Here is a 57,671-nt window from a genome sequence, read left to right as displayed (position 1 = left end):
GGCGTCGTCATCGCGCTGTTCAGTGCTCGATCGCTGAACGCCCTCGCGCTGGGCGACGATCTCGCCTCCTCACTCGGCACCCGCCTCGCGACCACCCGTGTGCTCGCCGTCGTCGCGATCACCCTGCTGGCGGGAGGGGCGACCGCGATCGCCGGACCGGTCGGCTTCGTGGGGCTCATGGTGCCGCACATCGCGCGGTGGATCGTCGGTCCCGACCAGCGGTGGATCGTGGCGTACTCGATCCTGATCGCGCCGGCTGTGCTGCTCACCTCTGACGTGATCGGTCGCGTGATCCTCTGGCCGAGTGACGTCCCTGTCGGGATCGTCACGGCGTTCATCGGTGCGCCCGTGTTGATCCACCTCGTGCGGCGCGCGAAGGCGAGCGCACTGTGAGTGGGGCCGAGGCCGGACCGCGCACGGTCGTGTGGCGGAGGCGATCGCTCTCCGTCCGCGTCCGGCTGCGCACGATCGTCGTGTGCGGGGTGCTCGGTGTGGTCGCACTCGCGTTGGTGTTGCTCGCGCTGTGTCTCGGCGACCTGCCGCTCTCGGTCGGTGAGGTCGCATCGGCGTTCCTCGGCGGGCCAGGCGGTCTGGTGCAGACGGTGGTGCTCGAGTGGCGCCTCCCGCGAGTCCTCGCCGCGCTGCTCTTCGGCGCCGCCCTCGGACTCTCCGGCGCGATCTTCCAGTCCCTCACCCGGAACCCGCTCGCGAGCCCCGACATCATCGGGCTCACCGCGGGATCGTACGCGGGCGGTCTCATCGTGATCATCGTGATCGGTGCGGGCGCCGGCTCGGCCGCTGTCGCGGGCGGTGCCGTCGGTGGCGGGCTGATCGCCACGGCGCTGGTCTCCCTCCTCAGCTACCGTCGAGGCATCCAGGGCTTCCGCCTCATCGTCGTGGGCATCGGCGTCTCGGCCATGCTCGAGGCGCTCAGTTCCTACCTCGTGCTGCGCGCGAAGCTCGAGGTCGCGATGCTCGCCACGGTCTGGGGCGCAGGCTCGCTGAACGCCGTCGGATGGGCCCAGCTGCTCCCGGCCGCCGTCGTCATCCTGGCCGTCACCATCGTCCTCGGGCCACTCGGCGGCTCGCTCCGCCAACTCGAGCTCGGCGACGACGCGGCGAAGGCGCTGGGATCGCGGGTCGAACCCTCACGGCTCGGTCTCGTAGCGTGCGCCGTCGCGCTCACGGCCGTCGTCACGGGCGCAGCCGGACCCATCGCGTTCGTCGCCCTCGCCGCCCCGCAGATCGCGCAGCGGATCACCCGCACCGCCGGCATCGCGCTGGTGCCGTCCGCCCTGCTCGGGGCCCTCGTGTTGCTGGCATCCGATGTCGTCGCGCAGCACCTGCTGCCGACGTCGCTCCCGGTGGGGGTCGTCACCGTGATCGTGGGTGGCGGCTACCTCGTCTGGCTCCTCGTCCACGAGATCCGCAGACGCTCGTGACCGTTCTGTCGTGAGGACCGGGGATTCCCCCTCACCGCATCGATCGGCGGCCCTCTAGCCTGATGCCGAAGAGCCGAAGCAGACGACGCGACGGCGGAAACGAGACACGATGTCGCTCCCTCCCGCTCCCGATCCCACCAGGACCGCCAAGCGCTTCATCCTCGCCGTCTTCAGCTTCGTCGGGCTGATGGCGTCCGGTGTCGGGGTGGTCTCGTGCTCGATCGGGCTCGCCGACACCGGTCACCCCGCCATGATCGTCGGGCTCGCCGGAAGCGTACTCGGCATCGCCGCCGCCTTCGTCGTGATGTGGACGGCCCTGCGCTCCGAACGCTGATCACGCCAGGCACCTCGGCTGGTCTCCTGGAAACCCCGGGTCCGTCGGACGGCGGTCGCCCGGACCGACGGTGCCGCCGGAACGTTCAGGTCGGGAACGGGGAGGCTGATACGCTCTCGCAGGTCTGCGTTCGCGTCGCCACCCGGATCGTGACCGGGCTCCCGAGGCGTCGTCACGCGCGCAGCAGGGCGTGAGGAATCGCAATGAGCATGGAAAGCGCGGCTTGGAGCTCGCTGTACAAGATCTCGAGCGCCAAGGACGGCAAGCACGGGATCTCCCGCGCGTCCGTGCGTCGGATCATGACCTTCGCGGTGCCCTACCGCGCCAAGCTGCTGGTCTTCATCGCGCTCTCCGTCGCCGGAGCGTTCCTCGCGGTGGCGACGCCGGTCCTCGCCGGGCAGGTGGTCGATGTCATCGTCGCCCGGGGCGAGGTGGCCACGATCATCCGGCTCGCGGTCGTCATCGCCCTCGTGGCCGTGGCCGACGCCGCCGTGTCGCTGCTGACGCGATGGTACTCGGCGCGGATCGGCGAGGGGGTGATCCTCGACCTCCGCACAGCCGTGTTCAACCACGTCCAGAAGATGCCGATCGCCTTCTTCACCCGGACCCGGACGGGCGCCCTCGTGAGTCGCCTCAACAACGACGTGATCGGCGCGCAGCAGGCCTTCAGCGGCACCCTGTCCGGCGTGATCACGAACCTCGTCGCCCTGATCCTCACCCTGATCGTCATGCTCAGCACCTCCTGGCTCGTGACGGTCCTCGCGGTGGTGATGCTCCCCGTCTTCCTGGTACCCGCGCGCCGTATGGGTGGCCGCCTCGCAGCGCTGCGTCGCGAAGCCGCCGACCACAACTCGGCCATGAGCACGCAGATGACCGAGCGCTTCTCGGCTCCCGGCGCCACGCTCGTCAAGCTGTTCGGCCGCCCGGACCAGGAGGCCGAGGAGTTCCGTGTCCGCGCCGCCCGCGTCCGCGACATCGGTGTCCGGACGGCGATGCTGCAGTTCGTCTTCTTCACCGCGCTGATGCTCGTCTCCGCCCTCGCGCTCGCCCTCGTCTACGGCCTCGGCGGCTCCCTCGCCCTCGCCGGGCAGCTGGACACCGGTGAGGTGGTCACCCTGGCGCTCCTGCTGACCCGCCTCTACGCACCGCTGACCGGCCTCGCGAACGCCCGGGTGGAGATCATGAGCGCGGTGGTCAGCTTCGAGCGCGTCTTCGAGGTGCTCGACCTCGAACCGCTCATCCAGGAGAAGCCCGACGCCGTCACCGTCTCCGAGGGTCCGGTGTCAGTGGAGTTCGACGACGTCCGCTTCGCCTACCCCTCCGCGGACAAGGTGTCCCTCGCCTCCCTTGAGGAGGTCTCCACGCTGGACACCCGCGGCGGCGAAGAGGTGCTGCACGGTGTCTCCTTCCGGATCGAGCCGGGCCAGACCGTCGCCCTCGTCGGGACGTCCGGAGCAGGCAAGTCCACGATCGCGCAACTCCTCTCGCGGCTGTATGACGTCGACGAGGGCGCCGTGCGCCTCGCCGGGACGGACGTCCGCGACATCGCCTTCGCCTCCATGCGGCACACCCTGGGCATGGTGACGCAGGACGGCCACCTGTTCCATGAGACCATCCGCTCCAACCTGCGACTCGCGCGTCCGGAGGCGTCCGAGGACGAGGTGTGGGACGCCGTCCGCCGCGCGCGGCTCGAGCCGCTCATCCGATCCCTGCCGGACCAGCTGGACACCATGGTGGGCGAGCGTGGCTACCGACTCTCCGGTGGTGAACGCCAACGGATGACCATCGCACGACTGCTCCTCGCCCAGCCGCGCGTCGTCATCCTCGATGAGGCGACAGCGGCACTGGACTCGACCTCCGAGGCCGCCGTGCAGGCGGCGCTCAGCGAGGCGCTCGAGGGCCGGACGGCGATGGTCATCGCGCACCGGCTCTCCACCATCCGCAGTGCGGACCTGATCCTCGTGGTCGAGGAAGGGTCGATCGTGGAGCGGGGCACGCACGAGGAGCTGCTCGCTGCCGGTGGGCGGTACGAAGAGTTGCACCGGACGCAGTTCGCCGTCCAGAAGAACCTGGCAGCGGCGGAGGAGACACCGAGCGAGACCTGACCGCGGTCGCCCCGTCGCAGCCTCCGGGCCGATGGGTTACCGGAGACGCTTGCGCAGGAGCAAGGCGGCGCCGCCCGCGAGCAGGCCGGCGGCGACGACGCCAGCCCCGCCGAGCTGCCAGCCCGTCAGCGCCAGGTCTCCGTCAGCGGAGGGTCGCGCTGTGGCCGAGGGGCGCGGTGTCGCGATCGCCCCTGCTCCAGGACCTCCCGAGGGTGGGGCCGCGGTCGGCGTGACCGTCGGAGGAACCGGCTCGACCTGAGCGCCGGGCACCGACCAGGTTCCCGCGGCGAACGTGACGGGCAGGGTCGCCGCCGTGACCACTGACGACGGGATGCCCGACTCGAGGACGAGGCACTCGAGCGCGAGGGTCGCGTCGCCCTGTTCGACGCCGCCGTCCACGACCTCCTGGAACGAGATGGCCATCGGCACCTCGACCGGCTGCCCGGCGGCCACCGTGACGGTCGGAGACGTGACGACGGTGACCCCTCCCGCCATCACGGAGAGTCGGGCGGCGTCGTCCGCATCGGCTGGGCAGCCCGCGGCGAGCACCGCGGAGCCGAACGACGGGACGGCGCGCGCGTCACCTGAGGTGACCGCGGCGCCGGCGGTGCCGCGCAGCGTGAGCGGAGCCGGCGCCGAGGCGGCGACGGCAGCACCGGCGCCGGCGAGGCAGAGCACCGCACTGGCACTGAGAGCTGCCGTGACGAGCAGGGCGCGGCCTACGGCACGGAACGGAGAACGGTGGATGACGGGGGCAGTGGAAGACATCGGGACCTTTGGTGGGTGCGGTGGGCCTCCGGGACGGGGATACCCGGCGACGCCAGGACTCTTGCCGACGCAGATGAATGGGTCGTGTACGCCGGGCCTCACCCACGGCACCGGCCGTTGGGCCGAGGTTCACCTCCGCTGCCTACGATCGGCGCGTCCGTCCGATGAAAGTGATGCCATGCCCTTCGATCCCCGCCCCGAGCAGCCCGCGCCAACCGGTGGCTCATCCTCCGTGCCCGAGGTGAAGCGGGGCGCATCGGCCCGGCCCGGCCTCTCCCGCCGGTCCTTCCTGGGGGTTTCCGTCGCTGCGACGGTCGCAGTGGGAGCGACCGCCCAGGGGCTCGGGAGCGCGGCTTCTGCCCAGGCCGCGCCGCTGCCGTCGGCGTCGGCAGTCGTCGACCCGGACGCGCTCTCCTGGCTGGTGTTCGACCACCACGTGCACTCGGTCTACTCGCACGACGCCAAGTACCCGATGACGACGATCCTCGACCAGGCGCAGCGCTTCGCGGTCGACGCGATCGCCTTCACGGAACACAGCAACAAGGGACACGCCAACGTCGGCGGGGTGTTCAACGCGGCCCGCGAGATCGACACCGCCCGGGCGGCGCGCCCCGACATACTCGTGCTCCAGGGCCTCGAGTGGTACATCCCGGGAGCCGAGCACGCGACCGTGCTGATCGCGCCCGGGCCCCAGACGACCCTCGTCCTGCGCCGCTTCGAGCTCGACCACGACGGCAAGCTCAACGGATGGGAGAAACCGCGCCCCGGCACCGAAGACGCAGCCGAGTGGCTCGTGCACGCGACCGACGGGATCGCCTGGCTCGGCGCCCAGAAGCGTGCAGGCGTCATCGACGACGTGATCGTCCTGGCGAACCACCCGAGCCGCCTCGGCATCGACTCGCCCGGCGAGCTCCGTGCCTGGCAGGACGCCGACCCAGAGGTGTTCGTCGGCATGGAGGGCGCTCCCGGCGCCCAGGCCGGAGCGATCGCCGCGAACGCGACCGAACGCTCGCGGCGCGGCGAGTACGAGAACACCGCCAGCGAATTCTCGTTCCCCGGCTACCCCGCGGAGGCCTATCTGACGCACGGTGGCTTCGACTGGACGACGGCCGTCGTCGGCGGGATGTGGGACTCGCTGCTGAGCGAGGGACGGCGCTGGTGGATCACCACGAACAGCGATCTGCACCTCAAGGAGTCCGACGCGACACGCGTGGGCGACTTCCCGACCGGGCCGGGCTGGGAGGCCGGGGCGACCCTCGCGAACTTCAACCGCGCCGGCCGTCGACCCGACCCGATCGCCACGGCCACGCCCCAGAACGGCGCCGACTTCTGGCCGGGCGAGTTCAGTCGGACGCACGTCGGGGCCGTCGACCGGTCGTCCGCCTCCCTCCTCGACGCGATCCGCGCCGGCCGAGTCTGGGTCGACCACGGACACCTCGTCGCCGGACTCTCCGTCGTGCTCCGTGCCACCGACCAGCCGCAGACCGGCGTCACCCTGGGCGGGACCCTCACCGTCGCAAGCGGCACCGCCCTCGAGCTCGTGGTCGACGTCACACCCACGACGACGCCGACCTCGCGGGGCACAACACCGAGACTCGCGCACCTCGACCTGATCCGCGGGCGCGTCACCGGGCCCGTCGCCGACCGTGACGAACAGCGCGCACCCGGCACCCGAGTCGTCGAAATGCTCGACGTCACCGACCGCAGCGACTCCCCGTTCCGTGTCGTGGTGCCGCTCGAGCCGGCCACTGAGGACGGCTACGTCCGCCTTCGCGGCAGCGATGGCCAGGTGCACGGGGTCGGTCCGCTCGGCGCCGAGATCGACCCGCGGGCACCCCAGCCGTACCCGCTCTCCCCAGCTGACCCCTGGGCCGACACCTGGCTGTACACGAACCCGATCTACATCAGCGTGCGCTGAGCCCAGCGACGTCCTGTCAGCTCACGAGCCTGCCGCGCGGACGACCTCGTTCGTCGTCTGGACCACCGCGAATTCCTGGTGCAGGCTAGCCAGGGCGGCGTCGTGCAGCTCGGTCGCCGACCACCGCCGCCCACCGGGACCGAGTCGCTCGAACGTCGCCGTCGCATCGCTGACGATGGTGACGTGGAAACCGAGGTTGGCTGCCATGCGGGTTGTGGTGGACACACAGTGATCGGTCGTCAGGCCGCAGATGACCAACGATGAGATGCCGGCACGGCGCAGCTGCACCTCCAGATCAGTGCCGATGAACGCGCTGTTGACGGTCTTGACCACGATCGGCTCCCCCGCGAATTCGCGAGCCTCCGGCTTGACCTCGTAACCGGGCCCACCCAGCGAGAACAGTTGGCCCTCGCTAGCACTCTGATGTCTGACGTGGAACACCGGTCGACCGGCCAGGCGCCAGTCGCGCAGCAACATCCCGACGTTCGATTCGGCATCGTGGTTGTTGCGTTGCCCCCACTGTGGATCGTCGAATGCCTGCTGGACGTCGATCACCAGGAGCGCGGTCTTCTCCCGGGCGGTGACTGGATTGTTCATGCTTCCACTGTGCAGCGGGCCCGCTGGAGGTGCCATGTCCATCGAGCCAGAAGGCCCCCATTTCCGGACAAAGCGCCGAATGCGGCCGCTAGGCTCGCCGGCATGACCGACCAGCCGAACGTTCCCATCAGCCGTGAAGAAATCGAGGCCAAGTACAACACCAACACGCCGCGAGAACGCTACTCCAATCCATACTTGCGAACGATGGGGTTGGCGGCCGCCATTTCAGTCGGACGCACGTCGGGGCCGTCGACCGGTCGTCCGCCTCCCTCCTCGACGCGATCCGCGCCGGCCGAGTCTGGGTCGACCACGGACACCTCGTCGCCGGACTCTCCGTCGTGCTCCGTGCCACCGACCAGCCGCAGACCGGCGTCACCCTGGGCGGGACCCTCACCGTCGCAAGCGGCACCGCCCTCGAGCTCGTGGTCGACGTCACACCCACGACGACGCCGACCTCGCGGGGCACAACACCGAGACTCGCGCACCTCGACCTGATCCGCGGGCGCGTCACCGGGCCCGTCGCCGACCGTGACGAACAGCGCGCACCCGGCACCCGAGTCGTCGAAATGCTCGACGTCACCGACCGCAGCGACTCCCCGTTCCGTGTCGTGGTGCCGCTCGAGCCGGCCACTGAGGACGGCTACGTCCGCCTTCGCGGCAGCGATGGCCAGGTGCACGGGGTCGGTCCGCTCGGCGCCGAGATCGACCCGCGGGCACCCCAGCCGTACCCGCTCTCCCCAGCTGACCCCTGGGCCGACACCTGGCTGTACACGAACCCGATCTACATCAGCGTGCGCTGAGCCCGGTCGGGCCCGGTCTGTGCCAGCGGGGCTCGCCGGATCGGAAGCAGGGTTCGCCCTCGCTGACGCGATGCTCGAAGCCGTACTCAGGGTGATTGAAGACGAACCCTCCCACCTCGACCTCGTCCTGCGTCGCTCTCCGCGCGCCCGTCGGTCCATCCCTCGTGGCGCATTGCGTCGCAAGCAGGTCAGCGAGATCCGTCTCACCGACGCGGATCCGAGCCGGCACCGTCAGGTCGCGCGAGACCCAGTCGAGGTCGGCAGTCGATCCCGGTTGTAGGTCGTATCGGTGTACCCGTGCGGAAGCGGTTGTCCGTCGTCGTCGAGACTCACGAACACGATGCGGTCGATCGTGAGGATACTTCGTCGGGTGACCATGTTCCTGACCTCTGCCCGCATCGTGAGGGACGTCCGCCCGAAGGCGGTCGCGCGGAGGCCCATCTCGATCAGGTCGCCCTGCAGCGCCGAGGAGACGAAGTCGATCTCCGAGATGTACTTCGTCACGGCCCTGGGGTTGCCGAGTTGCAGGATCGCGTAGATCGCCGCCTCCTCGTCGATCCACCGCAACAGACTGCCCCCGAAGAGCGTGCCGTGTGCGTTGAGATCCTCGGGCCGCACCCAGCGCCTCGACCGGAAGGTGATGCGCTCCCCGTCGTCGACTCCGTCGGCGACGGCCGAATCCTTCGAGGTGGTCACGCGTCTCTCCTAGATCACCGGAAGGATGATGTCACGAACCAGCGCATCCAGCTGGGCATCCGCCTCAAGGAACTGACGGAGGGTCCGCCTCGTCGCACCGAAATCGTCGAACTCGTCGATCGACATGCCGTCGACGAGGTAGGCCTTCCGGAACTCCGGGACGCGTTCGAGGAGCGTGTCCACGATGTGCTGCGCGACCGGCACGTCGATACGGTGCGGGTCGACGGGGATCCGGTTCTCGTTGATGCGCAGCTGCCAGTCGAACGGTGGTGAGACGACGAGGTCGCCACCGATGAGTTCCGACCACTGCAGGTAGTTGCGGAATGCAGCGGAGAGGATCCTTGACCGGAACCCGCGCTCGGTGAAGATCCGGTAAGCCTCTTTCAGCGCGGCCACGCCCGCCCACTCGAGGTAGCCAGGATCGATGAGGATACGGTCTTTGGCAACGGACGCCTTGAGCCAGTCGTCCAGGCGCCCGCCCATGATGGTGACGACGGAGCCGAACTCCCAGTCCGGGAGCCCCTCGGCGGCCCGTCGCTCGAGACCGCGCTCGATCGCCTCGCCGACCGCGACTGCCTGGGCCACCGTGAACGACACGGTCGCATTGATGCTGACTCCGCGATAGGTCGCCTCTTCGATCGCGCGAATCCCGACGGCGGTGGCGGGTATTTTCACGATGATGTTCTCTGCCAGTGCCGAGAACCGAACGGCCTGCTCGACGAGCGCCTCAGCGTCCCGGTGCAGGCGTGGATCGGTCTGGATCGACAGACGACCGTTCCGGCCGTTGCTCTCCCGGAACGCGGGCTCGAGGAGCACGGCCGCCTGGATCGACAGCTCCTCGACCACCTTCCAGCCGAGCTCGGCCTCCCCCGCTACCGGGAACTCGGCAGCGAGTTCGGTGATCCGCGGCGCCCAGACGTCGGAGTTCTGGGCGATGACCGCAAGGGCGATGACCGGGTTGCAGGTCGCGCCGACCGCACCGAACGCGATCGACCTGGCGAGTTCGTCAGGGTCGGCGGAATCGTTCCACAGGCTCGTGGGCGTCGAGGCCGCCGCGGCTGCGAGCGGAAGCGTGCCGGCTGGGGTGAAGGTGTCGGTCATCGAAGTGCCTCCGGGAGTCGAGTTGGCGATCGCCAGAGCTGCGGCGACGCAGTCCGATCACCATACCTGAATTTTGACAGTATGTCCTAACAATCTGCGCGCAACCCAGCGTGACCTGACATAGCCCCGTTTTGGAAAGCCCTGATATTGTCAGGACAAGTCCTCTCTCCCAATCGAAGGAGCCGCATGGCACAGCCCGAGCAGACGCTCCCCGTCGAACTCTTCCTCGACCTCGATCGATCCGGACCGGTGCCGCTGTACTACCAGATCGCAACCAGGCTCGAGCAGGCCATCCATGATGAGACACTGCCAGCGGGATCACGTCTGGAGAACGAGGTAGCGCTGGGCACCCGCCTCGGGCTCTCCCGCCCCACGATCCGTCGGGCCATCCAGGAACTCGTGGACAAGGGCCTTCTCGTCCGTCGCCGAGGTATCGGCACACAGGTCGTCCACGGAAAGGTGACGCGCAACGTCGAGCTCACCAGCCTGTTCGAGGACCTGGAGCGTACGGGGCAGAAGCCGCAGACGGACATCCTCTCCGCCGAGATCACGACGGCGGACGAGAAGGTCGCGGACGCCCTCGGCGTGGCGACCGGGAGCCCGATCGTGCACATCAGGCGGCTGCGCCGGGCGGACGGTGTCCCGCTCGCGATCCTCGAGAACTACCTGCCCGAGGACCTCACCGACCTCGACCTCGGCGCCCTCGAGCACCATGGCCTCTATCAGCTGCTCCGGGCACGCGGCGTCACCATGCGTGTCGCCAAGCAGCGGATCGGCGCCCGGGAGGCATCCGGTGCTGAGAGCGAGATGCTCGACGTCCGGAAGGGCAGCGCACTCCTGACCATGTCGCGAACCGCCTTCGACAACTCCGGTCGGGCGGTGGAGTTCGGCCAGCACGTCTACCGACCCGACCTGTACTCCTTCGAGGTCACCCTCGTCGACCGGTAGCAAACCGATCGCGCGATCTCAACGCGCCGGAACGGCGAGCTCCCCGGTGAGGTACTGCGCGCGACCGAAGCCGAAGGACCAGTCCTGCGGACCGTTCTCGACATATCCGATGAAGACGTCCGCACCATCGACGCCGACCTCAGAGAGACGGTCGGCCACCGCCGCATAGAGAGCCTGCTTCGCCTCGTCGCTTCGACCGCGCTGCGTGAAGATCTGGATCATCACGACGCCTCCGGAGCGTGCGAAACCGAGCCCCGCATCCTCTGCGATGATCTGGCCAGCCGAGTGTTCGGTGACGATCTGGAAGCGGTCACGAGGCGGAATCCCGTAGACGGAGACGATCGCCTCATGGATGGCGTCTGCGATCTGCTGGATGCCTGCGGCGTCGCGGCCTGCGGCGAGGTCGATCCTGACGAGCGGCATGAGTCTCCTGATCGGTTTAAGTTTGTTAGGACATAAGAACGTTACCCCCTTCCGCCCCGATTGTCACCAGCAAGTAAATATGTCCTGACTTACTATTGCCCTCTTGTCTGTTCTTCACTACCTTGAGCCCTGCAATGATGCACGGGCCGCCCGAGGCCCACCCCTCGAAAGGACACAACGAAGTGAACACCTCAGCACGACGCTCGCTCCTCGGCACGATCGCCCTCGTCGGCGTCGCCGCACTCGCCCTCACCGGCTGCACCGCCACCGCGGGTGCGAGCAGCACCTCGAACGCCGGTCTCGCGTCCGGCTTCGGATCGCGCGCGGACAACCGCGACGCCTACTTCTTCACCTACTACAACCCGGCGAGCGACCCGTTCTGGGCGCAGATCCTGAAGGGTGGCGAGGACGCGGCCGCGCTCGGCCACCTGAATCTGACGCACCAGACGGCCGAGGGTGATCCGGACAAGATGGTCGACCTCGTCGGCACCGCGATCGCGACGAAGCCGTCGCTGATCTTCATGCCGTTCAACGAGGGTGAGAAGTGGTCGAAGGTCGCCTGCGACGCCCATGACGCCGGCATCACGGTCATCGCCTACAACGTCCCCGCTCCGGACAGCGCCAAGGACTGCGTCTCGGGCTTCGTCGGCCAGGACTTCACCGAGGTCGGCAAGCTCGTCGGTGAGCGCCTGTTGAAGGAGGTCGACCTCAAGGAGGGCGACAAGGTCATGTTCCCGGCCGAGGAGCCCGAGCAGGACTACGCGATCAAGCGCGGCGGCGGCGTTCAGGACGCCCTGGATTCGGTCGGTACGAAGGGCGAGTACCTCCGTACCTCCGGTGCTGACGAGGAGGCACTCAACTCCATGACCTCGTGGCTGACGGCGAACCCCGACGTCAAGGCGATCGTCCCGCTCGGCGGCACGCCGCACCGGAACGTCGTCGCCGCCATGGAGGCTGCGGGCATCTCCGTCCCGGTCGTCGGTTTCGACACGTCCCCGCAGGTGATCCAGGGCATCAAGGACGGCAAGATCCTCGCGACCGCCGATCAGCAGGGCTACGTGCAGGGGTACCAGGCGGTCATGCAGGGCATTCTGTCGATCGACTTCGGCCTCTCCCCCGCCAACATCAACTCCGGCGGCCTCGGACTGATCGACAAGTCCAACGTCTCCTTCCTCGAGGAGAAGGATCTGCAGGGCGTCCGCTACTGACACTCGTCCGTCGTGTGCCGGGGATCGCTCCACGACCCTCGGCGCACGGCACCCCTCCCCGAACCGACCGCGATCCGTCGCGCACCGAAGGACCCCCATGTCTCAACCACCCACGCGCGAACCCGCGCCCATCCTGACCGCCCCGCTCTCCACCGAGAGCATCTCGCAGCCTCGCAGACTGTCGGACAACCAGCCGCAGGGCTTCGCCGACCGCCTCCGTGACACGATTACCTACACCCGCGGACGCGGCGCGCTGGAGATCGGCATCATCTTCGCGATCGTGCTCCTCGGCTTCGTCATCGCCGGCATCGTCGCCCCCGACGCGTTCCCGTTCCTCTCACCGAGCAACCTCTCCGGAGTGATCTCCCAGTCCATACCAGTGCTCGCGATCCTCGGTATCGGCGCCGGGATCCTCATGATCGCGGGCGAGTTCGACCTGTCCCTCGGCGCGAACATCGGCTTCTCCGCGATCATCTTCATCCGCGTCTCAGAGGCGGTGGGCTGGGGATGGGGTGCCCTTGCCGCGATCGCCTGCGGCACAGGCATCGCGCTCATCAACGGCCTCATCGTGGTCGTCACCAAGATCCCGTCCTTCATCGCAACGCTCGGCATGGGCTTCTTCTGGACCGGGGCGAGCCTGTTCGTGAACGGGACGTCACCCGCGATCCTGTCCAGCGCGAAGGACGACACTCTGGTGACGCTCTTCGCCGGCGACTTCGGGCTCTTCCGCTCACAGTTGGTCTGGCTGCTCGTCATCGGCGTGATCGCCTGGCTCTTCCTGCACCGGCACAAGCGCGGCAACCACGTCTACGCCGTCGGCGGCAACGCTGCAGCAGCGAAGGCGATCTCGATCAACCCTTCGGCGGTCCGACTCATGGCCTTCGGCATCTTCGGCGGACTCGTCGGCTTCGCCGCGATCCTGATCGCCGTCCGCACGTCGTCGATGCAGCCGGGTAGCACGGACGACTACACGCTCATGGCCATCGCGGCCGCCGTCGTCGGCGGGACCTCCCTGCTCGGTGGCCGAGGAAGCATCGTCGGCATGATCATCGGCGCCGCGCTGATCCGGATCATCGAGAACGGCCTCATCCTGGCCAAGGCCCCCGGTTTCTACATCCAACTCTTCGTCGGGCTCATCATCGTCATCGCCGCCATCTTCAACAAGCTCATGGAAGGAAAGGCATCGTGACCCTCGACGCCACCATCGACACCGCGACGCCGCTCCTACGGATCGAGGGAGTCACGAAGCGCTATGGGGCGAACACCGTCCTCAACGACGTCTCCTTCGACATCGGCCACAGCGAGGTGGTCGGCCTGCTCGGCGACAACGGAGCGGGCAAGTCCACCCTCGTCAAGATCCTGTCCGGTGTCGTCCAGATGACATCGGGTTCGTACACCTGGGAGGGACAGCATCACGGCACGGTCAACCGAGCGCTCACCGAGCAGCTCGGTGTCGAGACGATCTTCCAGGACTCGGCTCTCGTCCCGCAGATGTCGATCACCCGCAACCTGTTCATGGGTCGCGAGATCACCAACCGCCTCGGACTCATGAAGATGAAGCAGATGGACGCGATCACCTCCGAGATCCTGGACACCGTCGTGACGATCGAGGGCATCAAGTCCTCGAAGCAGCTCGTCGCCTCGCTGTCAGGCGGCCAGGCACAAGCGGTAGCCATTGCCCGAGCGGTGCACTTCAAGCGAAGCCTCCTCATCCTCGACGAACCCACCTCGGCCCTCGCGGTGCGCGCGACCGAGGCACTGCTGAACTATCTTCGGCAGTTGAAGTCGGAGGGCGTCAGCTCGGTGCTCGTCACCCACAACCTGCACCACGCCTACCAGGTGTGCGACCGGCATATCGTGATGAACCACGGACGGAAGATCCTCGACGTCCGCCGTGAGGACACGAGCGTGGAGGAACTCACCGCCGCGGTCGTGGAGGGCGCCGTCGGAGTCGAACGGTTCCGCGCCGGTCGCTTCTGACCCGCCCCGCCCGACCGCTGCGGTCGCCCTGCCGTGACGGCGGGGTGGCCGCAGCGGTCGTCCGCCCTGGTCACGCCAACGCGTCGGGTCCGAGCAGGGCACGGATGTGCGATTCGATGAGCGCTCGGATGTCGAACGGCGGGCCCTGCATCCACCGTAGCTGGAGCCCCTCCCACGCGGCGAGCAGGAGCTGCGCCGCCTGATCCGCATCGACCTCCCTCGGCACCTGTCCCGCCTCCTGCAGGCGCTCGATGTCCGTGGCGACCACCCGCACGGACCGCTCCCAACGTCGCTGGAAGTACCCGTTCGCCGGATGCTCGGGATCCGCCGCCGCTCCGGCGAGCTCGTTGTAGAGTCGCCCGAAGTTCGTCCGCTGCACGCCCAGCGCGGCACGGTCACCCATGTCGGCGATCGCTCCGGCCTCGGCCCCTCGCTCGCGGATGTTCTCGTCGTCGTGCTGTTGGAGGGCCGCGATGAGCAGGCTCTCCTTGGTCGGGTAGTGGTAGTAGACCGTCGGCTCACTGGCTCCGGCGAGCGCTGCGATCTCCGAGACGGCGACCGCCCGGTGCCCTCGCTCCTGCACGAGCTGCAGTGCGGCCTCGCTGAGTGCCCTCCGTCGCTGATCGGACTTCGCGTACGGCCCGCGCTTCTCTCGCATCCAGACTCCTCGTCGACTCTTGAACGTCTGCCGGTGCAATGATATGTTCAACGCACCAAAGTGATAGACGACTCAGAATTAGCTTAGAGGATTGGTGGTGACGGCATGGCGATCGATCGACGGAGACTCGTGCGCCGGCACAACCCCGTGATCACCTCCGCCCACCCCACCGAGGTGTTCACGGTGGGCAACGGCGACGCCGCCCTCACGGTCGACCTCTCCGGGCTGCAGTCCTTCCCCGAGGTCCACCGGCTCCGGCCCGACCCGCTCCGCGTGCCCCGCGACGGCCTCGACGCCCTCCCCGAGCAACGACCTCGCGCGTTCGACCGCGACGACTTCCAGATCCCGCTCCAGACCCAGTCCGGTTGGGGCTGGTACGAGACGCGCCCCACCCGGCCGCTCGAACTCGCCGAGGCCGAGACCACCCATGCCACCGAGCGAGGCCCGGTCCCCTACCTGGACCGCATGGGACTGCAGCGCCCGCGAGACCCGATCGCGCCTGAGTTCACCGCCGGAGCCTGGTTCCACTACAACCCGCGCCGCGCCCACCTCGGTCGGCTCGCGCTCGTCCGCCTCGACCACCCCGGGCCACTCGACCCCTCGATCATCGACGACGCCCTGACCACCCTCGACCTCTGGTCGGGTCGGGTCGACGCGGATTACTCGGTGCTCGGGCACCGCGTCCAGGTGACCACCGTCGGCGACCCCGACGCCGATCGGTTCGCGGTTCAGTTGCGCTCGTCCCTCCTGGCCGAGGGCTGGGGCGTCGCGTGGGTGTTCGACCCGCAGCCCGATGATCTGGCCCCGTTCGAACATCCACTGGAGGAGACCACGAGCTGGGAGGCTCGGTCGCCGCAGGACTGGATCGCACGACGGACGGTCGAGGCCACCGCGTATGCCGTCCACGTGACCACGACCGGCGAGCTGCGCGAGCACGGCCCCGACGGCGTCGTGGCCGCGACGGACCGCCCCGAGCTGGACGTCGTGGTGGCGCTCCGACCCGGTCCCGCAGCGTTCGATCGCACGGAGCGCTCCACGTTCACCGACGTATGCTCCACCGCCGCCGAATGGTGGTGCCGATACTGGGAGGACGGCTCCGCGGTCGACCTCGGCGACAGCACCGACGAGCGGGCGACCGAACTGGAACGTCGGCTCGTCCTCTCCCAGTACCTCCTCGCCGTCAACTGCGCCGGCCGCACACCTCCAGCGGAGACGGGCCTGACGTACAACAGCTGGTCCGGCAAGTTCCACCTCGAGATGCACTGGTGGCACGCCGCGCACTTCGCCCTGTGGAACCGTGGCGCACTGCTCGAACGCAGCCTCGACTTCTACCACCGGTCGCTCGATGCGGCTCGCGAGACGGCTCGCCACCAGGGGTATCGCGGGGCGAGATGGCCGAAGCAGACCGATCCGTCCGCCCGAGAGTCCCCGAGTAACATCGGGGTGTTCCTCGTCTGGCAGCAGCCGCACGTGATCCACCTGCTCGAACTCCTCCACGCGAGCGGCCGGGACGAGGAGTTCCTCCGCCGGCACTATCCGCTCGTCGAGGCGACGGCGACCTTCATGGCCGACGTCGTCGCCGAACGGAACGACTCCTTCACGCTCCCCCCGCCCCTGATCCCCGCCCAGGAGAGCTATCTCGCCGAGCGGGAGACGACGGCCGACCCGACCTTCGAGCTCGCCTACTGGTCCTGGGCCCTCGCTGTCGCCAACATCTGGCGGGAGCGGCTCGGGCTTGCTGAGGACCCCCGGTGGCGTCGGGTCTCCGAGGGGATGCGATCGCCGACCGTGCTCGACGACGGGACCTACGCCGCCGTCGCGACACCGCCGTTCCTGGTGCGGAAGGACCACCCGTCGATGTTGATGGCGTACGGCTGGCTGCCTCCTACCGAGCTCATCGATCCGTCGATCATGTCCGCGACACTCGACAGCGTGTGGGAACACTGGGACCTGCAGTCGAGCTGGGGGTGGGACTACCCCGTGATGGCGATGACCGCAGCGCGGTTGGGCGACCTGTCACGTGCGATCGACGGGCTGCTCATGCCGTCGCCGAAGAACGTCTACCTGAACAACGGCCACAACCCGCAGATGCCGGGCTTCCTCTCGCTCTACCTGCCGGCGAACGGCGGACTCCTGGCCGCGACGGCCCACCTCGTCGCGGCCCACCGCGACGGCGCGGCACTCCCCCCGGGCTGGTCGATCGTCGCCGAGGGGTTCGAGTCGGTGCACGCCGGCATTCCCGATCGCGGCCTCGCAGCCTCTCCCTGACGCCGACCAGACCGACTCAACAACCCACACACCGACACGAGACGAGGCATAGCTTGGCAACCGGTTGACATCTACCATCCGCGGTGACGCACCGCACACCGTCACCAGCACCACCCGAACGACGGCGACCGAACGGATCGCCGGACTCCGATCGCCCGACCGGAGTCATCCCTGGCTTTCAAAGGTGAGGACCATGCACAGTTTCCAGAACACCCCATCCCCGACCGGTGGAGCGCGCAGGCGCGCCACGGTCGTCGCCGGCGGCTCGATCGCAGCCGTCGCCGCCCTCCTCCTCAGCGGCTGCTCCGCCGCCGAGCCCGCAGCCGACGGCAAGGTCGAACTGACCTTCATGAACCAGTCGCGCGGCCAGGAGGCCGCCCTGACCCAGCTCGCGGAGCAGTACACGACGGAGACGGGCGTGAAGATCACGATCGACTCACCCGGACCGGCCGACTATCTCCCCAAACTGCAGGCGAAGGCGCAGTCGAAGTCCATGCCCGACATCTACTCGTCGTTCAACGCCACCGACATGGCGCCCTTCTACAAGGCCGGGTGGGCGATGGACCTGACCAAGGAACTCGACGGCGACTGGGCGGACGACTTCAGCCCCGCCGTCATCGAGATGTCGACCTTCGACGAGGGGAACAACCTGGGTGTGCCCGCCGGGATCTACACGGTGCACTGGGAGACACAGACCTACGGATTCCTCGTCAACCCGGCACTCACTGGCATCAGCCAGGACACCGCACCCACCACCGGCGCCGAGTTCGTCGACGCCCTCGCGGCCTCGACCTCTGGCGAGAAGTTCAGCGTCGCGGCGTCACTCACCCCGCAGCTCATCCAGGGGCTGGCCTCGAACTGGCTGAGCGACGAGGAGATCGAGGCCACCTTCAACGGCGAGGCGAGCTGGGAGGACGACGGCTGGCGCAACGCCTTCCAGTTCTTGGTCGACCTCAAGGACGCTGGCGTCATCGCGAACAACGCGCTGCCGGGCGGCCAGGATGACAACCCGAACGTCGAGACGTCGTTCTTCACCCAGGCGACCGGCTCCATCTTCGACGCCTCCCCCGGCGTCTCCGTCGGGCTGCGGACCAACCCCGAGTTCGAGGACTACTTCTCCCTCCCCCTGCCGAAGCTCGACGGTGCGACCCTCGACCCACGCTCCCCCGGCATCCCCGGGAAGGGCGCTGTCATCAACCCGAAGGGCGCACACCCCGAGGAGGCACTCGACTTCGTGAAGTGGCTAACCGAGCCGGAGCAGCAGAGCGTCTTCGCCGAGGTCGGACGCATCCTGCCGACGAACCCCGAGTTGCTGGCCGCAGGTGACGTGCCGCAGCAGTTGGCCGGGTACGCCGCCGGTGTCGAGGATGTCCAGGTCATGTCTGCGACGTTCACGACCGACGTCAAGACGGCCATCGTCGCAGAGGCGCAACGACTCGTCCTGGGCGAGGCGACGGTCGACGAGGTGCTGGCGAACATCCAGGCCGCACAGGACCGCACGCCATGACCTCGCAGCCGATCCTGGCCCCCGCCGCCGTGCGCGTGACCCGCGCGCGCGGCGGGGGCCGCCCCCTGCGCCGGAACCTCACCGGCTGGTTGTTCCTCGCTCCGGCGATCGCCCTGATCGGCGTCTTCACGATCACGCCGTTCGCCCAGGCGATCCTGCTCAGCTTCCAGTCGTGGGACGGTGTGAGCCCGGACACCCCTTGGGTCGGCCTCGCCAACTACGAGTTCATCGCCGGCGACGTCGTCTTCTGGGCCTCGATGCGCAACGTCCTCTTCTTCGGCATCGTGGGGTTCTTCCTCGGCAACGGCATCGCGCTCGGCATGGCGCTCGCCGTGAACCGCATCACCCGGGGCAAGACCTTCTTCCGAACGGTGTTCTACTTGCCTGGCGTGTTGTCGGTCGTCGTCGTCGGACTGCTGTTCTCGTTCATCCTCGCCCCGGGAAATGGGGTCCTGAACCGGGTGCTCGAGAGCGTCGGCCTCGGAGCCCTCGCCCAGAACTGGTTGGGTGACCCCGCCGTCGCGCTCCCCGCCGTCGCAGCGGTGTTCATCTGGTTCCACTGGGGGTTCGGGTTCCTCCTGTTCCTCGCCGGCCTGCAGGACGTGCCGAAGGAGCTCTATGAAGCAGCGGAGCTCGACGGCGCGGGCCCGTGGACCACGTTCCGATCGATCACCTGGCCGCACCTGGCCCCGGTGACGTCGATCGTGAGTCTCCTGACCCTCCTCGCGGCCCTCCAGATCTTCGGCACCGTGCAGGTGTTGACGAACGGTGGGCCCGGCTACCACACCATGGTGCCGACGCTCGCCATCTACAACGAGGCGTTCGTGAACTGGCGGTACGGCAGCGCGGCCGCGATGTCGGTCGTCTTCGGCGGCGCCCTGGTGCTGCTCTCCGTCTTCCAACTCGCCATCACCGGATGGAGGTCACGCAAGTGACGATCACCACCGACACCGACCAGCAGAGCACCCGGTCACTCACGACGGCTCGACGCCCGGGCGACCGCGGTCCGCTCCCGAAACCTCCCCACCGGCGGAAGAAGATCCGCCCGGACCAGATCGGCCTCTACGGCCTCCTGGTCGTCGCGGCCCTGACGGCGCTCCTCCCCCTGCTGTGGATGCTGTCCGGGTCGCTGCAGAGCCTCACGGAGTTGCTCTCCAACGACAGCCTCCTCCCGGCGTCCCCGCAGTGGACGAACTACGTGACCGCGTGGGTGCAGGGCGACCTGGGCACGTACCTGCGGAACAGCGTCGTCTACACCGGCTGCGCGGTCGTCGGCATCCTCGTCGTCTCGAGCCTCGCCGGATACGCGCTCGCCCGCCTCGACTTCGCCGGGAAGGGCGCCTTCACCGTCGTCATCCTGGCGGTCATGATCATCCCGGCACCCGCGATGTTCCTCGCGCAGTACAAACTCCTCATCTCGCTCGGGCTGACCAACAACCCCGTCGGCTACATCCTCATCCTGATCACCTCCGGCATCCCCATGTCGACGCTCATCATGCGGAGCTTCTTCGTGAGCCAGCCTCGCGACCTGGAGGAGGCGGCCGCGCTCGACGGCGCGGGGCCGGTTCGCACCTTCTTCAGTGTCATCCTGCCGCTCGCCCGTCCGGGCCTCGCCGCGGTCGCGGTCATCCAGGGCCTCGGGGCGTGGAACGAGTACCTGATGGCGCTCGTGATCTTCGACGACAACGCCCTCATGCCGATCCAACGGGGCCTCACCGCGTTCACCTCGGCGGACACCCCGCAGCAGCAGATCCTGTTGGCGGCGACGACGATCTCGATCGTCCCCGTGGTCGTGTTCTATCTGCTCGCGCAGCGGCACATCGTCAAGGGTATCGGCGCCGGCGCGATCAAGTAACCCAGTACCGGAACGGGGCGGTCGTCGATCGACCGCCCCACGGAACGAGGATCACGACCCATGCGTTCAGCATTCGCAGCAACCCCCTGGTTCGGTGGGGACTACAACCCGGAGCAGTGGCCACGCGACGTGTGGGACGAGGACGTCTCGCTCATGCAGCGGGCCGGCGTCACCCTCGCGACTGTGGGGGCCTTCTCCTGGGGTTTGCTCGAACCCGAGGAAGGCGTCTACGACTTCGCCTGGCTCGACACCGTGCTGGACTCACTCCACGCTGGCGGCATCCGAGTGGATCTGGCGACCGCCACCGCATCGCCGCCGATGTGGTTGGCTCACCGGTATCCGGAGTCGCTCCCGGTGACTGCGGACGGCGTTCGCCTGCGTGCCGGGTCCCGGCAGGCGTACTGCCCCAGTTCGCTGGCCTACCGCCAAGCGGCGGTCCGACTGGTCACCGCACTCGCCGAGCGGTACGGCGACCACCCTGCCCTCGCGCTCTGGCACGTCAACAACGAATACGGATGCCATGTGTCGCGGTGCTATTGCGATGCGTCGGGGAGCGCGTTCCGCCGCTGGCTGATCAGGAGGTACGGCACGGTCGACGCCCTCAACGAGGCGTGGGGCACGACCTTCTGGTCGCAGCACTACACCTCCTTCGATCAGGTCGAGCCCCCGCGCACGACACCCGCGTACGGCAACCCGTCCCAACTCCTCGACTTCGACCGCTTCAGCTCGGACGAGTTGCTCGACTGTTTCCTGGCCGAGAAGGACGTCCTCCGGCGGGTGACCCCGGAGATCCCGGTCACGACCAACTTCATGGGCCTGTTCCGCGGCCTGGACTACTGGCGTTGGGCGCCGCACGTCGACGTCGTCGCGGACGACCTCTACCCGGACCCGGCCGACCCCGATGCAGCTCGATCCGCGGCTCTGGCACGTGACCTGATGCGCTCGCTCGGGCACGGTCGCCCCTGGCTCCTCATGGAACAGGCGGCGGGCGCGGCGAACATGCGACCGAGCAACGCGCCGAAGGCTCCCGGTCAGATGCGTGCGCTCTCCTACCAGGCGGTCGCCCGCGGAGCCGACGGCATCCTGTTCTTCCAGTGGCGACAGTCCGCCGCCGGCGCCGAGCAGTTCCACTCCGCGATGCTTCCGCATGCGGGGACCGACACCAGGATCTGGCGCGAAGTCGAGGCACTCGGCTCGGAACTCGGCTCGCTGGACGCAGTGATGGGCGCGCCCGTCCGGGCGCGTGCCGCGATCATCCTGGATTGGGAGAGTTGGTGGGCGATCGAACATCGAGGGCTCCCGATGCGGTCGAGCTACCCGTCGCTCATCGCACCGTGGCACGCGGCCCTGTCCGAGGAGGGGGTCGTCGTCGACTTCGTGCGCGGTGACGAGGACCTCACTGGGTATGCGTTGATCGTCGCGCCTGCGATGTTCGTCGCCGACGACGCGCGGCTCGCCGCGCTCGACGCCGCCGTCCGCGGAGGCGCTGTCCTCCTCGTCACGCCGCAGTCTGCGATCGTGGACACCACGCACCGAGCACGGCTCGGCGGCTACCTGGGATCGCTGCAGCAGACCCTCGGTATCTGGATCGAGGAGTTCGTCCCCCTCGCAGGCGCCTGGGATCGCCCTGGAGCCATCCCTGTGCGTCCGGAGTCGACCATCGCTCCGTCGGTCAGGGTGGAGGGTGCGGTCTTTGCCGACGGCACCGCGACCGGTGTGGAGTGGAGCGAGTCCGTTCGTCTCCACGACGCCGACGTGCGCGCGGTCTTCGCCGACGGACCGGTCAGCGGGCAGCCCGCACTCACCCGACGTGTCAGCGGCGACGGCACCGCGTGGTACCTGGCGACGCGCCTGGGTCTCGACGACACCCGGGCGCTCATCCGCACCCTCGTGACGGAGGCGGGCATCGCCCCGCTCCGGGTCCACGACGAGGCGACGTCATCCTGGATCGAGGCTGTCCGTCGCGGGGACCTGACCTTCGTGATCAACCACGGTGCCACCCCGGTCACCCTGACCCTGTCAGGTACCGACCTGTTGAGCGGCGCCTCGGCGGCCGGCCTCCGTCTGGGTTCCCAGGGTGTCGCGGTCGTGAGGGGCGCCTGAGGGGGCAGCCCCTCGGCTTGACGTGGAAGCCGGTGCGGCACCGGCCGGTCAGCCGCGCCGGGCGCGGAGCAGCTCGTCGACGGCCCGGAGACCCTGCTCGAGCGCCCGGAGGTCCTCCGTGGCGAGATCTCGGAGGACCTCCGAGCCGAGTTCCGGACGTGACGCCATCATGCGCAGCACCACCGCGCGCCCGAGTTCGGTCGCGCGGATTCGTCTGACGCGCTGGTCGTCGGCGTCGAACGCGCGGGTGACGAGCCCCTGCTCGACGAGGCGATCGACGTGCTTCGACGTCGTCGCCATCGAGACGCCGAAGGTCTCAGCGAGTCCCCCGCCGGTCGCGCCGTCCTCGCTCGTGACCACGAGGGAGAGCACCTTGAGCTGCGCGATGGTGAGGTCGGTCTTGAGGAGCGGCTCGAGACTCATGGGGATCGACCGGATGGAGATGGTGAGCGCCAGCGCCTCGACGCTGCGGACAACCGCGTCCCGACCCCGTTCCGCTGTGCTCATGAGACCACGGTAGTGGTGACTCAGCAGATCCTCAGGACTATTTACTTAGCCAAAAGCTAAGCTTTACCCATGACCAAGACAGCCCCCCGCCCCGAGATCGACGACATCGACCTCGACGCCCTCCGCGCGACGTACGCCCACGAACGCGACCGACGGCTCCGCCCCGACGGCCAAGCCCAGTACCGCCGTGCCGCCGGTGCGTTCGGATATTACGCGAAGGACCCCTACACGGCCTGGCAGGAGCGCGAGCCTCGCACGGACCACGTCGAGGTGCTCATCATCGGCGCCGGATTCGGCGGCCTGCTCACGGCGGCCCGACTCCGCGATGCCGGTGTGGAGTCGATCCGACTCATGGACGAGGCCGGCGGCGTGGGCGGCACCTGGTATTGGAACCGCTACCCCGGCATCCACTGCGACGTCGAGGCCTCCGTGTACCTGCCACTACTCGAGGAGCTCGGGACCGTGCCGTCGTGGCGGTACGCACCGGGCGAGGAGATCAGGCAGCATGCTGTCGCGATCGCCGAGCACTACGGACTGCTGCACGACGCCCTGTTCCAGACGCGCGCCACCGGACTCACCTGGGACGACGACGGACACTGGACCGTCGAGACGGACCGCGGTGACCGCATGACCGCCCGGTTCGTCATCACCTCCTCCGGCACACTGACGCAGCCGAAGCTCCCCGGCATCCCCGGCATCGAGACGTTCCGCGGCCACACCTTCCACACGAGCCGATGGGACTACGACTACACGGGCGGGAGCGCGGACGGCGGACTCACCGGCCTCGCGGACAAGCGGGTCGCGGTCGTCGGCACCGGGGCGACGGGCATCCAGGTGATCCCCCACCTCGGCCGCGACGCCCAGGAGCTCGTCGTGTTTCAGCGCACGCCGTCGACCGTCGACGTCCGCGACAACCGGCCGACGGACCCGGACTGGGCGGCATCGCTCCGTCCCGGTTGGCAGCGCGAACGGATGGACAACTTCATCGCCGTCCTCTCCGGCGAACCGGTCGAGGAGTCGCTCATCGACGACGGATGGACCGCGACGGCGGCACTGCAACGGAAGGTGCTGTCGGGGCGGGTCGACACCACGATCCCCGACGACGAGCGGGAGCTGCTCGAGGAGCTCCAGGACGCCGCCACGATGAACCGCATCCGAGCGCGGGTGGACGCGGTCGTCGAGGACCCGGCCACGGCCGCCGTCCTGAAGCCGTGGTACCGCTACATGTGCAAGCGTCCGGCCTTCAGCGACCACTACCTGCAGACGTTCAACCGCCCGAACGTGACCCTCGTCGACACCGCCGACCACGGCGGGATCACCCGCATGACCGAGCACTCGGTGGTGGTCGGCGACACCGAGTACGAGGTCGACTGCGTCATCTTCGCCACCGGGTTCGAAGCCGGGGTGTCCGGCGTCGTCTCAGGCACCCTGCCCGTCTTCGGACGCGACGGTCGGAACCTCCTCGAGGCCTGGGGCCGCGGACCGCGGACACTGCACGGGTTCATGACCCACGGTTTCCCGAACCTGTTCCAGCTGGGCCCGATCCAGAACGCGACCTCGGTGAACTTCGCGCACATCCTGCGCGACCAGGCCGAGCACATCGCTGCGGTCGTCGAGCAGGCACGCGCGGCGGACGTCGTCCGTGTCGAGCCGACGGCGGAAGCGGAGGAGGCCTGGGTGCGGACCATCGCCCGGACCGCCCGAGACGTGACCGCCTACCAGGCCGCCTGCACGCCGGGGTACTACAACGGGGAGGGGACGCGGTCGATGACCGGCGCCTCGTACTCGGGCAGCCCGCTCCAGTTCCGACGGTTGCTGGCCGAGTGGCGGGCGAACAGGCTGCACGAGGTGCTCGTGACCGCCGAGACCGCGACCGCAGGCGCGAGCCGATGAGCGCCGACACCGCCGTGTGGCGACGTCGCGACGTCCGGGTGTTCGGCGGCCTCGTCCTGGCGACGACGCTGGCCGGATGCACCACCGCCACCACCGCGCCCGCCGCCTCGTCGACGACGGGACCTGCAGGAGCGACCACCATCACCGCCACCGAACTCCTCCAGGTCACCTCACCGCACGAACTCACGGGGATGACACTCCTCGAAGGCCCGACGTTCGGACCCGACGGCGACCTCTACGTGGTGGACGTCACGGCACCTCCCGGCGGACCGAAGGTGCTCCGGATCGACACCGAGTCCCTCGACGTCACGCCCGTCCACACCGATTCGACGAGCGCCTACACCTCCGCGCAGTTCAGCCCCGTGGACGACCGGCTGTACCTCACGGACTTCATCGGTGGCCGGATCGACAGCGTCACGGCGGACGGAGGCGACCTCCGGCAGTTCTTCGCGGGCGACGTCGACGGGGCGCCGATCCACCCGGACGACGTCTCCTTCGACGAGGCGGGGCACCTCTACGTCACGGACTCCGCCGGATACGACCGGCCGTACTGGGAGGCGTCGGGCCGGCTCATCCGTCTCGACGGTTCGACCGCGGAGCCGAGCGTCCTCGCCGACGGGCTCGCCGCCCCCAACGGCGTCGCCTTCACGCCGGGCTTCGACGGCCTCTGGGTGACGCACAACACGGGGAACCAGGTCGACTTCGTCCGGCTGGACGAGACCCGATCGCGGGTGGCGGTGGCGTTCCCGGCGCTCTACATCGACGGCGGGACGACGCAGGTCGACTCGGCCGCGGTGGACGCCGACGGCAACCTCTACCTCGGTCTCCACGGGCGGGCCGCGGTGCTCGTCTACAGCGACACCGGCGAGCACCTCGCCACCGTGGAGATGCCGCACGACGAGGACGGGGTCGGATCGGCCACGAACCTCGCCATCGAACCGGGGACCACCGACGCGTACGTGACGGTCAGCGGCGAAGCCGGCGGGTACGTCTACCGCTTCACCGCGCTCGGCGAGGGCATCCGCCAGTCGAACGGCGGCTGACGGACGCCACTCGACCCACCTACCGGATGCCCTTCACCTTCGTCAGGATGATCGACCCGCCGAGCAGGGCGAACACCCCGCCGACGAGATACAGGAGCGTGTAGTTCTTCACCCCGTCCACCGCACCGATCGCGATGATCGCCGGGGCCAGGAGCGGCGCGATCGCGCTCGGCAGCTTCTGCGCGAACGACACGACCGACATGTAGCGGCCGGCCTCGGAGCGGTCGGGAAGGATCGCCAGGACGATGGCCTGGTCGACCGCTCCGAACGCCGCCAGGGCGAGGTTCATGATGACGGCGCCGATGACGAGCTGCGGGAAGGAGAACGCGGTGGCCTCGATCACCGCGCCGACCGCGAAGAGCAGCGCTCCGATGAGGACGAAGAGCTTCCGTCGCCCCAGCTTGTCCGACACCCATCCGCCGCCGAGCGCTCCGACGACGGCGGCGACGACTCCGAGGAGGCCGATGACCGTCACGGCGCCGGCGATCTCGGAGACCGGCAGCCCGAGCCGCTGGGCGTAGAAGAAGGTCGCGAAGCTCGTGTTGAAGTACAGGCCGATGAAGAACGTGAAGCGGCCGAGCCAGTTCCACCCGAAGTCCGGGTACTTCCGCGGATTGAAGGCGTAGCTCGAGAACACCTTCTTCAGGGAGATGCGGTCGTCCGGCAGCGCCATGCCCCGCGAGTCCGGGTCCTTGCCGAGGAGGACGAACGCGAGCACGGTGACCGCTCCGACGACACCCGGCAGCAGGAACACGAGCACGGTGCTGATGTCGACCACGGCGTAGACGATGCCGATGCCGAGGATCGGCGCGACCTGGGCGGTCAGGCCGGTGAGTCCGGAGATCTTGCCGCGTTGCTGTTCCGGCACGAGGTCCGCCTGGAGGAACATGATCGCCGCTCCCACGTTGGCCCAGCCGAACATGGCGATGATCCACCCGATGATGAGGACGGGCACGCTCGGGGCCACGGAGATGACGAGCAGACCGACGAGTCCGAAGACGATCCCGCCCAGCATGAACGGGCGACGGCGACCGAGCCGCGAGCGGGTGCGGTCACTCCAGATGCCGATGAGCGGTGCCGTGAGGATGAACACCGCCTGCGCGAGTCCCGTCGCATACCCCAACACCTCCTCATGGCCGGGCACCAGTTCCTGGATCCGGAGGGCCAGCGAATAGGACAGCGGGACGATGAACGCCATCGAGGACCCGAAGTTCGCGAGCATCATCGTCACGATGAAGCGGGCGCTGACTGGACGGGTCGGGCCGTCGGGCGTCGGGAGGTTGGTCGTGGTGGGACCTGCGGCGGTGCCGGAGGTCATGGGACGCGCCGTGGCAGCGGCGATGGTGATGCGTGAGGACTCCTCTGGAGTGAGCTCGTCGTTGATGCCCATGGGTTCCTTCTTCGGTCGGGTGGTGCGGGATGTGCTGCGGGGTCGGGATCACCCGCGGCGGCCCTCACCCCCGAGGGGCCGCGCGCGGATGGACGGGTCAGCGGTCGTCGTCGGCTCCGTCGGTGGCCTGCCCGGGCTTCGACCCGTCGAGCCCCGTCCAGCGACGCCGCAACGAGAACGCGGCACCCTTCGGCTTGCGGTCGCGGGTGAAGACACCCTTGCGGTTCCCGTCGACCCGGTGGATGCCGGGTGACGTCTGGAAGTCGGCGAAGTTCCACACGTGCTCGCCGATGAACTCCGGGATGCGGTCGAAGACGCGATGGTTCATCGCGAGGTAGTCGGTCTGGTACTCCTCGCTCCACGGCAGGTCCCATACGGAGTGTTGACCGGGCATCGTGTCCGCGCCGTACTCGGACATCATGATCGGCTTCCCGAACCGCTGCGCCCACCCACGGAGGTCCTGCTCGAGGTAGTGCTCGGCCGTGGCGAGGTCGCCCGTGAACACGTACCACCCGAAGTACCGGTTGATGCTGAGGACGTCGAAGAGGTCGGCGATGGTGTCGTTCTGTGCGTTCGCGAACATCACCGCCGCGTAGGTGAGCGGCCTCGTCGGGTCGAGCTCGCGGGCGAGGTCGACGAGCGGTTCGAAGTACTCCCGCGCGCCCTCCTCGTTCGAGGCAGGCTCGTTCGCGATGCACCACATCACGACGCTCGGGTGGTTCTTGTCCCGGTCGATCAGTTCTCGGAGGTGCTGCGCGTGGATCTCGCGCGTCACCCCGCCGAAGTTCTCCGGTGCGAAGGTCGGGGTGGGCGGGATGCCGGTGAGGCCGCCCTGCACCCCGAGGTTGAGTCCGACCGCCGCAGTCTCGTCGATCACGACGATGCCCTGCCGGTCGGCAAACTCGAGCACCTCCTCGGCGTAGGGGTAGTGCGAGGTGCGGAACGAGTTCGCCCCGATCCAGTCGAGGAGCTGGAAGTCGTGGACGAGGTAGGCATTGTCGTGTCCCTTACCGCGGATGGCGGTGTCCTCGTGCTTGCCGAACCCGGTGAAGTAGAAGGGCGAGTCATTGATGAGGAGCTGTGTGCCGCGGACTTCGACTGTGCGGACGCCGAACGCCTGCGTGTAGCTGTCGATCAGCCGATCACCGTCGACGAGTTCGACCGCGAGGTCGTACAGGTAGGCCGCGCCAGGCTGCCAGCGGGTGATGCCCGGGATGGTGAGGGTGGCGGACTCCCCCGCGCCGGTGGCGACCTCGGTTCCGGTGGCGTCGAGCACCCGGACGCGGACATCGGCCGGCGCCGTGGTCGCGACGCGGTACGTGACGATCCCGTCCGCGCCGTCGACCTCCGTGACCACGGTCACGTCCTCCACACGGACCTTGGGCGAGCTGTACAGCCAGACCGAGCGCGCGAGCCCCGCGTAGTTGTAGAAGTCGTGAAGCACCGCCTGCTGCTTGCGGCCGTCCGGTGCCTCGCTGATGATGCCCGGGGGGATCGTGATGTTCGTCAGTTGGTTGTCGACAGCGACCGTCAAGCTGACGCTCACCCCCGCTTGCACCCGGTCGCTGATGTCGATCTCGAACGGCGTGTAGCCACCCTGGTGCTCCCCGACGAACGCGTCGTCGATGTAGACCCGCGCGGCGTGCGTCGCGGCGTCGAACCGGAGCATGATGCGCTCACCGCCCCACCCGCGCGGGATGGACACGGGGCGCTGGTAATACACCCAGCCCACATGATCGCGGATCTCGGCGGAGGTGAATTGGTCGTTGTAGCTCGCAGGTACCGCCACCTCGAGCGAGCCGGGGAGCCGCTCGAGCCATGGCTGCTCACCTGTGGCGGAGTCGAGCGCGAACGACCACAGGCCGTCGAGGTTGACGAGGTCCCGGGTGGGGGTGGCGCGGGGTTTCAACATGGGGTTCCTTCTTCGCGACGATGCGAGGTGGTGAGGGTCGATGGTTCAGAGCGAGACGAAGCTGAGCGGTTCGGGGCCGGGTTCAAGGGAGGGCGCTGTAAGAGAACCGGGTGACGGTCGCGTCGCCGCCGAGCGCCTCGATCCCGATCACGCGACCCGTGAACCCGCCCGCGACCTCGGTAGAGCAGTACCGACCATCGATGTCGGCGAGTGCTTCCGGTTCAGCACCGAGACCGAGGATGATGCGGTCGGGGCCGGTGCGCGCGCCTGGCCGCTGCTGCGCGTTAGCGAGGGCACGGACGGTCAGCGACTCACGCCGGTCGACGCCGGTCCGTTCGGCGACAATCTGGTCGAGCGGGCCGATGACGACCCGGACCGTCACGCGGTCGCCGACCCGCTGCACCACGGCCTGGTGCGCGTCGTCGATGCGGACGCCGAGCGCGATGTCGCCCTCGGGCGCGGCCACCTCCACAGCCCACTGTTCATCGCGTGCGCGGACCGCCAGCAGGTGCTCGGCGTCACGGCTCGCCGCGGGTCGCCCCGCCGTCAGGTTCAGCGCTCCGTCCCGGACACTCGCGAAGGACGCCGGGGCCACGCCCGGGGCGATCCACCGCGGGTGCAGGGTCGGTGCGTCAAAGGTGTCCACGAACGAGGTCTTCGGGGTCGACTCCGGGAAGCGGTCCTCCACGACGACGGGCCAGTCGTCTACCCAATCGATGCCGACGAGGAAGGTCTCGCGGCCGTTCGTGTGCCACCGCGGGAACGATCCACGCAGCCGGACCCCGAGGTGGACCATCGCCCAGCTGCCGTCCTCGGCCTCCACCAGGTCGGCATGACCGGTGGACTGGACCGCATGGGTCGTGCTGCGGTGCGACAGGATCGGGTTCGCCGGGTTCCCCACGAATGGTCCGTCGATGGCCGCTGATCGCGCGACGGTCACCATGTGGCCAGGACCGGTGCCGCCTTCGGCGACCAGCAGGTACCACCAGTCTCCGCGCTTGAACACATGCGGACCTTCCGGATGCGTGTCGCCGGTTCCGATACCGCGCCAGAGCACCACGGGTTCGGACAGGACCCGACCGGTCGACGGATCGACCTCGACCTGGGAGATGCACCCGCGCATCACGTCGCCCCACGTGAGCCTGCAGACCCCGTCGTCACCCCAGGCGAGGTCGGGGTCGATGCCGATCAAGCCTTCCGTGTAGACCGGCTCGCTCCATGGCCCCTCGGCACGTTCGGCGTGCACGATGAGGTGCCCCTTGGTGATCTCGTCGACATTGGTGGTTGTGAGCCAGAACCGGCCGTCATGGTGTCGCAGGGTGGGAGCGTAGATACCGCCGCTGGCGCCTTCGACGCCGGTCCGCACCGTCAGCTGACCCTCTCGAGTGAGAACGTTGCCGAGCTGGTCCCACGAGCGGAGATCGGTGCTCGTGAATATGGGGACGCCGGGCGAATACTCGAAGCTCGAGGTGGCGAGGAAGAAGGCCGCGCCGACCCGGCAGACGGACGGATCGGGGTGATAGCCGGGGATGACCGGGGTGTTCGTCATGCGAGTGGATTCCTTCCTCCTCCGCGACGGTGCGAGGGGCTCGTGGTGCTATTTTGACTGAGCAAGACAAAATCTGTCAACCGATTGCCAGAACTTGCCATTGCGGGCGCAGCACCGGCAATCCGACGCAGGACGGACAGAGGACGACATGGATGATCCACAGGGCAAGCTCGCCGAGGAGACACCGGCCCGGGCGGGCGGGCGACGCCTCGCTCCGACGATCTACGACGTGGCGCGCGCGGTCGGCGTCAACGCGTCCACGGTCTCCAGAGCGCTCAACAAGCCCGGGCGGGTCAATCGCGCGACGGAGCAGCGCGTCCGCGCGGTCGCCCTGGAGTTGGGCTACCGCATCAACCCGATGGCGCGTGCACTCCCGACCGGCCGCACCGACACCTTGGCGATCCTCATCTCCGACATCACCAACCCTGTCTACTTCGACCTCGTGCGCGGAGCAGAACGCGCGATCGCCGCCACTGGACAGACACTCGTGTACGCGGAGTCGCAGGAGTCCGGGGAGGTCGAGCTCGCCACCGCCGGTCGCCTGCAGTCGGCGGTCGACGGCCTACTCCTCGTCGCCTCTCGCCTGCGCGACGACGAGATCAGCCGGTTGGCCGCGACGAAGCCGGTCGTCCTGGCAAACCGCGCGGTTCCGGACCTCCCCTCCATCACCCCCGACGTGACCATGGGTGTTGCGCAGGCGATGGGACACCTCGCCGACCTCGGGCACCGCTCGATCGGCTATCTGGCGGGACCGGCCGTGTCCTGGATGAACCGCACCCGGTGGAGCAGCATCTTCGGTTCGGCACGTGCGCGCGGCCTGTCGATCGCGATGTTCACCGCCGGCCGACCGACTATCGAGGGCGGTGAGCATGCCCTGCCGAAGATCATCGCATCCGGCGTGACCGCGGTCATCACCTACAACGACCTCATGGCACTCGGACTGCTGCGGGCGTGCAGGACGGCAGGCGTCACAGTGCCCGGACGACTCAGCGTCGTCGGCTTCGACGACATCTTCGGTGCCGATCTGACCACTCCCTCGCTGACAACCGTGCGCAGCCCCCTCGCCGCCATCGGCGAGGCCGCCGTCCACCGGCTCGTCGCCGAGGTACGGGGAGAGCACAGGGTGGACGACAGGCCCGGCCTCACGACCACGCTGATCGTGCGCGAGTCAACCGGTCCGGTCGAGCGGATCTGACGCGGGGACGACGATGCGGGGCCTGCGCGGACAAGCCCCGCATCGAGTTGTCAGGCTTCGGTGACGCCGACGGTGTCGAGCGCGTTCAACCGGGCGACACCACCGAGCCACGCGAGGCTCGGCTTCGGCGTGCGGACGAAGGTCTCCCGGTCGATGGCGATGAGCCCGAACGTCGGCTCCCAGTGACCCCACTCGAAGTTGTCGAGCAGTGACCAATGAAGGTACCCACGCACGTCGACGCCATCATCCATTGTGCCGCTGAGCCCCTCGAGCGCCTCCCGGGTGTACCGGATGCGCTGCTCGTCGTCGGCGGTGGCGATACCGTTCTCGGTGATCAGCACCGGCACACCACCGGTGACCTCCCAGGCGTGACGGACGGCCATCGCCAGCGAATCTGGGCGATATGCGGTGCCGACGAGGGTGTTATTCGGGTGCGGCGGGTGCGGCACGAGTCCGCGGGCATCGACCTGCTGACTCGAGTAAGCCTGCACGCCGACGAAGTCGTCGCCGCGGCTGCCCTCCCAGTAGACGTCCTCTTTGCCGTACCGGATCTCGAGCAACTTCTCCTCACCGCCCGGGGCCGCGGTGAGCGCGCCGGCGGCGATGGTCCAGCCGACCTTCGCGCCAGTGCGCTCGCGCACGATCGCCCGCGCCGCATGATGAATGGCCGTGAACGTCCGTCCGATCTCCGGATCGGCGTACGTCAGGAAGTCGCTGTGCGACTGCTGCTCCGACTCCCCCTCGGCTTCGACGGTCGGGCTCTGCCACTGCCCGCCGGCCTGTTGCATGCGGCGCATGGCGGTCATGATCGCGGCCTGCATGTTCGGTTCGTTCATCGTGACGACCCACTCGACACCATCGAGGATCGTGGTCGCCTCTGCAACGTAGGCCTGGAACCGCTCCGAGGCGTCGGGCGCCAACCAGCCGCCTCGCTCGGCGAACCATTGGGGTGTCGTGAAGTGCTGCAGGGTGACCACCGGGGTGACGCCGTGCTCGAAGCAACACTCGATCATGCGCCGGTAGTGGGCGAGCTCCGCCCGCGAGGTGTGCCCCTGCACCGGCTCGATCCGTGACCACTCGAGGCTGAAGCGGTAGGAGGTGAGCCCGGCCTCGGCGAGGAGGGCGATGTCCTCGCGGTAGCGGTGATAGCTGTCACAGGCGTCGCCGGACAGTTCCATGCCCGGCATGGACTGCTCGCGCGCCCACCAGTCGCTGTTCACGTTGTTGCCCTCGATCTGGTGGCCGGCGGTCGCCGCGCCCCAGAGGAATCCGTCGGGGAAGGTCGTCGTCATGGTCGTCGATGCTCTCTCGTTCGTGGTGCGATGGTCAGATGGAGGCGACCGAAGCTTCGGCCACCGGAGTGCGGAACGGGCGGCGGGCGCTGAAGCGGCCGGGGCCGGCGTGGAACTCGGTACCGTCGGGGAAGCTGATCCGGGCTGTGGTCGCAGCCGGGATCACCGCGTCGATGAGCAGTTCACCGCCCTCCTGCCGCCAGTGGAGGGTGATCGTCCCGTTCGGCGACTCGTGGGAGCCCTTGGCCCAGGACAGTCCGGCGCCGGGGACGGGTGCGATGATGATGGAATCCCAGGCGATCGAATCCTCGGCCTGCCGGAGTCCGAGCGTGTACTCGTGGAGGAAGCGCGCGAACGTCCCCTTGCTGTAGTGGTTGAGGGACTCGTGGGCGACACCGTCCGCGTCGATGCCCTCCCAGGCCTCCCAGATGGTGGTCGCACCACGGTCGACCATGGTGAGCCAGGAGGGCTCCGTGCGCTGCATGAGCAGCTCGTAGGCCACGTCCGCACGGCCACCCTCGACGAGCACGGGGAGCAGGTCCCCCGTCGAGAGGAACCCGGTGCCGAGGTGGGTGTCGGCTCGCCGGATGAGCTCCACCAGGCGATCCAGCGCGGCGGCTCGACGAGCCTCCGGGAGCAGCCCGAATGACAGCGCCCGGACGTAGGCAGCCTGCGTGTCGGTCTCGGTCGTGCCGTCTGGCCGAAGGTAAGCGGCCTGCCAGGCCGAGCGGACCTCCTCGGCGACCAGCGCGTAGCGGTCCGCCGCATCGTCCTGGCCGAGGATCGCCGCGATCTGCGCGAGCGTGGACGTGGAACGGAAGAGGTAGGCCGTTCCGACCTCGCCCTTGTCAGCCATGAACCAGGCCATCGGATCGTCGACGATCGGGTCAATCACCTTGCCGTCGGCGTCGAGCTCCCGCGGCTCTGTCCACTCACCCCAGTGGAACGTGCCGTCCCAGAGGAACTCCTCGAATGCCTCGGGCTCCGACGAGCGCTGCTGCCGCGCGTGGTGGCGGGTCTCCCGGGCGCGGTCGATCGCCCACTCGACCCATCGGACCATCGCGTCCCAGTTCTCCGCGAGCACCTCGGTGTCGCCGTAGCTGCGGTACAGCTCCCAGGGCACCGCGACGATCGCGTCGCCCCAGCCCGCGGAACCGGTCATCATCGCGAACTGGTCGTCGAGTCGCTGCTTGATGCGTCGACCGTCCGGCGAGAAGTTCGTGATGCGACCGTCGTCGAGCTGGTCGTCACGGACGGAACGCAGCCACTTCCGACTGAACCCGCTCACGTCGCGGAGCCGTGTGGCCGTGGAGACGAACACCTGGTAGTCGCCGCTCCAGGCGAGCCGTTCCCGCGTCGGACAGTCCGTCGGGACGTCGACGGCGTTGCCGAGGAAGCTCCACTCGGCGAGTCGATGGAGCGATTCCAGGTCGGGGTCGCTGCACGCGAACGTGCCGGCCTGCGCGAGGTCGGTGTGGACGATCTGCATCGAGAGCGTCGCCGGGTCGAGCGGCGCACCGTGTCGCACGATCCGTGCGTACTGGAAGCCGTGGACGGTGTGCCGCGGTTCGAAGACGGCCGGCGTCTCCCCCGCGACCACCTCGTCGTGCTGCCGGAAGACCCGTGCCGGTTCGCCCGGACGGTGGGAGTCGAGGTGGGTCGTCGAGAGGTCGCCGTCCGCTCCGACATACTCGCCGTAGTCGATCTCGGTCCGGGTGCCCGCGGGTCCGAGATCTCCGAGCCGGAGCCATCCGGAGGAGTTCTGGCCGAAGTCGACGACCCACACGCCCTCGCGCAGCTCGCGGACGCTGCTCGGGGCGCGCGAGGCGACCACCTTCACGGCGGGCGCCGGCGACCAGTCGATCGCCGGCGGGTCCACCACCGCGTCGACGACGACACCGGTGCCCGTCGCCGCCACGCGCGTCAGGTCGACCGTCTGGCCGTCCATGAGGTCGGCTCTGGTGATCGTGGACGGCCTGCTGGTCCAGCGCTCGTCGGAGCGGACCACCAGCGTGGTGCCGTCCGCGAAATCGACGTGGACCTCGGCCCGGAGACCGAGGACGGTCCCCCAGCCGGACGGGATGCGGAATGCACCGACCTGTCCGCGATACCAACCGTCGGACAGCTCGATGTCGAGCAGGTTCGTGCCGTGGGCCAGCGCACCGGCGATGTCGGACGCCTGGGCGTAGAGGGTCCGGTCGTACGAGGTCGAGCCCGGGGAGAGCTCCGCGCTGCCGACACGCTCGCCGTTGACCGTCGCGGTGTAGACCCCGAGGGCGGTCGCGTAGAGCCGGGCGGACCGGATCTCCCGATCCACCGGGAACGCGACGGACAGGAGGTGGGCGGGACGGTTCCCGTAGCCGGGATCCTCTGCTTCGACCGGGGAGATCCAGGACGCCTCCCAGTCCTCGTTCAGCAGGCCGACCTCGAACGAGGCCGGCTCCGACCACTCGGCGGCCTCCTCGGTGGAGCGCACGCGCCACTCGACGCGCTGACGACTGGACAGCGGCGACCAGGGCCAGTCGAGGTAGCGGTGCCAGTCCGCGAGCACGACCGGTTGCCGAACCCCGCCGATCACCGCCTCGAGCTCGAAGGCACCGATCGCACCCGCTCCTGGCTTCCAAGAGAGCCGCGGCGTCGCCCCGGTGACGACGAACTGGTCGCCGCCGCTGTCGACGGTGAGATCGTGGGGTGTCGTGTGCATGCGGTGGCTCTCTGCTCAGTGGTGCTGGACGGGGTGTCGACGGCGCGGCCGCGCCGGGTCAGCGGACGGCTTTGACCTTGGTGGAGACGATGATCCCGCCGAGGAGCGCGAGGACCGCACCCGTGAGGTAGAGGATCGTGTAGTTCTTCTCCGCGCCGGTCGCACCGAGGGTGATCACGACCGAGGCGAGCAGCGGCGCGACGGCACTCGGGATCTTCTGGGCGAAGGCGACGACCGCCATGTACCGGCCGGCCTCCTCGCGGTTCGGCAGGATGGCGAAGATGATCGCCTGGTCCACCGTCGCGAACACCGCGATCGCGGTCTGCATGAGCACCGCACCGATGATCAGCTGCGGCAGCGACCACGCGAACGCCTCGGCCAGGGCACCGGCGACGAAGAGGAGCGAGGCGATGAGCACGAACAGCCGCCGACGCTTGAGCTTGTCGGAGAGGAAGCCGCCGAGCAGCGCCCCACCGGCCGCGGCGACCACACCGAGCATCCCGATCGTAGCGACGACCCCGGCGACCTCGCGGACCGGGAGGTCGAGCCGCTGCGCGTAGAAGAAGGTGCCGAACGTGGTGTTGAAGTAGAGGCCGATGAAGAAGACGAAGCGACCGAGCCAGTTCCAGGCGAAGTCCGGGTACTTGCGCACGTTGAAGCCGTAGCTGCGGACGACGGAGCCGACGGTGACGGTATCCGTCTTCGCGAGGTGCTTGGAGCTCCCCTCCGGCTTGATGAGCGGGAAGATCGCGAGGAGGACGGCGCCGATGACGCCGGGGACGAGGAACACGAGGAAGGTGCTGGACGACACCGCGTAGGCGACGCCGATGCCGAGGACCGGCGCGATCTGCGTCATGAGCCCGGTCAGTGCCGACACCTTGCCGCGCTGCGACTCCGGGAGCTTGTCCGCCTGCAGCGTCTGGATCGCTGCGCCACAGATGGACCAGCCGGACATGCCGAGCACCCAGCCGGCACCGACGATGAGGAGGTCGGGCGCGAGTCCCATGACGATGAGGCCGATGAGGCCGATCCCGACGCCGAGGAAGATGAACGGTGTGCGGCGGCCGAGGCGTGAGCGGACGCGGTCGCTCCAGATGCCGACCATGGGGCTGATGACGAGGTAGACGAGCTGGGCCGTCCCGGTGATGTAGCCGAGCACCTCCTCGTGACCCGGCGCGAGCTCGGAGATGCGGACGGCGATACCGTACGACAGCGGCACCATCATGGCCATGGACGCGCCGAAGCTGGCGAGCATGAGCCAGAAGATGTAGGAGCGGCTGACCGGGGTCTGCGGTTCCTGCACGGTGGCCGGGGCGGCGTCGAGTCCGTCGGGTTCGGGCTGCGCGCCCGGGGTGGGCTGGGCCGCGGCGAGACCGGCTGCGGCGCGGGCGGTGGGATCGGGTTCGTTCGGGGACACCATGACTCCTTCATCGGGTGTGTCGACCGGCTACGGTGCTGGTCTGCGTCCGGGCGACAGCGGTGTGCGACTCCGGCAAACTGTAACCAACATGGTTACTGTTTGGAAACAGTAACCATCGCGGATACAATTGGCAAGTCCCGGGCAACACCTGTCCGATCGACGCGAGGAAGGCCGAGCATGACGACGAGCACGGCGACGAACATCGCACCGGAGGGGAACCCGACCCGCGGTCGACGTGGCCCCCGCGGCCCCTACGCGACGACACCGGCCCGCCGCGCCGAGATGATCCGGGCGGCGTCGGCGAGCTTCGCCGAGCACGGCTACGAGCGGGCCTCACTGCGGGACATCGCCTCCCGCGCGAGCGTCACGCACGCCGCGCTCCTCCGCCACTTCGCGACGAAGGACGACCTCCTCCTGGCCGCCCTCGCGCAGCGGGACGCCGACGACCTCGAGCTCGCCCAGCGCATCATGCAGTCCAGACTGCCGGCGGACCGCGTCCTGAGCGCGGTGCTCGAGGAGGACTTCGCCCACCCCGAGCAGCAACGCAACTGGCTCGCGATCACCATCGCGGCCACGAACCCCCACCACCCCGCGCACGACTTCTTCATGGCCCGCCGAGCCCGCATGCGCGAGCACTTCACCGACAAGCGGCTCTCGACGGCCGCCGACGGGGAGCATCTCACCGCCGATGACAAGGTGACGATGACGCTGGCGATGATCGACGGTCTGCGCATCCAGGCGCTCTTGGACCCGGAGCGCGAGACCCTGCCGCTGCTCGAGGCCTTCATGCGCCTGATCGCGTCCCCGGAGGACGGCGCCACCACGACGGCGTGAGGTCAGCGGGCCGGCGAGTCCACACCGCTCGTGCGGATGACGTCGAAGCCGTGAAGCGCCTCCGCGACCGCCTGCGCGGGAGAGGTATCACGATTACCGGCTGCCCACCAGGCCAGCGCCTCGTCGATCGCCGCCTGAACAGCGGCCCCGACGGCTCGCGGGACGATGTCGGACGGCGAGGCCTCGAGGCGCCGCGCGACGAACTCGATGGTCTGCTCGCGCCACCGCCGGTAGGTCTCCGGCCTCGTCTCACGTAGTTCGCGGGTCGTCGCGATCAGGCGCATCCGAGCGCGGCCGACGGCGAGCGCGTCGGCGTCCTGGTCGAACACGTCGAGCACGACCGCGGCAATGGCGTCGGCGATGGGCAGTGAATCGTCGGCCGTCGCGAAGCCGTGAGCCAGCGCATCGATCGCCCCCTCGATGCCACCCCACACGATGTCAGCTTTCGTCGGGAAGTACCGATGCAGGGTGCGGACACTCACCCCGACCTCTTCCGCCAGCACGCCCATCGTCGTGCCCTCGTACCCGCGGCGGTAGAGCACGTCGAGCGCTCGGGACCGGAGTTCGTCAGGTTCGGAGACGGGCGGGCGGCCGGGGCCCCGTTTGGCGGTCATGCACCCACGCTAGCGCCCGCGCGCAGGTCGTTTTATGACATACTCTGCCAATACCGTTGCCACGACATGGAGGTCGTCATGCCCTACCCCTTCCCCGATGTCTCCGAGACCCCGCTCGCAGACCTCCTCTCCCTCGCCGGGCGACGCGCCGTCGTCACCGGAGGCGCGCAAGGACTGGGCAAGGCCATCGCCGTCCGACTCGCGGAGGCCGGCGCCGACCTCCTCATCGTCGACCTGCATGAGGACGCCGCGCGCACCGCGGCCGACGAGCTCCACGCGCGGTTCGGTGTCACGGCCCTCGGAACCCGCGCCGACGTAAGCGACGCCGCAACCGTCGCGGCCGCCGCAGACCTCGCCGTCACCGAGCTCGGAGGGATCGACGTCTGGGTGAACAACGCCGGCGTCTTCCCCAACGCCCCGGTGCTCGAGATGGACGACGAGACCTGGGACCGGGTCTTCGCCGTCAACGCCCGCGGCGTCTTCCTCGGGGCGCGCGAAGCGGCACGACGCATGACGGCGGACGGGTCCGGCGGCGTCATCGTGAACATCGTCTCGACCGCCGGGGTCCAGGTCGCCTTCCCGGGCATGTCCGCCTACGTGAGTTCGAAGCACGCGGCGCTCGGACTCACGAAGTCGCTCGCGGTCGACCTCGCTCCGCTCGGCGTCCGGGTCCTCGGTGTCGCGCCGAGCTTCGTGCCCACGGAGGGGAATCTCGCCGTCGCGGCCGCCGCCGCCGAGGCCGCCGCTGCAGCCGGCGTCGAGCTCCCGAAACTCGATGTCATGAACCAGAGCCTCATCGGACGCTTCGGCACCCCAGACGACATCGCCCGCGTCGTCCTCTTCGCCGCGAGCGACCTCTCCATGATCATGACCGGCAGCACCCTCCTGGCTGACGCTGGAGAGACCCTGTAGTTCCTCAGGCTTGGAGCCGACGGGCCCACCCATCTCACCAGATCAGAGCACTCACTAGCGCTTGTTGGCAGAATGTCCTAACATAAGGACACATTCTCACCCGGTTCAGCGTCGACAACCGGCCCATCGGGGCCGGAGGCGGGAACACGCAAAGGAGCGAACAACGTGTCTCATGGTGGAACGATCACCAATGCCGTGAAGGTGGCCCTGCCGCCACTCGGCAACGGCCCCTACAACCGACGCCTCGGCCTCGTCGCCGTCATCGCGACCTTCGGCGGGCTGCTCTTCGGCTACGACACCGGCGTCCTCAACGGCGCTCTGTCGTTCATGATGGAGTACTTCGGCCTCGACTCCTTCCAAGAAGGACTCATCACCTTCACCCTGCTGATCGGTGCCGCCGTCGGCGCCTTCTTCGGTGGGCGTCTGTCGGACCGCCTCGGTCGCAAGCGCAACATCCTCATCATCGCCGTCCTGTTCTTCATCGGCGCCGGCGGCTGCGTCATCGCCCCGACCTACGAGATCCTGCTCGTCTTCCGCTTCATCCTCGGCCTCGCCGTCGGCGGCGCCTCGGTCACGGTGCCGGTCTACCTCGCCGAGGTCGCGCCGTTCGAGAAGCGCGGCAGCCTCGTGTCGCGGAACGAGCTCATGATCGTCGGCGGGCAGTTCCTCGCTTTCGCGATCAACGCGATCATCGGCAACGTCTGGGGCTCCAACGACCACGTCTGGCGCTACATGCTCGCCATCGCCGTGATCCCGGCGTTCGTCCTGTTCTTCGGCATGCTCCGGATGCCCGAGAGTCCGCGCTGGCTCATCGCCCGCGGACGAGACGACGAGGCCCTCGAGGTGCTCCGGCAGGTGCGTTCCGAGGAGCGCGCGGTCGCCGAGATGGAGGAGGTCCGGCAGCTCTCCGAGATCGAGAAGGACGAGCAGTCGGGCACGTTCCGCGACATCGTCCGCACGCCGTGGATTCGTCGCCTTTTGTTCATCGGCATCGGCATCGCCGCCTACCAGCAACTCACCGGCATCAACTCGATGATGTACTACGGCACCCAGGTGCTCGAGGCGGCCGGCTTCACCCGGAACGCGGCGCTCAGCTTCAACGTCCTGAACGGTGTGATGTCCGTCACGGCGATGCTCGTGGCGCTCTCCATCATCAACCGCTTCAACCGTCGCTCGCTGATGCTGTTCGGCTTCATCGGGACCACGACGATGCACCTGCTCGTCGGCGCCATCGGCCTGGGGCTGCCCGAGGACAACCCCGTCCGCCCGTGGCTGCTCCTCATCGCGATCCTGCTCTTCATCGGGATCATGCAGGGCACCATCGGCCCCCTCGCCTGGCTCATGATCGCCGAGATCTTCCCTCTCAAGATGCGCGGCGTCATGATCGGCATCACCGTCCTGGTGCTCTGGTCCACGAACGCCATCATCTCGCTGGCGTTCCCCTCGCTCGTCGAGTCCCTCGGCTTCGGAACGTTCCTGCTCTTCGCAGCGGTCGGTCTCCTCGCCATCCTCTTCGTCGCGACGAGTGTCCCGGAGACGAAGGGCAAGAGCCTGGAGTCCCTCGAGGACCACTTCAAGGAGCAGTACAAGACGTTCTGATCGGCAGCCGCTGTACCGCCGAACGGCCCGCCCTCATCGAGAGGGCGGGCCGTTCGGTCGTGGGGGCTTCATCCCCCGGCTCCGTGTGCCGGAGGCGTCAGACGGATGAGAGGTCGACCCACGCTCCAAGGCGGTCGCTGTGCCGCGCTGCCTCGAGGATCGCGAACGTCGCGAGCGAGCCCTCGACGGCGACAGGGAACCCGCCCGACCGGGAGTCGACGGCGTCGCGGACACCGGTGTAGAAGTCCTGCCACCGGCCGTCGGCCCGCGGGTAGGGCCGACGCTCGCCATCGACCGTCGTCAGCCTGCCCCACCGCTCGTGCGGCTCGACACCCCACCCCCGGTCGCCCGGTCGCAGGCCGGCGAGCACCTGCTCGGTCTGGATGTCGAGTCCGTCCAGGGTGATGGTCCCGGAGCTTCCGGTGACCCGGAGACGCGGCCGGCCGTCCGGCTGGAGGACGTCGGATGCGACGATCGACCGGACACCGTTCCGGTGCTCTATCACCAGATCGAAGGCGTACTCGTAGGCGTCAGCGGGTCGGCGGTCGATCGTCGCGAACACCCGGTCCGCCGGCCCGAGGGCTTCGCGCACCTGGTCCACGAGATGACTCCCGAGGTCGAGGAGCTGGCCGCCCCCTGACCCGTCAGCAGTCGCCTCGGGCTCCCAGCGGTCGAGCACGTTCTCGACCGTCCGGAGGTCACCGACCGCTCCAGAACGGACGATCGCCCGCAGCGTCCTGGACTCCGAGTCCCACCGCCGGTTCTGGAACACGCTGAGCGGCACCCCCCCCGCTCGGCGGCGTAGGAGACGAGCTCGCGGGCCTCGGCGAGGCTGACGGCCATCGGTTTGTCGACGATCACCGGTACGGCCGCGTCGATCACCTGTTTCGCGAGATCGATGCGTCCCGACGGCGGCGTTGAAATCGTGACGACGTCGACGCCGGATGCCAGCAACTCGGCCAGGGTGTCGAAGGCAGGGACACCAGGATGATCCGATGCCAACTCCGTGCGCCTCGCCGGCGAACGGGTCACCACACCGGCGAGGACACCCTCGCCGAGAGCGGCGACGAACGGGGCGTGGAACGTGCGCCCGCCGAAGCCGTATCCGACGAGGCCGAGTCTCACGCGCCGGCTCCCGCTCCCTCACCCGAAGCGGCCGCACGGCCGGCGTCGACGAGCTCACGCAGGCGGTCGAGCTGGAACCGCGAGACCTCGTCGGCGCGCTCGTCCTCTGCGAAGACATTGGAGACGACGATCGCGTCCTCGCGATCGAGGAAGCCGGTGCGTCCGAGCGTCGCGAAGAGTCCCGACCAGTCGACGTCGCCGTCGCCGATCGCGAGGTGCTGGTGCACCCGTGCCGCGTTGCCCGGCGGGTTGCTGATGTACCGGAGGCCGTGCGACCGGTGGTGGTCGAACGTGTCGGCCGCGTAGACCGCGCCGAGACGCGCGCCGATCTCGGGCAGCAGGGTGGCTGCGCGGTCGCCGTAGTGGAAGGTGTGCGAGGCGACGTACACGAAGCCGACGGATGACGAGTTCAAGCCCCGGATGATCCGCCAGGCCTCGAGCCCGTCCTCGACGAAGTCGTCGGGGTGCGGATCGAAGTTGATGCGGACACCCTCGCGCTCGGCGAGCGGCAACAGGGTCTCCATCGAGCGGTAGAAGGCGGCCTCCGAGTCCTCGCTGCGCTCAGGGCGTCCGCTGAACTCGGTGTTGAGGGTGTCGACGCCGAGTTCCACGGCGAGGTGGATGATGCGCGAAAAGTTGCGGACGGCAGCCTCCCGCTGCGGCTCCTCGGGCGAGGAGACACGTTGCACCGGCAGGAGCGCGGGGATGGTGATCCCGGCGTCCGCGACGCGCTTGCGCAGGGCGGCGACGAGGGCGTCGTCGGCCTTGGGGTAGCGGAAGAACGGCCCGAAGTCGGCGTGCGGCGTCAGCTGCAGGTGGTCGTACCCGAGCCGTGCGGCGATGTCGGGGAAGTCGAGCAGCCCGTGGTCGTGGTGGTACGGGGTCGGGTCGAGAGCGATGCGGACCATCGGGGAACTCCTTCGTCAGTGCGGCCGGCCGGTGCCGCGTGAGACCCCGGCCGGACGCGGATCAAGCGTAGAACGCGGGGCGCTCGGGAACGGCGACCGGCACCGGGCCGTCGGTGGTGAGGGCCGCGACTCCCGCCTCACACGCGAGTGCCACCTTGTAGCCGTCCCAGGCGTTCGGCCCGTCGACGAGGATGCCCGCGCGGACCGCGTTCACCCAGCGCTGGACCTGCTCGTCGTAGGCCGCGGCGAACCGCGTCACGAAGCTCGTGTGGTCGGCGACGCTGTAGCGGCCGTCCTTCCACTGCTGGAGACCAGAGGGCTGACCGATCCTCGCGATGCTCTCGGCGAAGACCGCCTCGGTCGCGACCTGATAGCCGAACTGGACGCTCACGTTCATCTCGACGTCGACGAGGACTCCGTTCGCGAGCTCGATGATAACGAGGATTGGCTCGCGCAGGTGGTCAGGGCTCAGCCGGTTGCGACGCGGGTACTTCACCTCGACGCTCGCGACGGTCGAGTCGGCCACCCACGGCAGCACGTCGAACTCGTGCACGACCGAGTCGGTGATGAGCATCGTCTGCGTGTAGGTGTCGGGGACGACCGCGTTGCGGTGGACGCCGCGGAGCATGAGGAGCTCGCCGGCGTCGCCCGACTCGACGAGGGCGCGCAGCTGCTGGTACTCGGCGTCGAAGCGACGCATGAACCCGACCTGGATGTGCGGACGGTCGAGCTGCTGTTCTGCCTCGAGCACCCGCCACGACGACGTGGAGTCGGGCGTTAGCGGCTTCTCGCAGAGGATCGGGAGTCCGGCGGCGAGTGCCGGCAGGAGTACCGGCTCGTGGAACTGGCCGGGGGTCGCGATGAGGACCGCGTCCACGGCCCCGGCCGCGATCGCGTCCTCGATCCGGGTGAACGCCTGGGCACCGGGCGCATTGGCGGCCGCGGCTGCGGCACGTCCGGCGTCGGGTTCGATGATCGCCGCGACGACCGCACCGCTCACCCGCTCGGTGATCCGCTTGACGTGGTCGGCTCCCATCAGGCCGGCTCCGACGATGCCGACCCGGAGGTCGCCGGTCCGGGCGTCGGTCCCGGTGGGACGGTCGGTGGTCTGGATGGTGGTGCTCATGGCGTCGGTGCCTTCCGTGAAGTCTGACTGGTCGAAGTGGGTTCAGCTGACGCGTGCAGCGGCGGTCTCGCCGAAGATGTGCTCGCGTGTGCGCTTGGCGATGGGGAACGGGCGATCGATCGAGCAGCCGTACATGTCCTGCTCGACGATCCCGAAGATCTGCGGGTCGAGTGCCGCGACGCGCTCGATGATCGGGCCGAGCTCCGGGACGCCGAACGGCGGCTCGACCATGATGTCCTGGGTGACGGCCTCGGCGAACGGCACGTCGTTCTTCAGGACGTCGAACAGCAGGCTTGTATCGACCTGCTTCAGATGCAGGTAGCCGATCCGCGACGGGTGGTCGTCGATGAGCTTGAGGTTGTCGCCGCCGTAGTAGGAGAAGTGGCCGGTGTCGAGGCAGAGGTTCGTGTACCGCTCGTCGGTCTCGGCGAGGAAGCGCTCGACCTCCCTGGTCGTCCCGACGTGGCTGTCGGCGTGGGAGTGGAACTGCTGCTTGATCCCGAACTCCTCGAGGAGGGCCTTGCCGAGGCGATCGTGCCCGGCGGCGAGCTTCGCCCACTGCCCGTCGTCGAGGGTGCGAGCCTCAAGGACCTCACTCGTCGCGTCACTGCGCCACAGGTCCGGGATCACGACGAGGTGCTCGGCCCCGAGCTTCGAGACGAGCCCGGCGATGTCGAGCGCCTGGTCCCAGGCGCGCTTCCACTGGTCGTCGCCCTTGTGGAAGCCGGTGAAGACGGTTCCCGCCGAGAGCTTGAGCCCACGGGCGCCGAGTTCGTCGGCGAGCTGGTTCGGATCGGTGGGGAGGTACCCGTACGGGCCGAGCTCGATCCACTCGTAGCCGGAAGCGACGACCTCGTCGAGGAAGCGCTCCCACGGGACCTGCTTCGGGTCGTCGGGGAACCAGACACCCCAGGAGTCGGGAGCGGTGCCGATACGGATCGACGGGGTGGTGGTGGATGCTGACATCGGGTTCCTTCGGTACTCGTTCGTGGGATTCTGGTCGTTCACTCAGCCGAGCAGCGGCTTCTGGGTGGCCTTGATCTCGGCGTACTCCTCGTACGCACGCTGCGTGCTCGGCAGCTCGGAGACCGCGGGCACGGGGACGTCCCACCAGCCCTCGCCGTCGGGCGCGTACAGCAGCGGGTCGCTGTTGATGTGGATGAGCGTCGTCCGGTCGGAGGCCTTCGCGGTCGCCATGGCCACCCTGAGGTCGTCGATCGACGAGGCGCCGGGCTCGACCTCGATCACGTCGACGCCGTAGCTGCGCGCGTTGGCGGCGAGGTCGACGGGCAGGATCTCCTCGCCCTGGAAGTTGCGGGCCTCGGGGTCGAGGCTGCGGTACCAGGTGCCGAATCGCTCGGATCCGACCGTCTCCGAGAGGTGTCCGATCGAGGCGTAGCCGTGGTTCTGGATGAGGACGACGATGAGCTTGATACCCTCGGCGACCGCGGTCACGAGCTCCGTGTGGAGCATGAGGTACGACCCGTCGCCCACCATCACGACCACGTCGCGGTCGGATCCGCTCGCCTCGGCACCGCGCTTCACGCCGAGCCCGCCGGCGATCTCGTAGCCCATGCAGGAGAAGGCGTACTCGACGTGGTAGCCGAGGGCGTCCCGCACGCGCCACAGCTTGTGGAGGTCGCCGGGGAGCGAGCCGGCCGCCTGCACGATCACGTCCTCAGGGTCGGTGCTCGACTGCACGGCACCGATGATCTCGGCCTGGCCGGGGAGCGCGAGTCCGGAAGGCACGAAGGCCTCGTCGACGACCGCATCCCATGCCGCTTTCTCGCGGCGGACGGTCTCGGCATGGTCGGCGTCGACACGGAACCCGGCGAGCTCGGTCTGCAACGCTTCGAGCGTCTCGCGGGCGTCCGCGATGACGGCGATCTGCGTGCCGTGCTTGTACGCGTCGAAGCTCGCGACGTTGACGTTGACGAAGGTCACGCCCTCGGCCTGGAACGCCGTGCGGCTCGCCGTGGTGAAGTCGCTGTAGCGCGTCCCGACGCCGATCACGACGTCGGCTTCCGCCGCGAGACGGTTGGCCGCCGTGGTCCCGGTGGCGCCGATCGCGCCGACGTTCTGGGGGTGGTCCCACACGAGCGAACCGCCACCGGCCTGGGAGGTGCCGACGGGGATGCCGGTCGCCTCGACGAGCAGCCGCAGTGCCTCCTCCGCGTTCGAGTAGATCACTCCCCCGCCGGCGACGATGATGGGACGCTTCGCCCCGCGGATGGCCGTGACGGCGCGAGCCAGTGCCGCACGTTCCGGCAGTGGACGGCGCAGGTGCCACTCGCGGTCCTGGAGGAACTCGATCGGCACCTCGACGGTCTCCGCCTGCACGTCCTCCGGCAGGGCGATCGTGACCGCGCCGGTCTCGGCCGGGTCGGTGAGGACGCGCATGGCGGCGAGGGCGATCGAGAACAGCTGCTCGGGCCGCTGCACCCGGTCGAAGAAGCGGGACAGCGGACGGAACGCGTCGTTGACGGTGATGCCGATGTCGTGCGGCAGTTCGAGTTGCTGGAGGACCGGGTCGGCGACGCGTGTCGCGAAGGTGTCGCTGGGCAGCAGGAGCGCGGGGAGCCGGTTGGTGGTGGCGAGGGCGGCACCGGTGAGCATGTTCGCGGCACCCGGGCCGACCGAGGCCGCACTCGCGAAGGTGCCGAGGCGTCGGTGCATGCGGGCGTAGCCGACGGATTGGTGCACCATCGCCTGCTCGTTGCGCGCCTGGAAGTAGGGCATGAGGTCGGGGTCGAGTGCGTTCGCCTGTTTGAGCGCCTGCCCGAGACCTGCGACGTTGCCGTGCCCGAAGATGCCGAACATGCCGGGGATGGTCCGCTCCCGGTGGTCGCCGTCCACGGTCCACTGGTGACCGAGGAATTCGACGAGCGCCTGGCTCACCGTCATCCGCTTCGTCCTGGGGTTCGTCGCCATCACTGCTGTCCTTCGTCGTCGGTGCTGTCGTTCGAGTGGTGCGGTGCCGCATCGGCCGTGTACGGCAGGCGCGGGTCGACGTCCTGGCCGGCCCAGCTCTGGCGGATCCACGCGTGTGCGGGGTCGTCGCTGATGTGCCAGACCCGTTCGTCGTCGGGACCCGCCATCACGTTCAGGTAGTAGAGGTCGTATCCCGGAGCCGCGACCGCCGGCCCGTGGTAGCCGAACGGCACGAGCGCGATGTCACCCGTGCGGACGATCGCGGTGATGTCGATCTCCCCGGCGGGCGAGGAGTAGGTGGCGAACATACCGAACGGGTCGGCGGACGCCGGTGCCGTCAGCCCCTTCGACACGGCGGACTCGAAGTAATAGATCTCCTCGAGTCGCGACTCCTCGCCGGGCACCGACTCGTCGTGCTTGTGCGCGGGGTACGACGACCAGTTCTCCGCGGGGGTGACGACCTCGCAGACGATGAGCTTCGCAGCGTCGAGCGCGTCCGGCGTGCCGAAGTTGTGCACCTGTCGGCTGGACCGCCCAGCACCGCGCAACTCGACGGGCACCTCGTCGGCGCGAACGTGGCGGGTCGGGAGCGCGGTGCTCGCGGGTGCCTCGGCGACGGCGACCCGGCCGGAACCGCGCAGCGTCCCGGCCGTCCCGACGCCGAGGTAGAGGACATCGGTGGGGCCGTCGAAGACGGACGCTCGACCGCCGAGCACCGCGGTGTCGGCGTTCCCCTCGCCGTCGGACCACTGCACGGAGAACGAGCCGGCGAGCGGGACGACGATGCGCTCGACCGCGCCCTCTGGGAGCCCGAGCTCGTCGTCACCCGAGAGTTCGGCGACGCGGAGACCGGTGTGCTGCCAACCCTCGGTCGCCCCGTCGACGACGCTCTCCCAGCCGTCGCGGGAGAGGTCGCCCTGCTCGTACATCCACTGCATGATGTTCACTCCGTCGTGTGTGATTCGATCTTGCCGCTCGGCCCTTCCCTTCGACAGGATCCGGAACCGCTTGTCGAAGGGCGGTCGGGCCGGGGTGCCTCAGTTCTGGGGGAAGCCGAGGTTGATGCCGCCGTGGGAGGGGTCGAGCCAGCGGGCGGTGATGGCCTTCTGCTGGGTGAAGAACCGGACGCCCTCGGCGCCGTGGGCCTTCGTGTCGCCGAAGAGCGAGTCCTTCCAGCCGCCGAAGGAGAACGTGGCGACCGGCACGGGGATGGGCACGTTGATGCCGATCATGCCGACCTGGATCTCGTTCTGGAACCGCCGTGCAGCACCACCGTCGTTCGTGAAGATCGCGGTCCCGTTGCCGAACGCACCGCCGTTGATCAACTGCACGCCTTCTTCGTAGGACTGCACGCGGACGACGGCGAGGACGGGTCCGAAGATCTCCTCCGTGTACACCTTCGAGGTCGTGGGGACCCGGTCGATGAGGGTCGGGCCGAGCCAGAACCCGTTCGGGTCGCCGTCGATGGGCGTGTTGCGGCCGTCGACGACGATCGTCGCGCCGTCGGCTTCGGCGATGTCGAGGTAGGAGGCGACCTTGTCGCGGTGCACCTTCGTCACCAGCGGTCCCATGTCGCAGTTCCGGCGTCCGTCACCGATCCGCAAGGTGGCTGCACGCTCGGCGATCTTGGCGATGAGTTCGTCCGCGACGGGCTCGACGACCACGACCACCGAGATCGCCATGCAGCGCTCGCCCGCGGATCCGAAGCCGGCGTTGATCGCGGAGTCCGCGACGAGGTCGAGGTCGGCGTCGGGCAGGACCAGCATGTGGTTCTTCGCCCCGCCGAGCGCCTGGACCCGCTTGCCGTGCGCGGTGCCGGTCTCGTACACGTACTTCGCGATCGGGGTGGAACCCACGAAGGAGATGGCGCGGACGTCGGGGTGGGTGAGGAGCCCGTCGACGGCCTCCTTGTCACCGTTCAGCACCGTGAACACGCCGTCGGGGAGCCCGGCTTCCTTCCAGAGCTCCGCGAGCCAGATCGCCGCGGACGGGTCCTTCTCACTCGGCTTCAGCACGACCGTGTTCCCGGCCGCGATCGCGATCGGGAAGAACCACATCGGCACCATCGCGGGGAAGTTGAACGGCGAGATGATGCCGACGACCCCGAGCGGCTGCTTCGTGGAGTACACGTCGACGCCGGTGGAGACCTGCTCGGAGAACTCGCCCTTGAGGTGGTGCGCGAGGCCGGTCGCGAACTCCACGACCTCCTGCCCGCGCGTGATCTCACCCAGCGCATCCGAGACGACCTTGCCGTGCTCCGCCGTGATGATCTCCGCCAGCTCGCCCTTCTTCGCCTCCAGGAGCTCACGGAACTTGAAGACGATCTGCTGACGCTTCGCGAGCGACAAGTCACGCCAAGCAGGGAACGCCTTCGCAGCCGATGCGACAGCTGCTGCGATCTCGTCCTGGTTCGCGAGCGCGACGTGCTTCGTCGCGACACCGAGTGCGGGGTCGTAGACCGGGGCGGTCCGACCGGAGGTGGAGGGGGCTTCAGCGCCGTCGATCCAGTGCGGGACGACGGGGAGGGAGTCAGTGCTCATGATGCGGGTGGTTCCAATCTGTGGAGGATCGACGCTCGGAGCGGAGCGGGACGTCAGGACGGGAGGTCGCCGTGGACGAGACCGGCGGCGGTGTCGACGGCGGCGGTGACGTCGCCGTCGGCGGGGTAGATGAGGGTGCGTCCGACGACCAGGCCGCGGACGCCGGGCAGCTCGAGGGCACGCTCCCAGGACGAGTAGACGTCGTCCTGGTGGCCGTTCGGCTCGCCGCCGAGGAGGAGTGTCGGCATGGTGGTCGCCGCCATGACTCGCTCCATCTCCTCGACCACCGGGAGTTTCATCCAGGTGTACGCGGAACTCGAACCGAGGCCGGCGGCGATGGCGATCGAGGTGATGACGGCCTCCGGCGAGAGGTCGTTCACGATCCGACCCTCGCGCCACTCGCTCATGAACGGCTCGAGCATGATCGGCACCCGAGCCGCGGCGGCCTGGTCGACGGCGCGTGCGTTCGCCTCGATCGTCGCGACCGATCCGACATCGCCGAGGTTCACCCTGAGGAGGGTCTTGGCGAAGTCGAGACCGTCGCGGACGATGCCGGGAATGTCGTAGCCGGTGAAGCGGTCGTCCATTTCGAATGCGGCGCCGCGCAACCCGCCCCGGTTCATCGATCCGACCACGACCTTGTCGTCGAGCAGACCGAGGAGGGCGAGGTCGTCGATGATGTCGGGGGTGCCGAGCACGCCGTCGACGCCAGGACGCGAGAGCGCGAGCGCGAGGCGGTCGAGGAGCTCGTACCGGTCGGCCATCGCCATCGTCTCGTCGCGCACCCCGAGGGCTCCGCGAGCCGGGTGGTCGGCGGCGACGATGAAGAGCCGACCGTCACCGCGGATGAGCTCGCGGCGGCGGCGGTCGGTGTGGGCCCGGGTGATCGCTGCCGGGTCCGATGCGCGGACCTCGCGCAGGCGCTCGAACTCGGCTTCACGAAGGAAGCGCGATGTCCTGGTGTTGTTCACGATGGTCATCGGGCACCTCCGAGTTCTGCCGCACCGACGGTGCTGATGCTGTCGAGGATCTCGAGGACCTCGGCGGAGTTCGGCATGGCCGTCGAGCACTCACGCCGCGAAGCGACGATGGCCCCGGCGATGTTCGCGAACCGCAGGATCTTCTCGAGACCCCACCCTTCGATGAGGCCATGACAGAGGGCGCCTCCGAAGCTGTCCCCCGCGCCGAGCCCGTTCACGACGTCCACGAAGTACGGCGGTACCTCGACGGTCTCGTCGCGCGTCTTCGCGAGGACGCCCTTCGGGCCCTGTTTGACGATGGCGAGTTCGACGCCGCGTTCCAGCAAGGCGTCTGCAGCGCGGTGTGGATCCGTCTCGCCGACAGCCACCTCGCATTCCTCACGGTTGCCGACCGCGACCGTGACGTGTTCGAGCGCTCGCCCGACCTGGGCGGAGGCCTGCTCGGCCGAGTTCCAGAACATCGGACGGTAGTCGAGGTCGAGGATCGTCAGCGGCCGGCGGGCGCGGGCTTCCCACGCGGTGAAGTGGGCCGAGCGGCTCGGTTCCTCGCTGAGCCCCGTCACCGTCGCCCAGAACACCTTCGCGCGGTAGATCGCGTCGAGGTCGAGGGACTTCGACGTGATCGTCAGATCAGGCGCCTTCGGCTTCCGGTAGAAGTACAACGGGAAGTCGTCCGGCGGGAAGATCTCGCAGAAGGTGACCGGTGTCTGCAAGTCCGTCTCCCAACCGACGAACTCGTCAGCGACGCCGAGGCGTCCGAGTTCGCGGTGGACGTATCGACCGAAGGGGTCGTCACCCGTTCTGCTGATGAGCGCCGTCGGGTGCCCGTGCTGGGCGGCGGCGACAGCGACGTTGGCGGCGCTCCCCCCGAGGTACTTGCCGAAGGTGTCGACGTCCTCGAGGCCGATGCCGTCCTGCAACGGGTAGATGTCGACGCCGACGCGTCCCATGGTGACGACGTCGTACGTGGTGGCTGATGGAGCGGTCATACGTCTCTGTACAACTTTCTGTGAGCTGTTCGATGCGGCCAGAACCAGCATACACAGAATGTCTTAACAAATGAACATGACTCGAGGATCTTGATCACACGCCCGTCAAACCGCGGGGACGCCATGGGAACCGGCCGACATGGGGAGCCAAGCCCTGCCGGCGGGCCGTGGATACGAAGAAGCCCCGAGATCCGCATGATCTCGGGGCTTCTTCTCCGGTGGGCCCTGCCGGGATCGAACCGACGACATCCACGGTGTAAACGTGGCGCTCTACCAGCTGAGCTAAAGGCCCGCGATCGGATGGAGGCATCCGATGCGACTCGTCGAGTCTAGCCGGAGTCCCCATCGGAGCCGGAACGCTCCACAACCCGGGTCCGCGCGCATCCGTCGCGACACCGGACGATCGGTCGGGCGCGGTGAGGGTCGCTGGCCGTACGATCGAGGGGATGGATACGACGATCCCCACCCCGTACGAAGACCTCCTGCGCGACACGCTCGAGCACGGCGCCACCAAAGGCGACCGCACCGGAACCGGCACGCGCAGCGTGTTCGGCCGTCAGCTCCGCTTCGACCTCTCTCAAGGCTTCCCGCTCATCACCACCAAGCGGGTGCACTGGAAGTCCATCGCGTACGAACTCCTGTGGTTCCTCCGCGGCGACGGGAACGTCCGCTGGCTGCAGGAACACGGCGTGTCCATCTGGGACGAGTGGGCCGACGACCAGGGCGAGCTCGGTCCCGTGTACGGCGTGCAGTGGCGGTCCTGGCCGACCCCCGACGGCTCGCACATCGACCAGATCTCGCAGGTCATCGACCAGCTGCGCACCGACCCGAACTCGCGCCGCATCATCGTCTCCGCCTGGAACGTCGCCGACATCCCCAACATGGCGCTCGCCCCGTGCCACGCCTTCTTCCAGTTCTACGTCGCCGACGGCAAGCTCTCCTGCCAGCTCTACCAGCGCAGCGCAGACCTCTTCCTCGGCGTCCCCTTCAACATCGCCAGCTACGCGCTCCTCACCCACCTCGTCGCGGAGCAGGTCGGCCTCGAGGTCGGCGACTTCGTGTGGACCGGCGGCGACTGCCACATCTACGACAACCACGTCGAGCAGGTGACGGAGCAGCTCACGCGCGCACCGTTCCCCTACCCACAGCTGCGCATCAACACGAAGCGCGACAGCATCTTCGACGTGGAGTACGACGACCTCGAGATCGTCGACTACCAGCACCACCCCGCCATCCGCGCGGCCGTCGCCGTATGAGCCTGGCGCTCATCTGGGCTCAGGCCCACAACGGCGTCATCGGAGCCGACGGCGACATGCCCTGGCACGTCCCCGAGGACCTCGCGCACTTCAAGGCGCTCACCGGCTCGGACGCGGTGATCATGGGACGTCGCACCTGGGATTCACTCCCCCCGCGGTTCCGTCCGCTCCCAGGACGCCCGAACATCGTCGTCACCCGCGATCACGCCTGGTCCGCCGACGGCGCCATCGTCGCGCACTCATTGCAGGACGCGTTCGAGGCGGCGCAGCTCGCCGGCAACGGCCAGGCGTGGGTGACCGGCGGCGCGGGTCTCTTCACCGAAGCGCTCGCGCTCGCCGACCGGCTCGAGGTGACCGAACTCGACCTCGACGTCGCCGGCGACACCTTCGCGCCAACCATCGGCGAGGAGTGGGTGCCGGTCACGATCGACCCGGCACACGGCTGGTCGGAATCTCGGACCGGTGTCCCCTACCGGTTCATCCGATACGAGCGCGCGCCCGAGATCGCCATCACCGGCTGAGACGCCCGGCGAACCGGATCGACCGGCGCGGGAGACGGCTCAGGCCGGCTGACGCAGCTCTTCGAGCGCGGCGCGGTAGGCCGCGAGCGAGCGAGCCTCGCCCGGTGCCGTGATGAAGCTCTCACGGATGATCCCCTGCTGGTCGATGAGGAAGGTCGCGCGGTTCGCGAACCCCTTCTCCTGCAGGAACACCCCGTACTCCTTGGCGACCTGGCCGTGCGGCCAGAAGTCGGCGAGCAGCTGGAAGCCGTACTGCTCCTGCTCCGCCCACGCCCGCAGCGTGTGCTTGGAGTCGACGGAAATACCGACGAGCGTGACCTGGTCGTCCGTGAACAGGCTGAGGTTGTCGCGGAGCTCGCACAGCTCCCCCGTGCAGGTCCCCGAGAACGCCAGCGGGAAGAAGACGAGGGCGACAGCCGAACTGCCGCGGAACTGACTCAACCTGACGAGTTCGCCGAACTGGTTCGCCAGTTCGAAGTCGGGTGCCAGGGTGTCGTTCTCGAGTGCCATGAGGGTCCTTTCAGGCGGGTTCGCCTGCTCCGGATCGCCCGAGCGGTGGACGGGTCCGATCCGGTCACACATCCTAACCCCGCACCGCAGCTGCACAAACCCGGAGGGGTGCGCCGCTCGGTCACCGTTCCCTGGGGTGACCGGATAGGGTGAAAGGTGGCGCCCGCGTCCATACCCATCAGGACGCATGGAGTTCACCATCACAACCCAGGCACGATCTGCCACGAGAGAAAGGTCGACGGTGACTGTTCACGACCAGGATCCATACTCGTCCAACCACGTAGACGCCGATCCTGAGGAGACGTCCGAGTGGAATGAGTCCCTCGACGCCCTCGTCGACGAACGTGGCCGCGGGCGCGGCCGCGACATCATGCTGAGCCTCCTCAAGCGCTCGAAGGAACTGCACCTCGGTGTGCCGATGGTGCCCACCACCGACTACATCAACACCATCGCCTCGGAGAACGAGCCCGACTTCCCGGGCGACGAGGACATCGAGCGCCGCTACCGTGCCTGGATCCGCTGGAACGCGGCCATGACCGTGCACCGCGCGCAGCGCCCCGGCATCGGTGTCGGCGGACACATCTCCACCTACGCGTCGTCGGCCGCGCTCTACGAGGTCGGCTTCAACCACTTCTTCCGCGGCCAGGACGCCCCGGGCGGTGGCGACCAGATCTACATCCAGGGCCACGCCTCCCCCGGCACCTACGCCCGCGCCTTCCTCGAGGGCCGCCTCAGCACCGACCAGCTCGACGGCTTCCGCCAGGAGAAGTCGCACGCGCCGCACGGGCTCTCCTCGTACCCGCACCCGCGCCTCATGCCGGACTTCTGGCAGTTCCCGACGGTCTCCATGGGTCTCGGCCCGATCAACGCGATCTACCAGGCGCACCTCGCCAAGTACGTCACCAACCGTGGCATCAAGGACGCCAGCGACCAGCAGGTCTGGGCGTTCCTCGGCGACGGCGAGATGGACGAGGTCGAGAGCCGCGGTCAGCTCCAGGTCGCCGCGAACGAGGGCCTCGACAACCTCAACTTCGTGATCAACTGCAACCTGCAGCGCCTCGACGGCCCCGTCCGCGGGAACGGCAAGATCATCCAGGAGCTCGAGAGCTTCTTCCGCGGCGCCGGCTGGAACGTCATCAAGGTCATCTGGGGCCGCGAGTGGGACGACCTCCTCAACCGCGACACCGACGGCGCGCTCCTCAACCTCATGAACGTCACGCCCGACGGCGACTTCCAGACGTACAAGACGGAAGACGGCGCCTACGTCCGCGAGAACTTCTTCGGCCGCGACGAGCGTGCCCTGAAGCTCGTCGAGGGCTACACCGACGACGAGGTCTGGAACCTCAAGCGCGGCGGCCACGACTACCGCAAGGTCTACGCGGCGTTCAAGGCGGCCAGCGAGCACAAGGGGCAGCCGACGGTCATCCTCGCGCACACCATCAAGGGCTACGGCCTCGGCCCGAGCTTCGAGGGCCGCAACGCGACCCACCAGATGAAGAAGATGACGCTCGACAACCTGAAGACCTTCAGGGACACGATGCGCATCCCGATCACCGACTCGCAGCTCGAAGAGAACCCCTACCTCCCGCCGTACTACCACCCGGGCGAGGACGACGAGGCGATCCAGTACCTGCACGAGCGTCGCCGCGCGCTCGGCGGCTACGTCCCCGAGCGTCGCAGCAAGTACACGCAGCTGAACCTGCCCGACGACTCCGCCTACGCGGCGGCGAAGAAGGGCTCCGGCACGCAGGAGATCGCCACCACCATGGCGTTCGTCCGACTGCTGAAGGACCTCCTCCGCGCCAAGGACTTCGGCAACCGGATCGTCCCGATCATCCCCGACGAGGCACGCACCTTCGGCATGGACGCGTTCTTCCCGAGTGCGAAGATCTACAACCCGAACGGTCAGCACTACACCTCGGTGGACCGCGAACTGCTCCTCGCCTACAAGGAGAGCCCGCAGGGTCAGATCGTGCACGTCGGTATCAACGAGGCGGGTGCCATCGCGGCCTTCTCGGCGATCGGAACCTCGTACTCGGTGCAGGGCGAGCCGCTCATCCCGGTCTACGTCTTCTACTCGATGTTCGGTTTCCAGCGCACCGCAGACGCCATCTGGGCAGCCGGTGACCAGATGACCCGCGGCTTCATGATCGGCGCGACCGCCGGTCGCACGACGCTCACGGGTGAGGGCCTCCAGCACGCCGACGGCCACTCGCTGCTGCTCTCCTCCTCGAACCCCGCGGTCGTGAGCTACGACCCGGCCTACGGCTACGAGATCGCGCACATCGTGCGGAGCGGTATCGAGCGCATGTACGGCGGCGAGCACCAGGACCCGAACGTCATGTACTACCTCACGGTGTACAACGAGCCGCTCGTCCAGCCGGTCGAACCCGAGGGTGTCGACGTCGACGGCATCGTGCGCGGTATCCACCGCATCAGCACGAGCGACAAGCAGGGCCCGAAGGCCCAGCTCATGGCCTCCGGCGTCGCGGTCCCGTGGGCGATCGAGGCGCAGCAGCTCCTCGCCGACGACTGGGGTGTCTCCGCAGACGTCTGGAGCGTCACGAGCTGGACCGAGCTCCGTCGCGACGGTCTCTCCGCCGACCAGCACAACTTCCTGCACCCGCAGGAGGAGCGTCGTGTGCCCTACGTCACGGAGAAGCTGAGCGGTGCCGCAGGCCCGTTCGTCGCCGTGACCGACCACATGCACGCCGTGCCGGACCAGATCCGTCAGTTCGTGCCGGGCGACTTCGCGACGCTGGGGGCCGACGACTTCGGCTTCTCCGACACGCGCGCCGCTGCCCGTCGCTTCTTCAAGATCGACGGCCCGTCGCTCGTCGTCCGCACCCTCCAGCAGCTCGCTGCTCGAGGTGAGGTCGATGCGAGCCTCCCGCAGCAGGCGATCGACCGCTACCGCCTCCACGACGTGAACGCCGGCAACACCGGCAACGCGGGTGGCGAGAGCTGATTCCATCGCTACCACGGTGACGAAGACGAAGACGAAGGCCGAGACACTCGACTGGCTCCGCCGGATCTCGGGTGAGCTCGCGACCGCGACGCTCAAACGCCTCGAGGACACCCTTCCCTGGTACGCCGAGATGCCACCAGGCCGCCGCTCAGCGGTCGGCCTGGTGGCTCAGGCGGGCATCAGTTCGTTCATCTCGTGGTTCGACGATCCCCGGTCGACGCCGTGGATCGCCGCCGACGTGT

Annotated in this window: 49 protein-coding genes, 1 tRNA gene and 1 pseudogene (2 of these 51 running past the window's edge); 25 read left to right on the top strand and 26 right to left on the bottom strand. The window is 68.6% G+C overall.

Annotated elements, in window-relative coordinates; translation table 11 throughout:
- The 4 genes from RWN05_RS04795 to RWN05_RS04780 form a co-directional block, all read left to right on the top strand.
- Positions 1-393, top strand: the 3' portion of a protein-coding gene (locus tag RWN05_RS04795; RefSeq protein WP_205847585.1) for an iron chelate uptake ABC transporter family permease subunit. The gene continues 615 nt to the left of window position 1, outside the view; only the last 393 of its 1,008 coding nucleotides appear in the window; its start codon lies off the left edge, out of view; the stop codon is at positions 391-393.
- On the top strand, positions 390-1,442 hold the full coding sequence (locus RWN05_RS04790; protein ID WP_079002396.1) for an iron chelate uptake ABC transporter family permease subunit: 1,053 nt from the start codon (positions 390-392) through the stop codon (positions 1,440-1,442). Before RWN05_RS04795 ends, RWN05_RS04790 begins: the two co-directional genes overlap by 4 nt.
- Positions 1,443-1,551: 109 nt before the next feature.
- Positions 1,552-1,776, top strand: coding sequence for a hypothetical protein (locus RWN05_RS04785; protein ID WP_071259931.1), 225 nt, complete (start codon positions 1,552-1,554; stop codon positions 1,774-1,776).
- 203 nt (positions 1,777-1,979) lie between these two features.
- Positions 1,980-3,881 (top strand): ABC transporter ATP-binding protein, encoded by a 1,902-nt coding sequence (locus RWN05_RS04780; protein ID WP_079002395.1) that lies wholly within the window; start codon positions 1,980-1,982, stop codon positions 3,879-3,881.
- Positions 3,882-3,917: 36 nt separating this feature from the next.
- Here the strand turns inward: RWN05_RS04780 and RWN05_RS04775 are convergent, their stop codons facing one another.
- Complete coding sequence (locus RWN05_RS04775) at positions 3,918-4,649, bottom strand: hypothetical protein (protein WP_153303428.1); 732 nt, start codon at positions 4,647-4,649, stop codon at positions 3,918-3,920.
- Between the two features lie 178 nt (positions 4,650-4,827).
- Between RWN05_RS04775 and RWN05_RS04770 the strand changes: the two genes are divergently transcribed.
- On the top strand, positions 4,828-6,567 hold the full coding sequence (locus RWN05_RS04770; protein ID WP_314138746.1) for a PHP domain-containing protein: 1,740 nt from the start codon (positions 4,828-4,830) through the stop codon (positions 6,565-6,567).
- A gap of 21 nt (positions 6,568-6,588) precedes the next feature.
- Here the strand turns inward: RWN05_RS04770 and RWN05_RS04765 are convergent, their stop codons facing one another.
- Positions 6,589-7,206 carry a cysteine hydrolase family protein gene (locus RWN05_RS04765; protein WP_314138745.1) on the bottom strand — a complete coding sequence of 206 codons (618 nt, stop codon included), beginning with the start codon at positions 7,204-7,206 and terminating at the stop codon, positions 6,589-6,591.
- 296 nt (positions 7,207-7,502) lie between these two features.
- On the opposite strand from RWN05_RS04765, the gene RWN05_RS04760 reads away from it, so the two are divergent.
- On the top strand, positions 7,503-7,964 hold the full coding sequence (locus tag RWN05_RS04760; RefSeq protein WP_314138744.1) for a hypothetical protein: 462 nt from the start codon (positions 7,503-7,505) through the stop codon (positions 7,962-7,964).
- 231 nt (positions 7,965-8,195) lie between these two features.
- Here RWN05_RS04760 and RWN05_RS04755 read toward each other — a convergent pair whose 3' ends face one another.
- On the bottom strand, positions 8,196-8,660 hold the full coding sequence (locus RWN05_RS04755) for an acyl-CoA thioesterase (RefSeq protein ID WP_240555760.1): 465 nt from the start codon (positions 8,658-8,660) through the stop codon (positions 8,196-8,198).
- 9 nt (positions 8,661-8,669) lie between these two features.
- Complete coding sequence (locus RWN05_RS04750; protein ID WP_079002390.1) at positions 8,670-9,761, bottom strand: transaldolase family protein; 1,092 nt, start codon at positions 9,759-9,761, stop codon at positions 8,670-8,672.
- 186 nt (positions 9,762-9,947) lie between these two features.
- Between RWN05_RS04750 and RWN05_RS04745 the strand changes: the two genes are divergently transcribed.
- A complete protein-coding gene (locus RWN05_RS04745) occupies positions 9,948-10,709 on the top strand; it encodes a GntR family transcriptional regulator (protein ID WP_079002389.1) in 762 nt (253 codons plus the stop codon).
- Positions 10,710-10,727: 18 nt separating this feature from the next.
- On the opposite strand, the gene RWN05_RS04740 is transcribed toward RWN05_RS04745, so the two are convergent.
- Positions 10,728-11,132 (bottom strand): tautomerase family protein, encoded by a 405-nt coding sequence (locus RWN05_RS04740; protein WP_079002388.1) that lies wholly within the window; start codon positions 11,130-11,132, stop codon positions 10,728-10,730.
- Between the two features lie 182 nt (positions 11,133-11,314).
- Between RWN05_RS04740 and RWN05_RS04735 the strand changes: the two genes are divergently transcribed.
- From RWN05_RS04735 to RWN05_RS04725, 3 genes are all read left to right on the top strand, one after another.
- Positions 11,315-12,340, top strand: a complete 1,026-nt coding sequence (locus tag RWN05_RS04735) for a substrate-binding domain-containing protein (protein WP_314138743.1) — start codon at positions 11,315-11,317, stop codon at positions 12,338-12,340.
- 97 nt (positions 12,341-12,437) lie between these two features.
- Complete coding sequence (locus tag RWN05_RS04730; protein WP_079002386.1) at positions 12,438-13,529, top strand: ABC transporter permease; 1,092 nt, start codon at positions 12,438-12,440, stop codon at positions 13,527-13,529.
- On the top strand, positions 13,526-14,320 hold the full coding sequence (locus RWN05_RS04725) for an ATP-binding cassette domain-containing protein (RefSeq protein WP_079002385.1): 795 nt from the start codon (positions 13,526-13,528) through the stop codon (positions 14,318-14,320). The genes RWN05_RS04730 and RWN05_RS04725 overlap by 4 nt, the downstream gene beginning before the upstream one ends.
- 70 nt (positions 14,321-14,390) lie before the next feature.
- On the opposite strand, the gene RWN05_RS04720 is transcribed toward RWN05_RS04725, so the two are convergent.
- On the bottom strand, positions 14,391-14,978 hold the full coding sequence (locus RWN05_RS04720; RefSeq protein WP_079002384.1) for a TetR/AcrR family transcriptional regulator: 588 nt from the start codon (positions 14,976-14,978) through the stop codon (positions 14,391-14,393).
- Between the two features lie 105 nt (positions 14,979-15,083).
- Here RWN05_RS04720 and RWN05_RS04715 point away from each other — a divergent pair, with 105 nt between their 5' ends.
- The 5 genes from RWN05_RS04715 to RWN05_RS04695 all read left to right on the top strand — a co-directional run bounded on the left by RWN05_RS04715 (position 15,084) and on the right by RWN05_RS04695 (position 22,711).
- On the top strand, positions 15,084-17,246 hold the full coding sequence (locus RWN05_RS04715; protein ID WP_079002383.1) for a hypothetical protein: 2,163 nt from the start codon (positions 15,084-15,086) through the stop codon (positions 17,244-17,246).
- A 193-nt stretch (positions 17,247-17,439) separates the two neighbouring features.
- Positions 17,440-18,753 (top strand): extracellular solute-binding protein, encoded by a 1,314-nt coding sequence (locus tag RWN05_RS04710; RefSeq protein WP_314138739.1) that lies wholly within the window; start codon positions 17,440-17,442, stop codon positions 18,751-18,753.
- Positions 18,750-19,688 carry a sugar ABC transporter permease gene (locus RWN05_RS04705; protein ID WP_314138737.1) on the top strand — a complete coding sequence of 313 codons (939 nt, stop codon included), beginning with the start codon at positions 18,750-18,752 and terminating at the stop codon, positions 19,686-19,688. The genes RWN05_RS04710 and RWN05_RS04705 overlap by 4 nt, the downstream gene beginning before the upstream one ends.
- Positions 19,685-20,608 carry a carbohydrate ABC transporter permease gene (locus RWN05_RS04700; RefSeq protein ID WP_153303425.1) on the top strand — a complete coding sequence of 308 codons (924 nt, stop codon included), beginning with the start codon at positions 19,685-19,687 and terminating at the stop codon, positions 20,606-20,608. The genes RWN05_RS04705 and RWN05_RS04700 overlap by 4 nt, the downstream gene beginning before the upstream one ends.
- Positions 20,609-20,668: 60 nt before the next feature.
- Positions 20,669-22,711: a beta-galactosidase gene (locus RWN05_RS04695; protein WP_079002379.1), complete on the top strand. Its 2,043-nt coding sequence runs from the start codon at positions 20,669-20,671 to the stop codon at positions 22,709-22,711.
- A 48-nt stretch (positions 22,712-22,759) separates the two neighbouring features.
- On the opposite strand, the gene RWN05_RS04690 is transcribed toward RWN05_RS04695, so the two are convergent.
- Positions 22,760-23,218, bottom strand: coding sequence for a MarR family winged helix-turn-helix transcriptional regulator (locus RWN05_RS04690; RefSeq protein WP_079002378.1), 459 nt, complete (start codon positions 23,216-23,218; stop codon positions 22,760-22,762).
- Positions 23,219-23,287: 69 nt separating this feature from the next.
- Here RWN05_RS04690 and RWN05_RS04685 point away from each other — a divergent pair, with 69 nt between their 5' ends.
- Positions 23,288-25,111, top strand: coding sequence for an NAD(P)/FAD-dependent oxidoreductase (locus RWN05_RS04685; RefSeq protein WP_079002377.1), 1,824 nt, complete (start codon positions 23,288-23,290; stop codon positions 25,109-25,111).
- Positions 25,108-26,154, top strand: a complete 1,047-nt coding sequence (locus tag RWN05_RS04680) for an SMP-30/gluconolactonase/LRE family protein (protein WP_079002376.1) — start codon at positions 25,108-25,110, stop codon at positions 26,152-26,154. Before RWN05_RS04685 ends, RWN05_RS04680 begins: the two co-directional genes overlap by 4 nt.
- Positions 26,155-26,173: 19 nt before the next feature.
- Here RWN05_RS04680 and RWN05_RS04675 read toward each other — a convergent pair whose 3' ends face one another.
- The 3 genes from RWN05_RS04675 to RWN05_RS04665 form a co-directional block, all read right to left on the bottom strand.
- The gene (locus RWN05_RS04675; RefSeq protein ID WP_071259900.1) at positions 26,174-27,544 is read right to left on the bottom strand and encodes an MFS transporter; all 1,371 of its coding nucleotides are present in this window, start codon (positions 27,542-27,544) and stop codon (positions 26,174-26,176) included.
- 97 nt (positions 27,545-27,641) lie between these two features.
- Positions 27,642-29,456: a beta-glucuronidase gene (uidA, locus tag RWN05_RS04670; RefSeq protein ID WP_314138733.1), complete on the bottom strand. Its 1,815-nt coding sequence runs from the start codon at positions 29,454-29,456 to the stop codon at positions 27,642-27,644.
- Between the two features lie 82 nt (positions 29,457-29,538).
- Positions 29,539-31,005 (bottom strand): glycoside hydrolase family 43 protein, encoded by a 1,467-nt coding sequence (locus RWN05_RS04665; RefSeq protein WP_079002374.1) that lies wholly within the window; start codon positions 31,003-31,005, stop codon positions 29,539-29,541.
- A 148-nt stretch (positions 31,006-31,153) separates the two neighbouring features.
- Here RWN05_RS04665 and RWN05_RS04660 point away from each other — a divergent pair, with 148 nt between their 5' ends.
- Complete coding sequence (locus tag RWN05_RS04660; RefSeq protein WP_079002373.1) at positions 31,154-32,200, top strand: LacI family DNA-binding transcriptional regulator; 1,047 nt, start codon at positions 31,154-31,156, stop codon at positions 32,198-32,200.
- 50 nt (positions 32,201-32,250) lie between these two features.
- Here the strand turns inward: RWN05_RS04660 and RWN05_RS04655 are convergent, their stop codons facing one another.
- From RWN05_RS04655 to RWN05_RS04645, 3 genes are read right to left on the bottom strand one after another with little or no spacing between them, the layout of a single operon-like run.
- Positions 32,251-33,492 carry a glycoside hydrolase family 1 protein gene (locus RWN05_RS04655; RefSeq protein WP_079002372.1) on the bottom strand — a complete coding sequence of 414 codons (1,242 nt, stop codon included), beginning with the start codon at positions 33,490-33,492 and terminating at the stop codon, positions 32,251-32,253.
- Positions 33,493-33,526: 34 nt separating this feature from the next.
- Positions 33,527-36,196, bottom strand: a complete 2,670-nt coding sequence (locus RWN05_RS04650; RefSeq protein WP_314138729.1) for a family 78 glycoside hydrolase catalytic domain — start codon at positions 36,194-36,196, stop codon at positions 33,527-33,529.
- Between the two features lie 58 nt (positions 36,197-36,254).
- The gene (locus tag RWN05_RS04645) at positions 36,255-37,613 is read right to left on the bottom strand and encodes an MFS transporter (RefSeq protein ID WP_399542875.1); all 1,359 of its coding nucleotides are present in this window, start codon (positions 37,611-37,613) and stop codon (positions 36,255-36,257) included.
- A 180-nt stretch (positions 37,614-37,793) separates the two neighbouring features.
- On the opposite strand from RWN05_RS04645, the gene RWN05_RS04640 reads away from it, so the two are divergent.
- The gene (locus RWN05_RS04640) at positions 37,794-38,450 is read left to right on the top strand and encodes a TetR/AcrR family transcriptional regulator (protein ID WP_314138726.1); all 657 of its coding nucleotides are present in this window, start codon (positions 37,794-37,796) and stop codon (positions 38,448-38,450) included.
- A 2-nt stretch (positions 38,451-38,452) separates the two neighbouring features.
- Here the strand turns inward: RWN05_RS04640 and RWN05_RS04635 are convergent, their stop codons facing one another.
- The gene (locus tag RWN05_RS04635; RefSeq protein WP_079002369.1) at positions 38,453-39,064 is read right to left on the bottom strand and encodes a TetR family transcriptional regulator; all 612 of its coding nucleotides are present in this window, start codon (positions 39,062-39,064) and stop codon (positions 38,453-38,455) included.
- A 78-nt stretch (positions 39,065-39,142) separates the two neighbouring features.
- Between RWN05_RS04635 and RWN05_RS04630 the strand changes: the two genes are divergently transcribed.
- The gene (locus tag RWN05_RS04630; protein ID WP_071260326.1) at positions 39,143-39,976 is read left to right on the top strand and encodes an SDR family NAD(P)-dependent oxidoreductase; all 834 of its coding nucleotides are present in this window, start codon (positions 39,143-39,145) and stop codon (positions 39,974-39,976) included.
- A 165-nt stretch (positions 39,977-40,141) separates the two neighbouring features.
- Positions 40,142-41,575: a sugar porter family MFS transporter gene (locus RWN05_RS04625; protein ID WP_079002368.1), complete on the top strand. Its 1,434-nt coding sequence runs from the start codon at positions 40,142-40,144 to the stop codon at positions 41,573-41,575.
- A gap of 97 nt (positions 41,576-41,672) precedes the next feature.
- Here the strand turns inward: RWN05_RS04625 and RWN05_RS04620 are convergent, their stop codons facing one another.
- The 11 genes and pseudogenes from RWN05_RS04620 to RWN05_RS04575 all read right to left on the bottom strand — a co-directional run bounded on the left by RWN05_RS04620 (position 41,673) and on the right by RWN05_RS04575 (position 52,466).
- Entirely contained in the window at positions 41,673-42,359 is a 687-nt protein-coding gene (locus tag RWN05_RS04620; protein ID WP_314138725.1) for a Gfo/Idh/MocA family oxidoreductase, read from the bottom strand.
- A gap of 59 nt (positions 42,360-42,418) precedes the next feature.
- Positions 42,419-42,700: pseudogene (locus tag RWN05_RS18105) on the bottom strand (Gfo/Idh/MocA family protein); the annotation flags it as partial.
- Complete coding sequence (locus RWN05_RS04615) at positions 42,697-43,608, bottom strand: sugar phosphate isomerase/epimerase (RefSeq protein ID WP_079002366.1); 912 nt, start codon at positions 43,606-43,608, stop codon at positions 42,697-42,699. The gene RWN05_RS04615 and the pseudogene RWN05_RS18105, both read right to left, overlap by 4 nt.
- A 61-nt stretch (positions 43,609-43,669) precedes the next feature.
- Positions 43,670-44,734 carry a Gfo/Idh/MocA family oxidoreductase gene (locus RWN05_RS04610; protein ID WP_314138723.1) on the bottom strand — a complete coding sequence of 355 codons (1,065 nt, stop codon included), beginning with the start codon at positions 44,732-44,734 and terminating at the stop codon, positions 43,670-43,672.
- Positions 44,735-44,776: 42 nt separating this feature from the next.
- A complete protein-coding gene (locus RWN05_RS04605; RefSeq protein ID WP_079003906.1) occupies positions 44,777-45,700 on the bottom strand; it encodes a sugar phosphate isomerase/epimerase in 924 nt (307 codons plus the stop codon).
- Between the two features lie 42 nt (positions 45,701-45,742).
- Complete coding sequence (iolD, locus tag RWN05_RS04600) at positions 45,743-47,665, bottom strand: 3D-(3,5/4)-trihydroxycyclohexane-1,2-dione acylhydrolase (decyclizing) (RefSeq protein WP_079002364.1); 1,923 nt, start codon at positions 47,663-47,665, stop codon at positions 45,743-45,745.
- Positions 47,665-48,603: a 5-deoxy-glucuronate isomerase gene (gene iolB, locus RWN05_RS04595; protein WP_399542880.1), complete on the bottom strand. Its 939-nt coding sequence runs from the start codon at positions 48,601-48,603 to the stop codon at positions 47,665-47,667. Before iolB ends, iolD begins: the two co-directional genes overlap by 1 nt.
- Before the next feature lie 99 nt (positions 48,604-48,702).
- A complete protein-coding gene (locus RWN05_RS04590; protein ID WP_314138719.1) occupies positions 48,703-50,205 on the bottom strand; it encodes a CoA-acylating methylmalonate-semialdehyde dehydrogenase in 1,503 nt (500 codons plus the stop codon).
- Between the two features lie 53 nt (positions 50,206-50,258).
- Entirely contained in the window at positions 50,259-51,185 is a 927-nt protein-coding gene (locus tag RWN05_RS04585) for a class I fructose-bisphosphate aldolase (protein ID WP_285037795.1), read from the bottom strand.
- Positions 51,182-52,174: a 5-dehydro-2-deoxygluconokinase gene (iolC, locus tag RWN05_RS04580; RefSeq protein ID WP_314138717.1), complete on the bottom strand. Its 993-nt coding sequence runs from the start codon at positions 52,172-52,174 to the stop codon at positions 51,182-51,184. The genes RWN05_RS04585 and iolC overlap by 4 nt, the downstream gene beginning before the upstream one ends.
- 219 nt (positions 52,175-52,393) lie before the next feature.
- A tRNA-Val gene (locus RWN05_RS04575) sits at positions 52,394-52,466 on the bottom strand.
- Positions 52,467-52,620: 154 nt separating this feature from the next.
- Here RWN05_RS04575 and RWN05_RS04570 point away from each other — a divergent pair.
- Together RWN05_RS04570 and RWN05_RS04565 are read left to right on the top strand one after the other, a co-directional pair.
- Entirely contained in the window at positions 52,621-53,430 is an 810-nt protein-coding gene (locus RWN05_RS04570) for a thymidylate synthase (protein ID WP_079002360.1), read from the top strand.
- Positions 53,427-53,951, top strand: a complete 525-nt coding sequence (locus RWN05_RS04565) for a dihydrofolate reductase (RefSeq protein ID WP_079002359.1) — start codon at positions 53,427-53,429, stop codon at positions 53,949-53,951. Before RWN05_RS04570 ends, RWN05_RS04565 begins: the two co-directional genes overlap by 4 nt.
- Before the next feature lie 39 nt (positions 53,952-53,990).
- On the opposite strand, the gene RWN05_RS04560 is transcribed toward RWN05_RS04565, so the two are convergent.
- Positions 53,991-54,461 (bottom strand): peroxiredoxin, encoded by a 471-nt coding sequence (locus RWN05_RS04560; RefSeq protein WP_064293656.1) that lies wholly within the window; start codon positions 54,459-54,461, stop codon positions 53,991-53,993.
- A gap of 241 nt (positions 54,462-54,702) precedes the next feature.
- Between RWN05_RS04560 and aceE the strand changes: the two genes are divergently transcribed.
- A complete protein-coding gene (aceE, locus tag RWN05_RS04555) occupies positions 54,703-57,429 on the top strand; it encodes a pyruvate dehydrogenase (acetyl-transferring), homodimeric type (protein ID WP_314138714.1) in 2,727 nt (908 codons plus the stop codon).
- A gap of 16 nt (positions 57,430-57,445) precedes the next feature.
- Positions 57,446-57,671, top strand: the beginning of a protein-coding gene (locus RWN05_RS04550) for a helix-turn-helix domain-containing protein (RefSeq protein WP_314138713.1). The gene runs 1,019 nt beyond the window's last position; the window shows 226 of its 1,245 coding nt (coding positions 1-226); it begins with the start codon at positions 57,446-57,448; the stop codon falls past the right edge of the window.

Source organism: uncultured Plantibacter sp. (genome assembly GCF_963518075.1).
Classification (GTDB): domain Bacteria; phylum Actinomycetota; class Actinomycetes; order Actinomycetales; family Microbacteriaceae; genus Plantibacter; species Plantibacter flavus_A.
The sequence above is the reverse complement of the archived record's forward strand: the minus strand, read 5'-3'. Positions and strand labels throughout refer to the sequence as shown.

Excerpts from the sequence above, each read along its gene's own strand:
- RWN05_RS04785 (WP_071259931.1), top strand. The coding sequence starts at position 1,552 with ATGTCGCTCCCTCCCGCTCCCGATCCCACCAGGACCGCCAAGCGCTTC.
- RWN05_RS04780 (WP_079002395.1), top strand. The coding sequence starts at position 1,980 with ATGAGCATGGAAAGCGCGGCTTGGAGCTCGCTGTACAAGATCTCGAGC.
- RWN05_RS04775 (WP_153303428.1), bottom strand. The coding sequence starts at position 4,649 with ATGTCTTCCACTGCCCCCGTCATCCACCGTTCTCCGTTCCGTGCCGTA.
- RWN05_RS04770 (WP_314138746.1), top strand. The coding sequence starts at position 4,828 with ATGCCCTTCGATCCCCGCCCCGAGCAGCCCGCGCCAACCGGTGGCTCA.
- RWN05_RS04765 (WP_314138745.1), bottom strand. The coding sequence starts at position 7,206 with ATGGACATGGCACCTCCAGCGGGCCCGCTGCACAGTGGAAGCATGAAC.
- RWN05_RS04750 (WP_079002390.1), bottom strand. The coding sequence starts at position 9,761 with ATGACCGACACCTTCACCCCAGCCGGCACGCTTCCGCTCGCAGCCGCG.
- RWN05_RS04745 (WP_079002389.1), top strand. The coding sequence starts at position 9,948 with ATGGCACAGCCCGAGCAGACGCTCCCCGTCGAACTCTTCCTCGACCTC.
- RWN05_RS04740 (WP_079002388.1), bottom strand. The coding sequence starts at position 11,132 with ATGCCGCTCGTCAGGATCGACCTCGCCGCAGGCCGCGACGCCGCAGGC.
- RWN05_RS04730 (WP_079002386.1), top strand. The coding sequence starts at position 12,438 with ATGTCTCAACCACCCACGCGCGAACCCGCGCCCATCCTGACCGCCCCG.
- RWN05_RS04720 (WP_079002384.1), bottom strand. The coding sequence starts at position 14,978 with ATGCGAGAGAAGCGCGGGCCGTACGCGAAGTCCGATCAGCGACGGAGG.
- RWN05_RS04715 (WP_079002383.1), top strand. The coding sequence starts at position 15,084 with ATGGCGATCGATCGACGGAGACTCGTGCGCCGGCACAACCCCGTGATC.
- RWN05_RS04710 (WP_314138739.1), top strand. The coding sequence starts at position 17,440 with ATGCACAGTTTCCAGAACACCCCATCCCCGACCGGTGGAGCGCGCAGG.
- RWN05_RS04705 (WP_314138737.1), top strand. The coding sequence starts at position 18,750 with ATGACCTCGCAGCCGATCCTGGCCCCCGCCGCCGTGCGCGTGACCCGC.
- RWN05_RS04695 (WP_079002379.1), top strand. The coding sequence starts at position 20,669 with ATGCGTTCAGCATTCGCAGCAACCCCCTGGTTCGGTGGGGACTACAAC.
- RWN05_RS04690 (WP_079002378.1), bottom strand. The coding sequence starts at position 23,218 with ATGAGCACAGCGGAACGGGGTCGGGACGCGGTTGTCCGCAGCGTCGAG.
- RWN05_RS04685 (WP_079002377.1), top strand. The coding sequence starts at position 23,288 with ATGACCAAGACAGCCCCCCGCCCCGAGATCGACGACATCGACCTCGAC.
- RWN05_RS04680 (WP_079002376.1), top strand. The coding sequence starts at position 25,108 with ATGAGCGCCGACACCGCCGTGTGGCGACGTCGCGACGTCCGGGTGTTC.
- RWN05_RS04675 (WP_071259900.1), bottom strand. The coding sequence starts at position 27,544 with ATGGGCATCAACGACGAGCTCACTCCAGAGGAGTCCTCACGCATCACC.
- uidA (WP_314138733.1), bottom strand. The coding sequence starts at position 29,456 with ATGTTGAAACCCCGCGCCACCCCCACCCGGGACCTCGTCAACCTCGAC.
- RWN05_RS04665 (WP_079002374.1), bottom strand. The coding sequence starts at position 31,005 with ATGACGAACACCCCGGTCATCCCCGGCTATCACCCCGATCCGTCCGTC.
- RWN05_RS04660 (WP_079002373.1), top strand. The coding sequence starts at position 31,154 with ATGGATGATCCACAGGGCAAGCTCGCCGAGGAGACACCGGCCCGGGCG.
- RWN05_RS04655 (WP_079002372.1), bottom strand. The coding sequence starts at position 33,492 with ATGACGACGACCTTCCCCGACGGATTCCTCTGGGGCGCGGCGACCGCC.
- RWN05_RS04650 (WP_314138729.1), bottom strand. The coding sequence starts at position 36,196 with ATGCACACGACACCCCACGATCTCACCGTCGACAGCGGCGGCGACCAG.
- RWN05_RS04640 (WP_314138726.1), top strand. The coding sequence starts at position 37,794 with ATGACGACGAGCACGGCGACGAACATCGCACCGGAGGGGAACCCGACC.
- RWN05_RS04635 (WP_079002369.1), bottom strand. The coding sequence starts at position 39,064 with ATGACCGCCAAACGGGGCCCCGGCCGCCCGCCCGTCTCCGAACCTGAC.
- RWN05_RS04630 (WP_071260326.1), top strand. The coding sequence starts at position 39,143 with ATGCCCTACCCCTTCCCCGATGTCTCCGAGACCCCGCTCGCAGACCTC.
- RWN05_RS04615 (WP_079002366.1), bottom strand. The coding sequence starts at position 43,608 with ATGGTCCGCATCGCTCTCGACCCGACCCCGTACCACCACGACCACGGG.
- RWN05_RS04610 (WP_314138723.1), bottom strand. The coding sequence starts at position 44,734 with ATGAGCACCACCATCCAGACCACCGACCGTCCCACCGGGACCGACGCC.
- RWN05_RS04605 (WP_079003906.1), bottom strand. The coding sequence starts at position 45,700 with ATGTCAGCATCCACCACCACCCCGTCGATCCGTATCGGCACCGCTCCC.
- iolD (WP_079002364.1), bottom strand. The coding sequence starts at position 47,665 with ATGGCGACGAACCCCAGGACGAAGCGGATGACGGTGAGCCAGGCGCTC.
- iolB (WP_399542880.1), bottom strand. The coding sequence starts at position 48,603 with ATGCAGTGGATGTACGAGCAGGGCGACCTCTCCCGCGACGGCTGGGAG.
- RWN05_RS04590 (WP_314138719.1), bottom strand. The coding sequence starts at position 50,205 with ATGAGCACTGACTCCCTCCCCGTCGTCCCGCACTGGATCGACGGCGCT.
- RWN05_RS04585 (WP_285037795.1), bottom strand. The coding sequence starts at position 51,185 with ATGACCATCGTGAACAACACCAGGACATCGCGCTTCCTTCGTGAAGCC.
- iolC (WP_314138717.1), bottom strand. The coding sequence starts at position 52,174 with ATGACCGCTCCATCAGCCACCACGTACGACGTCGTCACCATGGGACGC.
- RWN05_RS04570 (WP_079002360.1), top strand. The coding sequence starts at position 52,621 with ATGGATACGACGATCCCCACCCCGTACGAAGACCTCCTGCGCGACACG.
- RWN05_RS04565 (WP_079002359.1), top strand. The coding sequence starts at position 53,427 with ATGAGCCTGGCGCTCATCTGGGCTCAGGCCCACAACGGCGTCATCGGA.
- RWN05_RS04560 (WP_064293656.1), bottom strand. The coding sequence starts at position 54,461 with ATGGCACTCGAGAACGACACCCTGGCACCCGACTTCGAACTGGCGAAC.